At 72.2% G+C, this 55,168-nt stretch carries 51 protein-coding genes, 6 tRNA genes and 3 pseudogenes (2 of these 60 only partly in view); 19 read left to right on the top strand and 41 right to left on the bottom strand.

The window, feature by feature from the left end; all coding sequences use genetic code 11:
- The 7 genes from RI578_RS31875 to RI578_RS31845 form a co-directional block, all read right to left on the bottom strand.
- Window positions 1-428, bottom strand: partial view of a Tat pathway signal sequence domain protein gene (locus RI578_RS31875; protein WP_310874280.1) — the start only. The gene continues 2,308 nt to the left of window position 1, outside the view; 428 of the gene's 2,736 nt are visible here — the first part of the coding sequence; the start codon lies at window positions 426-428; the stop codon falls past the left edge of the window.
- A 155-nt stretch (window positions 429-583) separates the two neighbouring features.
- A complete protein-coding gene (locus RI578_RS31870; protein ID WP_310874279.1) occupies window positions 584-1,183 on the bottom strand; it encodes a hypothetical protein in 600 nt (199 codons plus the stop codon).
- Window positions 1,184-1,195: 12 nt separating this feature from the next.
- Window positions 1,196-2,086 carry a carbohydrate ABC transporter permease gene (locus RI578_RS31865; protein ID WP_310874278.1) on the bottom strand — a complete coding sequence of 297 codons (891 nt, stop codon included), beginning with the start codon at window positions 2,084-2,086 and terminating at the stop codon, window positions 1,196-1,198.
- On the bottom strand, window positions 2,083-3,084 hold the full coding sequence (locus tag RI578_RS31860; RefSeq protein WP_310874277.1) for a sugar ABC transporter permease: 1,002 nt from the start codon (window positions 3,082-3,084) through the stop codon (window positions 2,083-2,085). Before RI578_RS31860 ends, RI578_RS31865 begins: the two co-directional genes overlap by 4 nt.
- Window positions 3,084-4,385: an extracellular solute-binding protein gene (locus tag RI578_RS31855; RefSeq protein ID WP_310874276.1), complete on the bottom strand. Its 1,302-nt coding sequence runs from the start codon at window positions 4,383-4,385 to the stop codon at window positions 3,084-3,086. The genes RI578_RS31860 and RI578_RS31855 overlap by 1 nt, the downstream gene beginning before the upstream one ends.
- A 402-nt stretch (window positions 4,386-4,787) precedes the next feature.
- Window positions 4,788-4,859: transfer RNA gene (locus tag RI578_RS31850), tRNA-Val, on the bottom strand.
- A gap of 79 nt (window positions 4,860-4,938) precedes the next feature.
- Window positions 4,939-5,391 (bottom strand): TIGR02611 family protein, encoded by a 453-nt coding sequence (locus tag RI578_RS31845; protein ID WP_310874275.1) that lies wholly within the window; start codon window positions 5,389-5,391, stop codon window positions 4,939-4,941.
- Between the two features lie 191 nt (window positions 5,392-5,582).
- On the opposite strand from RI578_RS31845, the gene RI578_RS31840 reads away from it, so the two are divergent.
- Both RI578_RS31840 and RI578_RS31835 read left to right on the top strand, forming a co-directional pair.
- Complete coding sequence (locus tag RI578_RS31840) at window positions 5,583-5,996, top strand: SsgA family sporulation/cell division regulator (RefSeq protein ID WP_004002642.1); 414 nt, start codon at window positions 5,583-5,585, stop codon at window positions 5,994-5,996.
- A gap of 354 nt (window positions 5,997-6,350) precedes the next feature.
- Window positions 6,351-6,911, top strand: coding sequence for a CGNR zinc finger domain-containing protein (locus RI578_RS31835; protein WP_210961498.1), 561 nt, complete (start codon window positions 6,351-6,353; stop codon window positions 6,909-6,911).
- An 87-nt stretch (window positions 6,912-6,998) separates the two neighbouring features.
- Here RI578_RS31835 and RI578_RS31830 read toward each other — a convergent pair whose 3' ends face one another.
- Together RI578_RS31830 and RI578_RS31825 are read right to left on the bottom strand one after the other, a co-directional pair.
- Window positions 6,999-7,178, bottom strand: coding sequence for a hypothetical protein (locus tag RI578_RS31830; protein ID WP_121745947.1), 180 nt, complete (start codon window positions 7,176-7,178; stop codon window positions 6,999-7,001).
- Between the two features lie 174 nt (window positions 7,179-7,352).
- Window positions 7,353-7,802 carry a hypothetical protein gene (locus RI578_RS31825; protein ID WP_310875911.1) on the bottom strand — a complete coding sequence of 150 codons (450 nt, stop codon included), beginning with the start codon at window positions 7,800-7,802 and terminating at the stop codon, window positions 7,353-7,355.
- A gap of 375 nt (window positions 7,803-8,177) precedes the next feature.
- Between RI578_RS31825 and RI578_RS31820 the strand changes: the two genes are divergently transcribed.
- A complete protein-coding gene (locus RI578_RS31820) occupies window positions 8,178-8,699 on the top strand; it encodes a DsbA family protein (RefSeq protein WP_310874274.1) in 522 nt (173 codons plus the stop codon).
- Between the two features lie 35 nt (window positions 8,700-8,734).
- Here RI578_RS31820 and RI578_RS31815 read toward each other — a convergent pair whose 3' ends face one another.
- Genes RI578_RS31815 through RI578_RS31805 form a run of 3 tightly spaced genes read right to left on the bottom strand, consistent with a single transcriptional unit; the run spans window position 8,735 to window position 11,480 of the window.
- A complete protein-coding gene (locus RI578_RS31815; RefSeq protein ID WP_310874273.1) occupies window positions 8,735-9,559 on the bottom strand; it encodes a GNAT family N-acetyltransferase in 825 nt (274 codons plus the stop codon).
- Between the two features lie 50 nt (window positions 9,560-9,609).
- Complete coding sequence (locus RI578_RS31810) at window positions 9,610-10,431, bottom strand: aminodeoxychorismate lyase (protein ID WP_310874272.1); 822 nt, start codon at window positions 10,429-10,431, stop codon at window positions 9,610-9,612.
- Entirely contained in the window at window positions 10,428-11,480 is a 1,053-nt protein-coding gene (locus RI578_RS31805) for a chorismate-binding protein (protein WP_310874271.1), read from the bottom strand. Before RI578_RS31805 ends, RI578_RS31810 begins: the two co-directional genes overlap by 4 nt.
- Before the next feature lie 177 nt (window positions 11,481-11,657).
- Here RI578_RS31805 and RI578_RS31800 point away from each other — a divergent pair.
- The 5 genes from RI578_RS31800 to RI578_RS31780 all read left to right on the top strand — a co-directional run bounded on the left by RI578_RS31800 (window position 11,658) and on the right by RI578_RS31780 (window position 12,133).
- A tRNA-Gly gene (locus RI578_RS31800) sits at window positions 11,658-11,730 on the top strand.
- A 39-nt stretch (window positions 11,731-11,769) separates the two neighbouring features.
- Window positions 11,770-11,843: transfer RNA gene (locus tag RI578_RS31795), tRNA-Cys, on the top strand.
- 1 nt (window position 11,844) lies between these two features.
- A tRNA-Val gene (locus RI578_RS31790) sits at window positions 11,845-11,916 on the top strand.
- 51 nt (window positions 11,917-11,967) lie between these two features.
- Window positions 11,968-12,039 (top strand) — tRNA-Val (locus RI578_RS31785).
- Between the two features lie 22 nt (window positions 12,040-12,061).
- A tRNA-Val gene (locus RI578_RS31780) sits at window positions 12,062-12,133 on the top strand.
- Window positions 12,134-12,189: 56 nt separating this feature from the next.
- Here RI578_RS31780 and RI578_RS31775 read toward each other — a convergent pair.
- The 3 genes from RI578_RS31775 to RI578_RS31765 form a co-directional block, all read right to left on the bottom strand.
- Window positions 12,190-12,507: a zf-TFIIB domain-containing protein gene (locus RI578_RS31775; RefSeq protein WP_310874270.1), complete on the bottom strand. Its 318-nt coding sequence runs from the start codon at window positions 12,505-12,507 to the stop codon at window positions 12,190-12,192.
- 101 nt (window positions 12,508-12,608) lie between these two features.
- Window positions 12,609-13,562, bottom strand: a complete 954-nt coding sequence (locus tag RI578_RS31770; protein ID WP_310874269.1) for a phosphotransferase — start codon at window positions 13,560-13,562, stop codon at window positions 12,609-12,611.
- 185 nt (window positions 13,563-13,747) lie between these two features.
- Complete coding sequence (locus RI578_RS31765) at window positions 13,748-13,930, bottom strand: hypothetical protein (protein WP_310874268.1); 183 nt, start codon at window positions 13,928-13,930, stop codon at window positions 13,748-13,750.
- 589 nt (window positions 13,931-14,519) lie between these two features.
- Between RI578_RS31765 and RI578_RS31760 the strand changes: the two genes are divergently transcribed.
- A complete protein-coding gene (locus tag RI578_RS31760; RefSeq protein WP_310875910.1) occupies window positions 14,520-15,992 on the top strand; it encodes a protein kinase domain-containing protein in 1,473 nt (490 codons plus the stop codon).
- 124 nt (window positions 15,993-16,116) lie between these two features.
- On the opposite strand, the gene RI578_RS31755 is transcribed toward RI578_RS31760, so the two are convergent.
- The 9 genes and pseudogenes from RI578_RS31755 to RI578_RS31715 form a co-directional block, all read right to left on the bottom strand.
- The gene (locus tag RI578_RS31755; protein WP_310874267.1) at window positions 16,117-16,935 is read right to left on the bottom strand and encodes an RNA methyltransferase; all 819 of its coding nucleotides are present in this window, start codon (window positions 16,933-16,935) and stop codon (window positions 16,117-16,119) included.
- Between the two features lies 1 nt (window position 16,936).
- Window positions 16,937-18,169 (bottom strand): uroporphyrinogen-III C-methyltransferase, encoded by a 1,233-nt coding sequence (gene cobA / locus RI578_RS31750; protein WP_310874266.1) that lies wholly within the window; start codon window positions 18,167-18,169, stop codon window positions 16,937-16,939.
- Between the two features lie 192 nt (window positions 18,170-18,361).
- A complete protein-coding gene (cobT, locus tag RI578_RS31745) occupies window positions 18,362-22,168 on the bottom strand; it encodes a nicotinate-nucleotide--dimethylbenzimidazole phosphoribosyltransferase (RefSeq protein WP_310874265.1) in 3,807 nt (1,268 codons plus the stop codon).
- Window positions 22,169-22,516: 348 nt separating this feature from the next.
- Complete coding sequence (gene cbiE / locus RI578_RS31740) at window positions 22,517-23,737, bottom strand: precorrin-6y C5,15-methyltransferase (decarboxylating) subunit CbiE (RefSeq protein ID WP_310874264.1); 1,221 nt, start codon at window positions 23,735-23,737, stop codon at window positions 22,517-22,519.
- A 119-nt stretch (window positions 23,738-23,856) separates the two neighbouring features.
- Complete coding sequence (locus RI578_RS31735) at window positions 23,857-24,495, bottom strand: GNAT family N-acetyltransferase (RefSeq protein ID WP_310874263.1); 639 nt, start codon at window positions 24,493-24,495, stop codon at window positions 23,857-23,859.
- A gap of 146 nt (window positions 24,496-24,641) precedes the next feature.
- The gene (locus RI578_RS31730) at window positions 24,642-25,469 is read right to left on the bottom strand and encodes a MetQ/NlpA family ABC transporter substrate-binding protein (RefSeq protein WP_310874262.1); all 828 of its coding nucleotides are present in this window, start codon (window positions 25,467-25,469) and stop codon (window positions 24,642-24,644) included.
- Between the two features lie 78 nt (window positions 25,470-25,547).
- Entirely contained in the window at window positions 25,548-26,285 is a 738-nt protein-coding gene (locus tag RI578_RS31725; protein ID WP_310874261.1) for a methionine ABC transporter permease, read from the bottom strand.
- Window positions 26,282-27,328, bottom strand: coding sequence for an ATP-binding cassette domain-containing protein (locus RI578_RS31720; protein ID WP_310874260.1), 1,047 nt, complete (start codon window positions 27,326-27,328; stop codon window positions 26,282-26,284). Before RI578_RS31720 ends, RI578_RS31725 begins: the two co-directional genes overlap by 4 nt.
- Before the next feature lie 424 nt (window positions 27,329-27,752).
- Window positions 27,753-28,398 (bottom strand): annotated as a pseudogene (locus RI578_RS31715) (HAD family hydrolase).
- Window positions 28,399-28,410: 12 nt separating this feature from the next.
- Between RI578_RS31715 and RI578_RS31710 the strand changes: the two are divergent.
- Complete coding sequence (locus RI578_RS31710; protein ID WP_210961514.1) at window positions 28,411-28,770, top strand: hypothetical protein; 360 nt, start codon at window positions 28,411-28,413, stop codon at window positions 28,768-28,770.
- Window positions 28,751-29,188: a hypothetical protein gene (locus RI578_RS31705; RefSeq protein ID WP_310874259.1), complete on the top strand. Its 438-nt coding sequence runs from the start codon at window positions 28,751-28,753 to the stop codon at window positions 29,186-29,188. The genes RI578_RS31710 and RI578_RS31705 overlap by 20 nt, the downstream gene beginning before the upstream one ends.
- 31 nt (window positions 29,189-29,219) lie before the next feature.
- Here RI578_RS31705 and RI578_RS31700 read toward each other — a convergent pair whose 3' ends face one another.
- The 4 genes from RI578_RS31700 to RI578_RS31685 form a co-directional block, all read right to left on the bottom strand.
- Window positions 29,220-29,717 (bottom strand): GNAT family N-acetyltransferase, encoded by a 498-nt coding sequence (locus RI578_RS31700; protein WP_310874258.1) that lies wholly within the window; start codon window positions 29,715-29,717, stop codon window positions 29,220-29,222.
- A 57-nt stretch (window positions 29,718-29,774) separates the two neighbouring features.
- Entirely contained in the window at window positions 29,775-30,269 is a 495-nt protein-coding gene (locus RI578_RS31695; protein WP_310874257.1) for a sigma-70 family RNA polymerase sigma factor, read from the bottom strand.
- Between the two features lie 74 nt (window positions 30,270-30,343).
- On the bottom strand, window positions 30,344-31,525 hold the full coding sequence (locus tag RI578_RS31690) for a glycerophosphodiester phosphodiesterase (protein WP_310874256.1): 1,182 nt from the start codon (window positions 31,523-31,525) through the stop codon (window positions 30,344-30,346).
- A gap of 179 nt (window positions 31,526-31,704) precedes the next feature.
- A complete protein-coding gene (locus RI578_RS31685) occupies window positions 31,705-31,932 on the bottom strand; it encodes a hypothetical protein (RefSeq protein ID WP_310874255.1) in 228 nt (75 codons plus the stop codon).
- Between the two features lie 125 nt (window positions 31,933-32,057).
- Between RI578_RS31685 and RI578_RS31680 the strand changes: the two are divergent.
- Window positions 32,058-32,802, top strand: a pseudogene (locus RI578_RS31680) (lysophospholipid acyltransferase family protein).
- 829 nt (window positions 32,803-33,631) lie between these two features.
- Here the strand turns inward: RI578_RS31680 and RI578_RS31675 are convergent.
- From RI578_RS31675 to argH, 4 genes and pseudogenes are all read right to left on the bottom strand, one after another.
- The gene (locus RI578_RS31675) at window positions 33,632-35,164 is read right to left on the bottom strand and encodes an MFS transporter (RefSeq protein ID WP_310874254.1); all 1,533 of its coding nucleotides are present in this window, start codon (window positions 35,162-35,164) and stop codon (window positions 33,632-33,634) included.
- 3 nt (window positions 35,165-35,167) lie between these two features.
- Window positions 35,168-35,713: a helix-turn-helix domain-containing protein gene (locus RI578_RS31670; protein WP_310874253.1), complete on the bottom strand. Its 546-nt coding sequence runs from the start codon at window positions 35,711-35,713 to the stop codon at window positions 35,168-35,170.
- Window positions 35,714-35,801: 88 nt separating this feature from the next.
- A pseudogene (locus RI578_RS31665) lies at window positions 35,802-36,776 on the bottom strand (aldo/keto reductase).
- A 112-nt stretch (window positions 36,777-36,888) separates the two neighbouring features.
- Complete coding sequence (gene argH / locus RI578_RS31660; protein WP_310874252.1) at window positions 36,889-38,316, bottom strand: argininosuccinate lyase; 1,428 nt, start codon at window positions 38,314-38,316, stop codon at window positions 36,889-36,891.
- Window positions 38,317-38,607: 291 nt separating this feature from the next.
- On the opposite strand from argH, the gene RI578_RS31655 reads away from it, so the two are divergent.
- From RI578_RS31655 to RI578_RS31635, 5 genes are all read left to right on the top strand, one after another.
- Window positions 38,608-39,195: a pyridoxamine 5'-phosphate oxidase family protein gene (locus tag RI578_RS31655; RefSeq protein WP_310874251.1), complete on the top strand. Its 588-nt coding sequence runs from the start codon at window positions 38,608-38,610 to the stop codon at window positions 39,193-39,195.
- 3 nt (window positions 39,196-39,198) lie between these two features.
- A complete protein-coding gene (locus RI578_RS31650; RefSeq protein WP_310874250.1) occupies window positions 39,199-39,909 on the top strand; it encodes a L,D-transpeptidase family protein in 711 nt (236 codons plus the stop codon).
- 88 nt (window positions 39,910-39,997) lie between these two features.
- On the top strand, window positions 39,998-41,380 hold the full coding sequence (locus tag RI578_RS31645; protein ID WP_310874249.1) for a ferredoxin reductase family protein: 1,383 nt from the start codon (window positions 39,998-40,000) through the stop codon (window positions 41,378-41,380).
- A 27-nt stretch (window positions 41,381-41,407) separates the two neighbouring features.
- Window positions 41,408-42,226 (top strand): FMN-binding protein, encoded by an 819-nt coding sequence (locus RI578_RS31640; protein WP_310874248.1) that lies wholly within the window; start codon window positions 41,408-41,410, stop codon window positions 42,224-42,226.
- Window positions 42,227-42,281: 55 nt separating this feature from the next.
- Window positions 42,282-43,019 (top strand): FAD:protein FMN transferase, encoded by a 738-nt coding sequence (locus RI578_RS31635; RefSeq protein WP_310875909.1) that lies wholly within the window; start codon window positions 42,282-42,284, stop codon window positions 43,017-43,019.
- Between the two features lie 195 nt (window positions 43,020-43,214).
- Here the strand turns inward: RI578_RS31635 and RI578_RS31630 are convergent, their stop codons facing one another.
- The 6 genes from RI578_RS31630 to RI578_RS31605 all read right to left on the bottom strand — a co-directional run bounded on the left by RI578_RS31630 (window position 43,215) and on the right by RI578_RS31605 (window position 49,315).
- Window positions 43,215-43,754 (bottom strand): arginine repressor, encoded by a 540-nt coding sequence (locus tag RI578_RS31630; RefSeq protein ID WP_210961528.1) that lies wholly within the window; start codon window positions 43,752-43,754, stop codon window positions 43,215-43,217.
- 7 nt (window positions 43,755-43,761) lie between these two features.
- Entirely contained in the window at window positions 43,762-44,970 is a 1,209-nt protein-coding gene (locus RI578_RS31625; RefSeq protein ID WP_310874247.1) for an acetylornithine transaminase, read from the bottom strand.
- Window positions 44,967-45,875 carry an acetylglutamate kinase gene (gene argB, locus RI578_RS31620; protein ID WP_310874246.1) on the bottom strand — a complete coding sequence of 303 codons (909 nt, stop codon included), beginning with the start codon at window positions 45,873-45,875 and terminating at the stop codon, window positions 44,967-44,969. Before argB ends, RI578_RS31625 begins: the two co-directional genes overlap by 4 nt.
- A complete protein-coding gene (gene argJ, locus RI578_RS31615) occupies window positions 45,872-47,023 on the bottom strand; it encodes a bifunctional glutamate N-acetyltransferase/amino-acid acetyltransferase ArgJ (RefSeq protein WP_310874245.1) in 1,152 nt (383 codons plus the stop codon). Before argJ ends, argB begins: the two co-directional genes overlap by 4 nt.
- Window positions 47,020-48,048 carry an N-acetyl-gamma-glutamyl-phosphate reductase gene (gene argC, locus RI578_RS31610; RefSeq protein ID WP_310874244.1) on the bottom strand — a complete coding sequence of 343 codons (1,029 nt, stop codon included), beginning with the start codon at window positions 48,046-48,048 and terminating at the stop codon, window positions 47,020-47,022. Before argC ends, argJ begins: the two co-directional genes overlap by 4 nt.
- A gap of 94 nt (window positions 48,049-48,142) precedes the next feature.
- The gene (locus RI578_RS31605; RefSeq protein ID WP_310874243.1) at window positions 48,143-49,315 is read right to left on the bottom strand and encodes an epoxide hydrolase; all 1,173 of its coding nucleotides are present in this window, start codon (window positions 49,313-49,315) and stop codon (window positions 48,143-48,145) included.
- 81 nt (window positions 49,316-49,396) lie between these two features.
- On the opposite strand from RI578_RS31605, the gene RI578_RS31600 reads away from it, so the two are divergent.
- The gene (locus tag RI578_RS31600; RefSeq protein ID WP_310874242.1) at window positions 49,397-49,963 is read left to right on the top strand and encodes a CGNR zinc finger domain-containing protein; all 567 of its coding nucleotides are present in this window, start codon (window positions 49,397-49,399) and stop codon (window positions 49,961-49,963) included.
- A gap of 106 nt (window positions 49,964-50,069) precedes the next feature.
- On the opposite strand, the gene RI578_RS31595 is transcribed toward RI578_RS31600, so the two are convergent.
- Window positions 50,070-52,544, bottom strand: a complete 2,475-nt coding sequence (locus RI578_RS31595) for an alpha-L-arabinofuranosidase C-terminal domain-containing protein (RefSeq protein ID WP_310874241.1) — start codon at window positions 52,542-52,544, stop codon at window positions 50,070-50,072.
- Window positions 52,545-52,683: 139 nt separating this feature from the next.
- On the opposite strand from RI578_RS31595, the gene RI578_RS31590 reads away from it, so the two are divergent.
- Window positions 52,684-53,145 carry a DUF6314 family protein gene (locus RI578_RS31590; RefSeq protein WP_310874240.1) on the top strand — a complete coding sequence of 154 codons (462 nt, stop codon included), beginning with the start codon at window positions 52,684-52,686 and terminating at the stop codon, window positions 53,143-53,145.
- Here the strand turns inward: RI578_RS31590 and RI578_RS31585 are convergent.
- Complete coding sequence (locus RI578_RS31585; RefSeq protein ID WP_121745980.1) at window positions 53,142-53,720, bottom strand: histidine phosphatase family protein; 579 nt, start codon at window positions 53,718-53,720, stop codon at window positions 53,142-53,144. The genes RI578_RS31590 and RI578_RS31585 overlap by 4 nt on opposite strands.
- Before the next feature lie 260 nt (window positions 53,721-53,980).
- A protein-coding gene (locus tag RI578_RS31575) for a PLP-dependent aminotransferase family protein (protein ID WP_310874239.1) crosses the window boundary here: on the bottom strand, window positions 53,981-55,168 show its 3' portion. It continues 264 nt past the right edge of the window; only the last 1,188 of its 1,452 coding nucleotides appear in the window; its start codon lies off the right edge, out of view; the stop codon is at window positions 53,981-53,983.

Genomic DNA, 55,168 nt, shown 5'->3' with positions numbered 1-55,168 from the left:
GATATGTCGATGGTGCCGCCGCGCCGGTCGACGGTGACCTTCTTCGCGGGCGCGGCGGGGGTGCCGGCGGTCAGGGTGAGTTCGCCGTTGCCGGAGCCCACGGCGTGCGCGGTCCACTTGAGGGAGCCGTCCGGCCAGTAGGCGAGGGGCCAGGACTGGGCGGGTACGGCCTTGCCGTCCGCGTCCGTGACGGCGAAGGACTGGTCCTGCTGGTAGGTGCCCTTGGGCCACGGGACGCCGACGGTGGAGCCGGGGGCGGCGCCGAGGCCGCCGTCCTCCAGCCAGGTCAGGGTGACGGGGTCGGCGTCGGCGTCCTTGGCGGCGGGCGCGGCCTGGGCGTTCTTCGCGCCCAGCGCCCAGCTGAACTGGGCGGCGGCGCCGGCGACGGCGGCCGCCTTGAGGAGGGACCTGCGGGGGATGGGGGACATGGCCTTTCCTTTCCGTTCCGTGCGGGGCGAGGTGGGGCGGGGCGGGTGCAGGAGGTGTCGAGGGCATGGCTCCACGTGCGAGCGATGCCTGTCACGGGCATGACAGAGAGAGGTGTGGCGCCGGGGCGCCGGCCCCGGGGGCGGAGGCGCCGTCGTCAGCGGCGCCGGTAGCGCTCCTCCACGGCGACGGCCGCCGCGGCCACGGCGCCGAGGACGGCGACCGCGAGCGGCGCGCTGAACCAGGCCGAGCAGACCACGACGGCCAGCCCGCCCACGATCAGGAAGGAACCCGCGGGGTCGAGCACGGTGCGGCGCCCGGCCTGCGCGAGCAGCGACCGCCAGGAGGCGCCGGGCCGCCAGGCCGCCGCCGCGCGCAGCCCGGCCACGGCCGCGCCGATCAGGGCGAGGACCCCTACGGCGCCCACGAAGGGCCCGCCCGGCAGACCGCTGCGTACGGCCTGCACGTCCACCCAGACCGCGGCCAGGGCGGCCCACCCGGCGAGCCCGACGAGCCAGCCGCGGCGCACCGCCGCCCGGAAGTCGGCCGTGAACTCCCGCCAGCCGCCGCGCTCGTGGGCCAGTCGGCGCCCGAGATGCCGCGCGCCGGCCGCGAACGCGGCGGGGTAGGTGACCAGCGGCAGCGAGGCCACCGCGATCCACACCCCGGTGAGCAGGCACTCGGCGAACAGGGCGAACCCCTCGGCGAACCGTGACTCCCCCCGCTCGGTGCGGGCCTTGGCGCGTGCGTCGGTCACGATCGGTTCACCTCAGCCCTTCAGACCGGAGGTCGCCATGCCGTCGATCAGATAGCGCTGGAAGGCCAGGAAGAAGGCGAGGACGGGCAGCAGGGCGACGAGCGACATGGCGATCATGCCGCCGTAGTTCGCCAGCCCTTCCTGGTCCACGAACATCTTCAGGCCGAGGGAGACGGTGTACTTGCCGGGCTCGTTGAGGTAGATCAGCGGGCCCATGAAGTCGTTCCACGAGTTGATGAAGGTGAAGATCGCGCTCGTGATCAGGGCCGGCCGGCACAGCGGGAGCACGATCGACCAGTAGATGCGGAAGTGCCCGCAGCCGTCGAGGCGGGCCGCCTCGTCCAGTTCCCTGGGCAGGTTCCGCATGAACTGCACCATCAGGAAGACGAAGAACGCCTCCGTGGCCAGGTACTTCCCCAGCAGCAGCGGGGTGTACGTGTTGATCATGTCCATGTTGCGGAACAGCACGTACTGCGGGATCAGCAGCACGTGGTACGGCAGCAGCAGAGTGCCGATCATCAGCGTGAACAGCAGGTTGCGGCCCGCGAACCGGATCTTCGCGAAGGCGTAGGCGGTCAGTGAGCAGGACACCACGATCCCGATCACCGAACCGACCGCGAGGAAGAGCGAGTTGAAGAAGAACGTGGAGATCGAGATGTCCGCGATGCCGTCGGTGAGGCTCGTGTAGTTGGAGAGGATCGGGTCGCCCGGGAAGAGGTCCAGGCTGCCGACGATGTCCCCGCTCTCCTTGAAGGAGCCGCCGATCACCCAGAGCACCGGGTAGAGGATCACCGCGAGGATCGCCAGCGACCCGAGATGCCAGGCGAGCGAACCCGGCAGCCTGCGCCGCAGGGCACCCTTCGCGGGCGGGGCGGGCGTGACGTCGGTGGCCTGCGCGCTCATCGGCCGCCCTCCTCGTAGTGCACCCAGCGCTTCTGGGACCAGAACAGCACCGCGGTGACCAGGGCGACCGCGACCAGCAGCATCCAGGCCATGGCGGAGGCCAGACCCATGCGGCTGTTCTCGAAGCCCTGGACGTACAGGTAACAGGTGTAGACCATCGTGCCGTCCGCGGGACCGCAGGCGTTGCCTCCGGCGCCGCCGCCGACGATGTAGGCCGAGCTGAAGATCTGGAACGAGTGGATGGTCTCCAGCAGGACGTTGAAGAAGAGGACCGGGGAGATCATCGGCAGCGTGATGTTCCAGAACTGCCGCAGCTTGCCCGCCCCGTCGACGTCGGCCGCCTCGTACAACTCGCGCGGCACCTGCTTGAGGCCGGCCAGGAAGATGACCATGGGGGCGCCGAACTGCCAGACGGTCAGGGCCACCAGGCTGTAGATGATCAGATCCGGGTCGCCGGTCCAGCCGCCGGCGTCGATCCCGAAGAGCCGCTGCGTACGGTCGACGACCGCGTCGTCCGAGAAGATCGCCTTCCACACGATGGCGACGGACACGCTCGCGCCGATCAGCGACGGAGCGTAGAAGGCGGCCCGGTAGAAGGCCTGCCCGCGCCGCTTCTGCGCCAGCAGCAGGGCCACGCCGAGCGCGGCGATCAGTTTGATCGGGGTGCCGACGACGACGTACCAGAGGGTGACCTGGACCGAGTGGCGCCAGCGCGGGTCGCCGAACATCTCGGAGAAGTTGTCCAGGCCGATCCACTGGGGAGCGTCGAACAGGTTGTAGTCGGTGAACGCGAAGTAGAGCGAGGCGACCATCGGTCCCGCCGTCAGCAGCAGGAAACCGGCGATCCAGGGGGACATGAAGAGGTAGCCGGCCAGGTTCTCCCGGCGGCCCCGCCGCTTCAGCTCGGCGGGGCGCGGGGACTTCACCGGACCGTGCCGCGGCTCGGAGTCCTCGGCCAGGCCCTCCATCGCAGGGGCGTGTGTCACTGCGTTCCCCATCAGCCGACGAGAGCCGTCTTCGACTCGGAGAAGAACTGCTTCACGGCGTCCTCGACGGACCGCTCGCCGAGCGCCATCTCCTCGGCGATCCGCAGGAAGGCGGCCTCGCAGATGTCGGCACCGTTCGGGTGCGGGGTGATCTCCTCCAGGACGCCAGCCTCGACGAGGGACTCCTCGTAGGCGGCGATCGCCTTGTTGACCGGGTCGGTCGGCTGGTACGCGTCGTACTGGACCTGCGTCGTCGGCACGCCCCGGTCGTAGCCCATGATCTTGGCGACCTCGGGGTCGTGGACCATGAAGTCGATGAACTGGGCGACTTCCTTGGGGTGCTCGGTGCGCTTGTAGGCACTGAGCATCAGCGAGCCGAGGTACTGGCCGGTGCGCTTGCCGTCCGTGGTGGGGATCGGCGCGAGACCGTACTCGCTCTTGCCCTCGGAGGTGTAGCGGACGGTGAAGTTGTCCCAGGTGAACTCGCTGCCGGCGAGCTCCGCGGAGAGCGCCGACTTGGGCTTGATCTGGGCGACCTTCTTGGGGTCGGCGAACAGGCCGGACTTCACGCCCTTCTCCGCCTTCGTCCACCAGGCGGTCAGGTCGGCCTCGGAGAAGCCGAGCCCGTCCTCGGTGAAGAAGGCCTTGCCGTTCTGCCGCAGGTACAGGTCGTAGAGGTACATGACGCCGTACATGCCGCTGTCCCCGGCGCGGCCGGTCCTGTCCCGGATCCTCGTCATCGCCTCGTCGAAGTCGTCCCAGGTCCAGCCCTGTTCGGGCTTGCTGCCGGCCCTGGTGTAGACGGGCTTGTCGATGACGAGGGCCATCGAATTCGAACCGACCGGCACGCCGAGGAGTTTCCCGTCGATCTCACCGAACTTCTCCAGGCCCGCCCGGAAGCCGTCCATGGAGAGGTTTCCCGCCTTGGCCTGCTCGCTCAGGTCGAGCAGGACATTCTTCGCGTCGTATTTGCGGAGAAAGCCGATGGCATTCTGGAAGACGTCCGGCGGATTCCCGCCGGAGGCCTGGGTGTTGAACTTCTTCCAGAAGTCGGTGTACGGCTGGAAGTCGGTCTTGACCTTGATCTTCGGGTACTTCTTCTCGAAGAGCGCAATGGTCTTGTTGATGCGTTCGGCCCGGTCCTCGGCGCCCCACCACGAGTAACGGATCGTCACCGTTCCGTCCCCCGAGCCGCTGCCGCCGCCGCACGCGGTGGCCGTCGCACCCAGCCCCGCGACGGCCAGCGAGGCCCCCGCCGCTTTGAGGATCGTGCGCCTCCCGGTCCGCCTCTCCGCATTCCCGTCCTGCTGCATACGAGCCTCCCCGCGACGTCGCTTCCGCCTCATGAATCGTTTCAAGTAAGCGCTTGCTGGCACAAGTTACGGAGGGCCCGGGGGCGCGTCAATGATTCGGACAGGAATTCATGGGCGCGGGGCGCGGACCGAGCGGACGACCACCCCGGCCGCACGGCCGGCGGCACCGGAAAAGGCCGAGGTCGGCGCGGTGTGGCCGAGGGACCGAACACCGATGGGCCCACGGGGGCGGGCGGCGCGGAAGGTCACGGTTGGGTGAAGACGCCCGGAAGCGGAACGGCCGCACAGCCGGCCCGGGACGCGCCGCACGTGACGCTCGGGCACGCCTCGGGACCACCAGGGCGCGCGCACGACAGAACGGCCCGGCTCACGATGGTGAGCCGGGCCGTTCTGGTGATCCGGTGGGCGATACTGGGTTCGAACCAGTGACCTCTTCGGTGTGAACGAAGCGCTCTCCCACTGAGCTAATCGCCCGGACGCAGGGAGAACATTACCCCATGTCAGGGGGTGCCTGTGACCAGCGGGGGCCGGGTCGCCGCGCCCCCGCCGCGGATCACTGGTCCTTGATCTTCCAGGGCATCTCGAGCCCGAACTTGTAGAGGTAGATCCCGGCCAGCACGGCCACGATCACCACGCCGATCGAGGTCAGGATGATGTTCCGGCGCCGCACCTTGGGATCGAGGGCGCGCTGCGCCGCCTCGGTGACCTTGCGCTTGGTCCAGCGCAGGACCAGCTGGGCCCAGACGAACTCGGTCGCCCAGATCGCCATGCCACCGAAGATCACGACCCAGCCCGGTCCGGGCAGCACCAGCATGGCGACGCCGGCCACCACGACCGCGAGGCCGACGACGAAGACGCCGACCTGCCAGCTCAGGTGAAGGGCGCGGCGCGCCCTGATGAATTCCGGTGCCCGTGAGCCCAGCGCGCGGTCGGCCGCGGCCTCGTCCGTCCCCGTACGGTCTTCCGCCACGACTGCCTCGCCGGGCGTGTTACTCCCCGTGTTCATACAGCCAAACACTACCGGAGCGAAACCTGTCACCGGAATGGGTGCACGACCCGAACGATCACTCGGCCGGAAGAGTTACGTAAACGCACGCAAAACACTCAGAGGGGTTTACAACGGCACCGTAGGTGGCATGTCGATTTCGCCGACGTGCGAATCCCCGAGCGCACACTGAGCGAAAGGCCCTGGCGCTTATGAACACCACGGTCAGCTGCGAGCTGCACCTGCGCCTCGTTGTGTCGAGCGAGTCCTCCCTGCCTGTCCCCGCAGGCCTGCGGTACGACACGGCCGACCCCTACGCCGTGCACGCCACCTTCCACACCGGAGCCGAGGAAACCGTCGAGTGGGTGTTCGCCCGCGACCTCCTCGCCGAAGGTCTCCACCGCCCCACCGGCACCGGCGACGTCCGTGTCTGGCCGTCCCGCAGTCATGGCCAGGGCGTCGTGTGCATCGCCCTGAGCTCCCCGGAGGGCGAGGCACTGCTCGAGGCCCCGGCACGGGCCCTGGAGTCCTTCCTGAAGCGCACAGACGCCGCCGTGCCGCCCGGCACGGAACACCGGCACTTCGATCTCGATCAGGAGCTCTCGCACATCCTGGCGGAAAGCTAGGGCGAGGCACCGTGAAGCCGCCCGTCGCCGTCGACTCGGGGTGACGGCACGGGCCCGGACAACCGCATACGGCACACACCGGCGTCGTCGCCGCGGACCTCCGCGGGGGCGACGCCGGTGCGCGTGCGGCGACGGGGCCCCGCGCGGCCGGACGCCGCGCGCTGCCTCCTGCCACCTCATGCCGCCTGCTGCCGCCTCCTGCCGCCCTCTCCGGGAACGAAGGCAGTTCCGTCGCCGTTGTACCGGCAACCGACGGCCGGGACCGCGATCGGAGCCGGTTGGCCCGCCGCGGAAGCCACTACCATCGGCCAGCATCGGCGGGCGCCCGCCCGACCCCAGGCCAGGGAGCGAAATGTGCTGATCACCCACGACACCCGGTGCGCCCTCGACACCGTGGTGGATCTGGTGAACACCGTGCCGGAGGACGAATCGGCGCCGGACGGACTGCCGGATGTGGCGGCCCTCCAGGAATTTGTGGGAACGCACGAAATCAGCGACGTCGGTGTGCTCTCGGAGCTCGACCTCTCGGCGGTGCGCAAGATCCGCGGCCGGTTCGCGGCGGTCTTCGCGGCCCCCGAGGCCCGGGCCGCGGCGGGACTGATCAACGACCTGGTCGCCGCCGCCGGAACCACGCCCCGGCTCACCGACCACGACGGCTACGACTGGCACATCCACTACTTCGCGCCCGGCGCCTCCGTCGCGGACCACCTGGCCGCCGACTGCGGAATGGCGCTGGCGTTCTTCGTCGTCGCGGGGGAGCAGGAGCGGCTGCGGCGGTGTGAGGCGCCCGACTGCCGGCGCGCCTTCGTCGACCTGTCCCGGAACCGCTCGCGACGGTACTGCGACAGCCGCACGTGCGGAAACCGCTTGCACGTGGCCGCGTACCGGGCGCGGCGCAAAGAGGCGGCGGGCTGACACCGCCGTTCCCGACCGGCGCGGTCCCCGATGCCCTTGGTGTCGACGCGATCCCCGGCGGGTGGCGCCGGGGAACGCGGGTACGGCTCACAGCAACAGCAGATCGTGCAACGAAGCCATGAGCAGCAGACACCCGATCACCGCAAGGAAGATCATGAGCGGTGGCTGGGAAAGGGCGAAGAGGCAGCCGCGCGGTTCGCTGTGCGCCCGCGCGGTTTCGCTCTGTCTCGGGTCCAGCTGGGGATCCAGCTGAGTGGTGTCCGGCATCTCGCCGCGATGATGACGCAGCACGCAGGGCCTACGCGATCAACACGCCCGTTAAGACCGGGAGTTCGTTGAATGTCGCAATGTCCGGTCGGATCTTGATCATTCCGGAGCGCGCTCTGACGGCCTCGGACCGCTGTGTCGTTTCAGTCCGGAACGCCGAGAGCCGGTCGGCGGTCAGATCCCGTGCTTCTTCAGGATCGCCTCGATGTCGCTGAAGTCGTCCTCGCCGCGAGACGTCGTCGCAGGTCGGGACGCGGGCCGGGCGGCCGGGCGGGAGCCGGCACCCAGGGAGGGCTCCGAGGCCGCCGGGGCGACCGCGTCGCGCTGTGCGGCGGCGCGGGCCTCCTTGCGTTCCTTGCGGGTGCCGCCGCGGCGGCGCTCCACCGTGCGCGTGGTCATGAACAGCACCCAGGACACACCCAGCACCGCGAAGCCGGCCCAGGCCACCGGGCTGAAGGCCGTGTCGGCCAGCCACTCGACGACCCCGGTCATCACCAGGCCGATCGGGACGAGGGAGTAGGCGGCGATGCGGGTCGCGGTGAGGAAACGCCTGCGGTACGCGGTGATCGCCGCGATGCCCAGGCCTGCCGCGGACACCGCGGAGCAGACGGTCTCGGCAATCATCCGGTCCTCCAGGCTGGCTCGGTCGGGCATGCGCACTTCTGTCCCTTCCATCCTGCACCGTCCGGGCGCCGTGGGGCCATGGTCCGGCCCGAGATCAGGGAGATCTGGGGGGTGTCGTTTGGATCAGGCCGGCTCCGGGCAACGGTGCCTCGCAACCGGCCCGAGCGGGGTCTGGTGCGTGCAGCTGCAAGGCGGAGGAGGGCGACAGGGCGGAGCCCTGGCAACCGACGACAACGCCGCAGATGTGCGTGCCAGACCCCGCGCACCCGGCAGGATCCAAACGACACCCCCTAGGGGTCGGCTCCTCCCCAGGTGCCGGTGGCCGTCGTACGACGGTGGTCGGAGTGCCGTCCCGCCGGCTGGAAGAATGGCAGCATGAGCGACTCCTCACCCGCCCGTCCCGCGCCCGTCCTCGACGTCTGGTGCGAGCTCCAGTGCCCGGACTGCCGCACCGCCCTGGACGACCTCCGTGCCCTGCGCGCCCGCTACGGCGACCGTCTGGAGCTGCGGCTGCGGCACTTCCCCCTGGAGAAGCACAAGCACTCCTTCGCCGCCGCCCAGGCCGCCGAGGAGGCCGTCGCCCAGGGCCAGGGGTGGCCGTACGCCGAGGCCGTGCTGGGCCGGGTGGCGGAGCTGGACCGCAAGGGAGAAACCCTCCTGGTGGAGGTCGCCCGGGAACTGGGACTGGACGCGGAGGAGTTCGACACCGCGCTGATCGACGGCCGGCACATCCTGATCGTCGACGCCGACCAGGCCGAGGGCAAGGCGATCGGCGTGACCGGCACCCCCACGTACGTGATCGGCGGCGAGCGCCTCGACGGCGGCAAGAGCCAGGAGGGGCTGCGCGAGCGCGTCGAGGAGATCGCGGACCGGCTGCTGGCCGCACAGCGGGACTGATCCGGGACCCGGGCCCGCCCCGTCCCCGCCCGCTGTCAGAGCAGCGATTTGTAGAAGCTGTACCGCGTCGTCCCGTAGCCGAGCGACTCGTAGAGGCGCTCGGCCGCGGTGTTCCCCGCGAAGACGTTGAGCCCGATCAGTGGCCGGCCCGCGGCGATCGCCTGCGCCTCGGCCAGCAGCATCAGCGTGCGGCCGTGTCCCCGGCCCCGGTGGGCCGCGTCGGCCTCGACGTCGAAGACGAAGGCCCGGCCCTCGTACAGCGCCAGCCACAGGACGCCGACCCGCGTTCCCTCGTGCTCCAGGACGCTGAACAGCATGTTCTCCGTGTCCAGCCCCTGCGGCAGCAACATCTCGTGATCGCTGCGCGCCTTCTCGCGCGCCTCCGCCTCGGGCATTCCCCGCTCGATCCAGGTCCGGGCGTACTGCTCCGACTCGTAGGCCTGCCAGACGTCGAACTCGTCCCGTGTCATGGGCCGCGCTCGGCTGTCCGCGGGCAGGGCGGGCGGGGTGTCGCCGAGTTGCTTGGTCATGCCGCGGGTGCGCAGGACGTACCCGAGCGCGGCGGTGAGCCGCAGACCCGCCACGGCGTCGGGGCCGACGGTCGCCTCGATCTGCCCGCAGCCCCAGCCCCGCGCGATCTCCTCCGCCGCGAGGGCGGCCACCGTGCCCCGGCCGCGCCGGCGGTCCGGCTCGTCGATGCGCAGCTTGTGGATCACGGCCACCGAGTCGCCGAAGGCCTTCGACGTGCCGAGGTGTATCGCGCCGACGGGACGACTGTTCACGCACACCTGGTAGTGGCGTGAACGCGTTCCGTCGGCGGCGCGCTGAAGCGGCTCGGTCGGCCGCAGGGTGGTGGTCATCACGGGTGTTCTACCCGCCGGGGGTGCGAAGTGCAGCCGAATATCCGCGCTTACGGGTCCAGGTCGTCCCCGGACCGCTCCTCGAAGATCCGCATGGCCTTCGCGGTCACCGGCCCCGGGGCGCCCGGCAGTTCGCGGTCGTCGACGCGGTGCACGGCCTGCACGTCCCGCAGCGTGGAGGTCAGGAAGACCTCGTCGGCGCGGTCCAGGACGTCCAGCGGCAGATCGGTCTCGCGGGCGCCGGTCCACTCGACGGCCAGGGCGCGGGTGATTCCGGCGAGGCAGCCGGAGGCGACCGGCGGGGTATGGATCTCGCCGTCGAGGACGACGAAGACGTTCGACCCCGTGCCCTCGCAGAGCTGCCCCACCGTGTTGCCGAACAGCGCCTCCGAGGCGCCCCGTTCACGGGCGCGGGCGAGGGCGACGACGTTCTCGGCGTAGGAGGTGGTCTTCAGGCCGGTGAGCGCGCCGCGCTCGTTGCGGGTCCAGGGGACCGTGATGACGGCCGTGGAGTCGGGGCGGCGGCCGGTCTCGCCGAGGGCGACGACGAGGGTCGGGCCGTGCTCGCCGCGGTCGGAGCCGAGCGGGCCGTGGCCGCCGGTGTAGGTGACGCGCAGCCGGCCCAGCGGCATGGGGTTGGCCTCGATGACGGCGGCGCAGGCACGGCGCACCTCGTCGAGGTCGGGGTCGGGCAGCCCCAGGCCGCGCGCCGAACGGGTCAGCCGGTCGAGGTGCCGGGTCAGCGCGAACGGCCTGCCGGCCACCGCCTTCACCGTCTCGAAGATGCCGTCGCCCACGGTCAGTCCGTGGTCGAGGACGGAGACGCGGGCGGACTCGATGTCCTGCAGCCCGCCGTCGAGCCAGATCTTCACGTCAGTAGCGCCTCTCCGCTTCCGTTCACCTCGTACGCACCCGACGCTACCGCGAGCAGCCGGGACGCCTTGAGTTCGGTCTCCCGCCACTCCCCCTCGGGATCGGAGCCCCAGGTGATGCCGGCGCCGGTGCCGAAGCGCAGCAGTCCCGCGGCTCGGTCGATCCAGAAGGTGCGGATGCCGACGGCCAGCTCGCCGGTCCCCCGGTCGGCGTCGACCCAGCCGATGCCCCCGCAGTACGGGCCCCGGGGCGCGGTCTCCAGCGCGTCGATGATCCGCAGGGCGCTGGACTTGGGCGCGCCGGTGACGGACCCGGGCGGGAAGGCCGCGTCGAGCAGCTCCGGCCAGCCGGCGCCCGCGCGCAGCTCACCGCGTACCGACGAGACCAGGTGCACGAGCCCCGGGTGCTTCTCGACCGCGCACAGGTCGGGCACCGTCACGGTGCCCGTGGCGCAGACCCGCCCGATGTCGTTGCGGACCAGGTCCACGATCATCACGTTCTCGGCGTAGTCCTTCTCCAGCAGGTCGGCCTCGGTCCGCCCGGTGCCCTTGATCGGCCCGGACTCGACGACCCGGCCGTCCCGGCGCAGGAACAGCTCGGGCGACGCGGTGGCGATCTCGACGCCGTGCCCGGGCAGCCGGATCGTTCCGGCGTACGGCGCCGGGTTGCCGCGGGCCAGCAGGGCGGTGAGGGCGTCCACGTCGGCGCCGGGGGCGACGGGCGCCGAGAGCACCCGGCAGAGGTTGGCCTGGTAGACCTCGCCGGCGGCTATGTGCTCGCGGATGCGTCGTACGGCCGCCGTGTACGCGGTGCGGTCGAGGGAGGACGTCCAGTCACCGACGGCCGGCCCCCGCCACTCTCCCGGTACCGGCGCGGGTACCGGGGCTGTCCGTACCTCGGCGAAGCGTGCGCAGGTCAGACGGCCTTCGAAGTCCGCGCAGACGGCCCAGAAGCCCCTGGAGTCGAGGGCGGCGGGGTCGCTCGTGACGTCGAGGAGACCGGTGGCGAGGCGGTCGCCGAAGCGGGCGAGGGGAGGGAGGTCGGGCACGCTGTCGAGTCTAGGCCGGTGTCCCGGAGGTGACCCGAACCTGTCCTTCCGGGTGCCCTGACCAGGTCCGTGACCGGACGCACCGCAGCACGCTGCACAAACGCGTTTTTGTACTGGCCCCGGAATCCGCTAGAGTTCATGACGTCGCCGGGACGCGCAAGCGGACCGCACCGACAGGCGGACGTAGCTCAGTTGGTAGAGCGCAACCTTGCCAAGGTTGAGGTCGCGAGTTCGAACCTCGTCGTCCGCTCGCAGGAAACAGGGGGCCTCCCGGGTCCCCTACACTCCTGGTGGAGTGGCCGAGAGGCGAGGCAACGGCCTGCAAAGCCGTCTACACGGGTTCAAATCCCGTCTCCACCTCCAAGGACGATTAGCTCAGCGGGAGAGCGCTTCCCTGACACGGAAGAGGTCACTGGTTCAATCCCAGTATCGTCCACTGATCCGCAAGGATCACCGACCCGTACGGATCATCTCCGTATGGATCCCCGCGCGATTAGCTCAGCGGGAGAGCGCTTCCCTGACACGGAAGAGGTCACTGGTTCAATCCCAGTATCGCGCACGCAGTACTCGCACCACTCCCGGGACGATTAGCTCAGCGGGAGAGCGCTTCCCTGACACGGAAGAGGTCACTGGTTCAATCCCAGTATCGTCCACACACCGAAGCCCCGGCCGTTCCGTACGGCCGGGGCTTCGTCGTGCGTCCGCTCGCTCAGCTGGAGAAGAGCATGCGGCCGAAGCCCTTCTGACGGTGGTGACCGTGGTGGCCGTGGTGGCCGCCGTGCGGGGCGCCCCAGGCGGGGGCCGGAGGAGTCGGGTAGGCCTGCGGAGCGCCGGCCGGGTAGGCCTGCGGGGCGGCGGGCGGGGCCGCCGGCGGCGGAGCGGACTGGGACCACTGGGCCTCCAGGCGGGTCAGCGACTCCAGCTCGCCGTAGTCGAGGAAGATTCCGCGGCAGCCACTGCACTGCTCGATCTGAACGCCGTTGCGGTTGTAGGTGTGCATCGGTGCGTGACACTTGGGGCACTGCATGCTCGGCTCAACTCCTCGCCGGTCGGTCCTGCTTCGCGTTTCGCCAGGACAGACTCTGTCCGGCCGCGGGTCGGTTGCACCCTACTTCGCGAAACTTCGGCTCAACCGCGTGGGGAGCGGGGGCCGATCGAGGCCATCCGGGCGCAGGCGTCGACCAGTGACCGTTCCACCTCGTCCAGGGGCCGGTCCGCCGCGGCCGCCTTGGCGACGGCCCGGGCGGCGGTCTGCGCGGTGAGGGCGCGGGCCGGGACGTCCAGGGCGGGCCAGGGGTCGCCGTGCGGCGGGACGGCCGGGCCGCCGGCCGCGCGATAGGCGGTCAGGAAGCGGTGCCAGTCGTCGGGCGACAGCAGCCCGCAGGCGTACCAGGCCGCCGGGCGGGCCAGGTCCCAGGCCGGGACGCCGGTGCCGAGGTCGTCGACGTCTATCAGCAGCCAGGGGCCCTCGGGTGCGGGGTGGCGTATGAACTGGCCGAGGTGGAGGTCGCCGTGGCAGAGGGTGTCCGTGTCCGGCATGGCGGCCTCCCCGCGGGCCCAGGCGGGGAGGGTGGCCCAGGCGTGCAGCACGGGGGCGGTGGCGGGGTGGTGCGGGGCGGCGGTCCGGAGGCGGGCGACGGCTTGCGCGGCCTTCGCGGGGCCGCGCATGGGGGGTACGGCGATGGGGGCCGGAGTCCGGTGGAGGCGGGCGAGGAGGGTGGCCGCGGCCGCCCAGGGCGCCGCGTCCGGGTCCTCCGGGTCCACGGGGGTGCCGTACGGCCAGGACGTGACGAGCCGACCGTGCAGCGCGACGGGCGTCGGGTCGAGCGGGGGCAGGAGGATGCCGGGGAGGCGGGCGGCGACGGTGACACGGAGGGCCAGCTCGGCGGGGTCGGCGTCCGCCGCGTGAGCCTTGGCGACGATGCCGGCGTGCCGGACGACGGTGGCGTCGGGGCGGTCGGCCAGGGTGGTGCCGGCGGTGCCGGCGAAGGGGGCGCCGCCGCAGGGGCAGTCCGGGGCTCCGGCGTGGGCCCTCTCCCTGACGCGGGCCGTGAGGGCGGGCAGGAGGTGGTCCGTTGTCACGGGCTGAGAGTACGCAGGCGTGCGCCTGCCACCGCCTCTCGCCCCTCGCCCCTGGAGGCAAAAGCAATGCCGGCGCAGCTCCCCAGCTGCGCCGGCATTTTGCCGTCCGCCGCACCCCCGTCCCCACGGGGTTTCATGGATGGATGTCCCCGCCCGGACCGCTCTTCCGGGCCTGGGGTCGCCGCTCAGCGCCCCAGCATCACACCCACGGACGACGCTTGTGTGGCCACTGTCTCCCACCCGTCGAAGACGAGGAGGAGCAGGACCGCCAGGGGCAGGGCCATGAGCGTCGCCACCGCGGGGTGGCGTCGTCCCTGACGGCGGCTTCGCCGTGTGCGGACCAGCGTCCGCGGTACCGTCTGGGCCATGGTCCCTCTCCTGACCGATTCCGTTGTCTTTGGCAGCGGCGGGCGTCTGACCTCGGGGGACGAGTGCTGCACCCGCCGCTTGACCTCAAATCTAGGCGTCCGGAGCTCCCCGGACGTCATGCCCTCGTACCGATTGCCGGGCCTCCCGGAGGATGAGCCATCACCAGCGGTGTACTCCCCTGGGTGGAGACCGGGTCCCGGCTCTCGGGGTCTTCCCGGAGGGGGAGCCCGCCGTGCCCCGGTATCTCCGCGCCGCCCGGTGACTTCGCTCACTTCCGCCGGGTCTGCGCGCACCCCTGTCTCCGCCCCGCGCACGGCCTCGTCCGCCGCCACGCCGCGGGCGGGGGGCGCCTTCCCGGTGTCCTCCACCGCCTCGACCCGCTCCACCTCCCCCGGACCAATGCCCGCCCTGTGGCGGGCGGTTGGGATCACCGGCGGATCGGTGCCGAGCCGCTCCCACGTTCCCTGACCGCTCCTCAACTCTCGCACCCGGCACTGACAATCCGTCGTTCCGAGAGGGCGCGGCCTCTGCGCGCGGGCGGCCGTGGAAACGTAAGCTGTGGCTCGTCACAGGGACCGGGCAGCGGGGATGAACATGGCGATGATGCGCCTGAGGCGCGAGGACCCGCGCGTCGTCGGCTCGTTCAGGCTTCACAGGCGGCTCGGCGCGGGTGGAATGGGCGTGGTCTACCTGGGCTCCGACAAGAAGGGGCAGCGGGTCGCGCTCAAGGTCATCCGGCCCGACCTGGCCGAGGACCAGGAGTTCCGCTCACGGTTCGCACGTGAGGTCTCGGCGGCCCGGCGCATCCGCGGCGGCTGCACCGCCCGGCTGGTCGCCGCGGACCTGGAGGCGGACCGGCCGTGGTTCGCCACGCAGTACGTGCCCGGCCCCTCCCTGCACGACAAGGTCGCCGACGGAGGCCCGCTCGGCGCGGCGGACGTCGCCGCCGTGGGCGCCGCCCTGTCCGAGGGACTGGTCGCCGTGCACGAGGCCGGGGTGGTGCACCGGGACCTGAAGCCGTCCAACATCCTGCTGTCCCCGAAGGGGCCGCGGATCATCGACTTCGGCATCGCCTGGGCGACGGGTGCCTCCACGCTCACGCACGTCGGCACCGCGGTCGGCTCCCCCGGGTTCCTCGCACCGGAGCAGGTGCGCGGGGCGGCGGTCACACCGGCCACGGACGTGTTCTCGCTCGGCGCCACACTGGCGTACGCCTCGATGGGCGACTCGCCCTTCGGGCACGGCAGTTCCGAGGTGATGCTGTACCGCGTGGTGCATGAGGAGGCCCAGCTGCACGGCGTCCCCGACGCCGTCGCCCCGCTGGTACGGGCGTGCCTGGCCAAGGACCCCGAGGAGCGCCCCAGCACGCTGCAACTGTCCCTGCGACTCAAGGAGATCGCCGCCCGGGAGGCCCAGGGCCTGGCCGACGTACGGCCGCCCGCGCCGCGCAGCGGGGAGGCGGACCTGCCCACGGGACGGCTCGCCGACACCTACCCGGAGCGCGCTCAGCGGCGGCCGCAGGGCCGGCCGGGCGCACAGGGCACGCCCGCGCCGCGGAGCACGCCGGGGGCCCGGGGGCCGGCCGCGGCACGCGGTGGCGATCCGTCGCGCGGTGCCGACCCGTCACACGGCGGCTCACCCTCCCGCGGCGGCACGCCGTCCCGCAACGGATCCGCCGTCCGGGGCGGCAGCGCCTCGCGCGGCGGCGGAGCGGGGGCGCGGTCCGGGTCGCGGCCCACTCCCGCCTCCCGCAACACCACCGGCCGGAACTCCTCCCGCAACGACAGCGGCGGACGGCCCTCGCCACGCAGCGGAGCCGGCCGTACGGCATCGAGGACCACGGGAACCCGCTGGCGACGGCCCGCGAACCCGCGGCTGCTGCGGCAGCGGCTGTTCGTGTTCGTGGTCGTGACGCTGCTGGTCGCGCTGGGCATCGCCGCCGCGCAGGGCTGCCAGGGGCCGGCGCGGGGTCTCGGCGACGACCGGGACGGCGTACGGGCGCAGCAGGAGCGGGTGGACGTGCGGGGCCACTCTTCCGGACATCGGGCGCCCGGGCTGTAGACGGGCGGGGGCAGACCGTCGGCGTGGACGGGCGGGGGGCGGACGGTCGACGACCGTTTGCGGTCCCCGGCCGGGTGGCCGGGTAGTCGGCGCGCAGGCCGGGTGGCCGGTGGGTCTGCCGGTTCTACGCCGAGGGCCGGCCCGTCGCCACCGCGTAGAAGGCGACCGCTGCCGCCGCGCCCACGTTGAGGGAGTCGACGCCGTGGGACATCGGGATGCGGACCCACTCGTCGGAGGCCGCCAGGGCGCGCCGGGAGAGGCCGTCGCCCTCGGCGCCCAGCATGAGGGCCACCCGGTCCATCCGGTGCGGGGCGACCTCGTCGAGGGCCTTGGCGCGGTCGTCGGGGGTGAGGGCGAGGAGCGTGAAGCCCGCCTCGCGGACCGTCTCCAGGCCGGTCGGCCAAATGTCGAGGCGCGCGTACGGCACGGAGAAGACCGCGCCCATCGAGACCTTGACGCTGCGCCGGTACAGGGGGTCCGCGCAGTCCGGCGAGAGCAGGACCGCGTCCATGCCGAGGGCGGCCGCGGAGCGGAAGATCGCGCCGATGTTGGTGTGGTCGTTGACCGACTCCATCACGACGACCCGGCGGGCGATGGTCAGGAGGTCGGCCGCCGTCGGCAGCGGCTTGCGCTGCATCGAGGCGAGGGCGCCGCGGTGGACGTGGTAGCCGGTGACCTGTTCGGCGAGCGCCGGGTCGACGACGTACACCGGGGCGGGGGCCTCGTCGATGATGTCGCGCATGGTGTCGACCCACTTGGCCGAGAGCAGCATCGAGCGCATCGCGTAGCCCGCTTCGCCGGCCCGCCGGATGACCTTCTCGCCCTCGGCGATGAACAGGCCCTCGGCGGGTTCGCGCCTGCGGCGCAGTTCGACGTCGGTCAGGCCGGTGTAGTCGTGCAGGCGCGGGTCGTCGGGGTCGTGGATCGTGATGAGGTCGGCCATGTCACGCCGCCCCGTGCGGGCCGACGCCGACGACCTCGCCGACGACGATGACGGCGGGCGGCCTGACCTCCTGCGCGACGACCGTCTCGGCGACCGTGGCGAGGGTGGCGTCCACCCGGCGCTGGGCCGCTGTCGTGCCCTCCTGGACGAGGGCGACCGGGGTCTGCGGGGACTTGCCGTGCGCGACGAGGGTCTCGGCGATCCGGCCGATCTTGTCGACGCCCATGAGGATCACGAGCGTGCCGGTGAGTCTGGCGAGGGACGGCCAGTCGACCAGGGAGCGCTCGTCGTCGGGGGCGACGTGCCCGCTGACCACGGTGAACTCGTGGGCGACGCCCCGGTGGGTGACCGGGATGCCGGCCGCGCCGGGGACCGAGATGGAGCTGGAGATGCCGGGGACGACGGTGCACGGGATGCCCGCCTCGGCCAGCGCCTGCGCCTCCTCCATGCCCCGGCCGAAGACGAACGGGTCGCCGCCCTTGAGTCGTACGACCGCCTTCCCCTGCTTGGCATGCTCGATGAGCGCGTTGTTGATGGCCTCCTGGGCCATGAAACGGCCGTACGGGATCTTGGCCGCGTCGATGACCTCGACGTGCGGCGGCAGCTCGGCGAGCAGGTCGCGCGGGCCGAGCCGGTCGGCGATGACGACGTCGGCCTCGGCGAGCAGGCGGCGGCCGCGGACGGTGATCAGGTCGGGGTCGCCGGGGCCGCCGCCGACCAGGGCGACCCCGGCGGTGCGGGTGCGCTGGTGCGGGGCGACGAGGGTGCCGTCGCGCAGGCCCTCCACGACCGCGTCGCGGATGGCGGCGGTGTGGCGGGGGTCGCGGTCGCGCGCGCTCGTGGTGAGTACGGCGACGGTGACGCCCTCGCTGTGCCCGGTCGCGGGGGTCCAGGCCGTGGCCTGGTCGGCGTCGTCGGACCGGACGCACCAGACGCGGTGGCGCTCGGCCTCGGCGGAGGCGGCGGCGTTGGCGTCGGTGTCGCTGGTGGCGATCAGGGCGTACCAGGCGTCCGCGAGGTCGCCGTCCGCGTACGGGCGCTGCTCCCAGGCGATCTCACCCGCGTCCGCCATGGCCTCGACAGAGGGGGTCGCCTCGGGAGAGACGAGGCGGATGTCCGCGCCCGCCGCGATGAGGGCGGGCAGGCGGCGCTGGGCGACCTGCCCGCCGCCGAGGACGACCACGCGACGGCCGGTGAGGCGGAGGCCTACGGGGTAGGCGGGGTGTTCGGCCATGAGGGAGGGCTCCTCGTCCTGGCGGTGCGGTGGGCGCTGCGGCGATGGAGCGGCCCTGACGTGGGGATACGTGCGGATTCTAGGAGACGTGCGGAGGTGGCACGAGGTCGGTCCAGCGTACGGCGGGGGCAGGGGCGGGGCGGCGGTGACGGATCACCGGCCGCGCCGCCCCTCTCCCGCTCGGCCGCGGGGCTACTTCTCGGTGACGCCCGCCGAGTCGAACGTCGCGACCTCGTGCATCGCCCGCGCGGTGCTCTGCACCATCGGCAGGGCGAGCAACGCGCCCGTGCCCTCGCCGAGGCGGAGGTCCAGGTCGACCAGCGGGCGCAGGCCCAGCTTGTTGAGCGCGGCGACGTGGCCGGGCTCGGCGCTGCGGTGGCCTGCGATGCAGGCCGCGAGGACCTCGGGGGCGATGGCCCGTGCCACCAGGGCGGCGGCGCCGGCGCTGACGCCGTCCAGGATCACCGGGGTGCGCAGGGAGGCGCCGCCGAGCAGCAGGCCGACCATGGCCGCGTGCTCGAAGCCGCCGACCGCCGCGAGGACGCCGATGGGGTCGGCCGGGTCGGGCTGGTGGACGTCCAGCGCGCGGCGCACGACCTCGGTCTTGCGGGCGAGCGTCTCGTCGTTGATGCCGGTGCCCCGGCCGGTGACGTCGGCCGGGTCCGCGCCGGTGAAGACGGAGATGAGCGCGGCGGACGCGGTGGTGTTCGCGATGCCCATCTCGCCGGTGAGCAGCGCCTTGTTGCCGGCCGCCACCAGGTCGCGGGCGGTCTCGATGCCGACCTCGATGGCCTGCTTGGCCTCCTCGCGGCTCATCGCGGGGCCGGTGGTCATGTCGGACGTGCCCGCGCGGACCTTGCGGGGCAGCAGGCCGGGCGTGGCGGGCAGGTCGGTGGCGACACCGACGTCCACGACGCACACCTCGGCGCCGACCTGGGTGGCGAAGGCGTTGCAGACCGCTCCCCCGCCCAGGAAGTTGGCCACCATCTGTGCGGTGACCTCCTGCGGCCAGGGGGTGACGCCCTGGGCGTGCACCCCGTGGTCGCCGGCGAAGACCGCGACGGCCGCGGGCTCCGGGATGGGCGGCGGGCACTGCCGGGACAGGCCGGAGAGCTGGGCGGAGATGATCTCCAGCATGCCGAGCGCGCCGGCCGGCTTGGTCATGCGCTTCTGCCGCTCCCATGCCTCGCCGAGCGCCTTGGCGTCGAGCGGGCGGATCTGTGCGACGGTCTCGGCAAGCAGGTCGTGGGGGTCCTCTCCGGGCAGGGCGCGTCGGCCGTACGTCTCCTCGTGCACGACCCAGGACAGCGGGCGGCGCTTGGACCAGCCGGCCTGCATCAGCTCGGGCTCGTCCGGGAACTCGTCGACGTACCCGACGCACAGGTAGGCGACGACGTCCAGGTGTTCGGGCAGGCCGAGGGCGCGGACCATCTCGCGCTCGTCGAAGAAGCTGACCCAGCCGACGCCGAGGCCCTCGGCGCGGGCGGCGAGCCAGAGGTTCTCGACCGCGAGCGCGGAGGAGTACGGCGCCATCTGCGGCTGGGTGTGCCGGCCCAGGGTGTGCCGGCCGCCGCGCGTCCCGTCGGCGGTGACGACGATGTTGACCGGGGTGTCGAGGATGGCCTCGATCTTCAGTTCCTTGAACTGCTTGGCCCGGCCCTTGGGAAGGGACTTCGCGTACGCCTCGCGCTGACGCATCGCCAGTTCGTGCATGGCGCGGCGGGTGTCGGCGGAGCGGATGACGACGAAGTCCCAGGGCTGCGAGTGGCCGACGGAGGGCGCGGTGTGGGCGGCCTCCAGGACGCGGAGCAGCACCTCGTGCGGGATGGGGTCGCTGCGGAAGCCGTTGCGGATGTCACGGCGTTCGCGCATGACCTTCAGGACGGCCTCGCGTTCGACGTCGTCGTAGGCGGGTGCCGCCGGGCCGGCGGACTGCCGTACTTCCGCCACGGCGGCCGGGTACGCGTCGTGCGGTTCTTCCTGGTCGGCGGCGCGCGTGTCCAGGTCGTCGGCGCTTTGGGCGACCTCGGGGTCGGCCTCGCGCGGGGCGGGGACCGGGGCGACGGGGTCCGGCGCCTGGGCGTCCGCGTGGGCCTCCGGGGGGAGGAGGACGGACTCGGGCGGCGTCGGGGCGAGGTGCGGGGTGGTGGGCACCTGGCCGCCGTCGACCGGCACGAACTGGCCGACGGGCTGGGCGTCGGTCTCGGGCTGAGCCTCGGGCTCGGGCTCGGCCTGAGCCTCGGGCTCGGGCTCGGCCTGAGCCTCGGGCTCGGGGGCGGGCTCTGCCTCGACGGTGCCCGTCGGTGTCGCGTCGGACTCCACGGGTTCGGGCACGCTGTGCGGCACGTCCGCGGCCTGCGGTACGGCGACGTTCACGAGGGACTGGGGGCCCTGGGCGGGCTGCGGCTCGTCCGGGACGGGCTGGACTTCGGCGGCGGGCTGGACGTCCGGCTGTGGTCCGGTGTCCTGGGGTGCGGGCTGCGCGTCGGGCTCGGGCTGCGCGTCCGGCTGCGGGTGTGCCGGCGCCTGTGCCTGTTGTTCCTGTGCCTGTTCCTGTTCCTGCATCGGCTGTACGGCCGTTGCCGGTACCGGTGCCTCCGGGGACGGCTCAGCTTCGGCGTGGTCGGACGGCGTGATCGCGTCGGGTGCCTGGATCTCGGGGGCCTCGGTGAGCGACGGCTCCTGCGGCTCGGGAGCCTCGGCCGGTTCGGCCGGCTGGATTCGCTCGGGCGCGGGTGCTTCGGTGGCCTCGGCAGACTGCGGGTCCTCCGACACCGGCTGCTCGAAGACCTCTTGAGCGGGCTGAACGGGCTCGACGGCCTGGACAGGCTCGGGCGCGGGCTCCGGAGTGACCGCCTCGGGAGCCGGTACGGCTTCCTCCACGGGGCCGGGGCCGGGGCCGGGTCCCGGGTCGGGCTCGGCGGCCTGCTCCACCTCGGCCTGCGGGGCGGACGCCTCCTCCGCTGCGGCCTCGGGCACTACTGCGGCCGCCGCCAGGCTCTCACCGGCGGCGTTCGGCGTCTCGGGATCGGAGGTGGCCTCGTCACCCGGCACCGCGTCGGCACCCACGGGACCGACGGAACCGTCGGCGCCCTCCGCGCCGTCGGCCACGGTCTCGGTCCGGGCCTCTGCGGCGGCGTCGACGTCAGCGGCGGCAGCGACAGCCGGAATCTCGGCCTCGCCGACTGCGCCGGACATGCCGACCTCACCGGGCTCGCCGACTTCACCGGTCTCGTCGGACCCACCGGCCCCACCGACCTCGCCGGTCTCATCAGATCCACCGGCCCCACCAACCTCGCCGGTCCCACCGACCTCGCCGACCTCGGCCTCGCCGACCTCAGCCTCTCCGGTCGCTCCGCCGGTCGCCGCCACAGCCTCCGTAGCCACGCGAGTCACGAGTGCCTGGGCCGCGCCCACCGGCTCGGGCGCCTGTTCCGGGACCGGAACAACCGTTTCCGCATGCGCCGCCCCGTCGCTCACCGGGGACTGCGCTCCCCAGGGCGCCGCCCCCTGCGGTGGCATCGCGGCCGCCTGCTGGACGTCGAGGTACTCGGGACCGGCGGTCGGCGGGCCCGCGTGCCGTACCGGCGCGTCGGCCGGGCCGCGGTCGGCGAGGGAACGGACCGGACTCGCGGAGGTGTCGGGGATCGGCGGGCCGAGGTGCAGCGGCCTGCGCGGTGGCACCGGCGCGGACGCGGGCTCGGGTGCCGCCTCCGGCTCCGGCAGGCGGACGCCGCCGAGGTCGACCGAGCCGCTGTCGCGGCCGGACATCTCGTGCGGGCCCGGCTGGTGCACGGTCTCGACGACCGGCTCCGGCGCGGGCGGCGCGACCTCGTTGCCCCAGGCGCTCTGGGCTCCCGGCAGCAACAACAGGTCCTCGTCCTCGGCGGTGGTCTCGGAGAGGTAGGTGTACGCGCCGGGTGCGGGGACGCCGGGCTGCTCCACCATGCCTGCGTTCTCCGGCAGCCCCTCGCCCGGGATCTGGCCGGTGTCGGTCATGCGTAACCCCTCGCCCATCGGTTAGTGCTTCTACGACCAGCTACACCCGGGACGGCGCACCGACCGCCCCGTAGTGAAGAACGAGCGTGCGTGCCCAGCGGCACGAACGACCCGCCGGAAAAGACGACAAAGCCATTGAGTGGCATTGTCGCGGTCGTTCCCCCGCCACGACAGCTTGATCCGCGACGGCCCGCTGTGGACTGCGCCACGTTGCGCGTCCTCCGGTTCTGCCGTACCACACCCAGCCCGGATCGGGCGGGTTTTTACGGACATTGACCGACGAAGCGCCGGGTGCCCGAGTGCGGTACAACAATCCGCCAGCCTACCCCGCGCGGTATGACAAGCCGATCACGGGGCGCGGTCCGGGAGGACCCCGCTGAGCAGGAACACGACGCTCCGCTCGGTCTCTGTCCAGGCCCGGGTGTCGAGTCCGACGGACTGCAGCAGGGCGCACTCGACCCGGTAGCCGTGCTCCGTCAGGTCCCTGCCGACGAGTTCGGCCGCGTCGCGGGTCGCGGCGTGCGCGACGATGCGCTGCGGCCGCCGGTCGGCGACCGCGGAGACCACGGCCGCTCCGCCGCCGCCGACCCGGACCACGTCGGGCTCGGGGAGGTTCTCCAGGACGTGCGGAGCGGTGCCGTGCACGATCTGGAGCTGGGCACCGAAGTGCCGGGCGCCGGCCTCGGTGCGGGCGCAGGCGTCCGGGTCGCGGTCGACCGCGATGACCGCGGCGCCCGCGCGGGCGGCCTCGGTGGCGAAGGCGCCGCTGCCGCAGCCGATGTCCCACACCAGGTCGCCGAGGCGCGGGCCGAGCCGGGCGAGTTGGGACACGCGAAGCAGGTCGGTCTCGCCCTCGCCGAGTTCGCCGGCGTACGCCTCGGCGGGCAGGGCCCAGCCGCGCGGGCCGGCGGCGGGGTCGCGGCCGGCGACCCAGCCCGTGCCGTCGGTCGCGGTGCCGGGGCCGACGCTTCCGCCGGCGACGATGACGACGTTCGGGTCGCGCCAGGTGTGGTCGGCGGCCTTGTCGGAGGTGACGACGGTGACCCGTTCGCGCGCGGTGCCGAGTTCCTCGCAGATGACGAAGGTGCGGTGGATGCCCTCCATCAGCAGGCCGAGTTCGGCGGGGCCGGCGCCCGGGGAGGTGAGGACCGCGACCTTGGTGTGGGCCCGGCATACGTTCACCGCGCGCCGCAGGGTGCGGGGGTGGGCGACGACCACATGGGCGTCGTCCCAGGGCATACCGGCGCGCGCGAAGGCGGCGGCCACGGAGGAGACGGCCGGGACGACTTCGACCTCCAGGCCGAACTCGGGTGCGCGCAGAGTGCGTACGACGCCGAAGAAGCCGGGGTCGCCGTCGGCGAGTACGACCGCCGTTCCGCGGTGGGCGGCGATGCGGCGGGCGGCGAGGGCGACGCTGCCGAGGCGGATGCGTTCGGCGGCGGGCGGTACCTCGGGAAGTGCCAGGTGGTGGGCGGCACCGGCCACCAGCGTGGCGGCGCCCAGTGCGGAACGTGCCGCGGCGGTCAGCGGCGAACCGTCCCATCCGATCACCGTGACCCGGTCGGCCATCGTCGTCAGTCTCCAGGGTTTCGCAGGTCGTGGTCGCGGAACCGTTGGCCGGCGCGCCCCGTGAGGGTACCTGGTGCGGCCTGGGGGCGGGGCGGTGGCGCTCTCGGAGCCCCCGTGGATCAGTTCCAGTCGGTGAAGGTGGTGAAACCGTCGTTGTCGGTCAGTGGCCCGGCCGCGCCTTCAAGGTCCTCCGGCAGCAGGCTCCACACGATGAAGTCGGTGCGGACCTCCGTCCAGACACCGTCGTCGGTGCGGACGCGGGCTATGCAGGCGTTGCGCAGGACGCCCTCGCTGATGCAGCCGATCTTCTGGGCGACCTGCTGGGAGGCGGTGTTGTCGGCGGCGGTGCGCAGCTCGATGCGTTCGAACTTCTGGTCGCCGAAGAGCCATTGGGCGGTGGCGAGGGCCGCCTCGGAGGCGTAGCCCTCGCCCCGGGCCCAGGGGGCGACGATGTACGACAGCTCGGTGGACCGTACGTGCCAGTTGGTCCTGGCCAGCTGGATGACGCCGACCAGGCGCTGGGTGAGGAACTCGGTGACCGCGAGGTCGAGTCCCCGGCCGGATGTGCGCTCGGCGGGGGCGTGGTCGCCGATCCAGGTGCCCGCGGCCTGCTCGGTGAAGGGCTGGGGGACGTGGGTCCAGGCGGCGACCTGCTCGTCGTTCATCATGGCCGCGAGGGCCGGGACGTCGTCCTCGTCGAGGGGGCGCAGCACCAACCGCTCCGTGCTGATGGAGATGTTGGGGAAGGTGCTCGTCATGCGCCGCTCCGTAACCTGTGTGACCGTCAGGGCCTACTCGAACTGCCCAGCATGCAGCATGAAAGCACTCAACCACACCACGGGGTCCGCCCCGGTGCGGAGCGGACCCCGTGCGCGGCGGACCCCGTGCGGGACCGGCGGTGCGATCAGAAGGAGGGCAGGACGGCGCCGGCGTACTTGTCCTCGATGAACTTCTTCACCTCGGGCGAGTTGAGGAGCTTCGCGAGCTTCTTCACGCGCGGGTCGTCCTCCTGGCCCTCCTTGACGGCGAGGAGGTTGCTGTTCGGGTTGCCCTTGGCGCTCTCCAGCAGGAGGGAGTCCTTGGCCGGCTTCAGGTCGGCCTCGATGGCGTAGTTCCCGTTGACGACGGCCGCGTCCACGTCGTCCAGGGAGCGGGGGGTCTGGGCCGCCTCCAGCTCCTTGAACTTGAGGTTCTTCGGGTTCTCGGTGATGTCCGAGGGGGTCGCCGAGGTGCCGACGCCGTCCTTGAGCGTGATGAGCCCGTTGGCCGCGAGCAGCTGCAGGGCGCGGCCCTCGTTGACGGTGTCGTTCGGGACGGCGACGGTCGCGCCGCTCTTCAGGCCGTCCGCCTTGTCGACCTTGTGGGAGTAGAGGCCGAGGGGCTCCAGGTGCACGTCGACGACGGACACGATGTGAGTGCCGTTCTTCTTGTTGAAGTCGTCGAGGTACGGCTGGGTCTGGAAGTAGTTGGCCCCCACCGAGCCGTCCTCCGTCGCCGTGTTCGGCGTGACGTAGTCGGTGAACTCCTTGACCTCGAGGTCGAGGCCCGCGTCCTTCGCCAAGTTGTCCTTGACGTAGTTCAGGATCTCGGCGTGCGGGGTGGGGCTCGCGGCGACGATCAGCGGGCCGGAGGTGTCGGAGGCGGAGTCCTTGTCCGAGCCGCAGGCGGAGAGTCCGAGGGTGAGCGCCCCGGTGGCGAGGACAGCGGTGGTGATCTTGGCGGTGTTACGCACGAAAAGTGCCTTTCCTGATGAGGTGGTGCGACCCCGTCACGGGTGACGGGGAGTCCGGTGAAGAAGTGGAGCGGCCGGTTACGCGACCTTGCTCACGTCGGCTGCCGCGGGCTCCTCGGCCCTGAGCAGCCGCAGCCTGGGCCCGGCGCCCCCGCGTCCGCCGCGGCGGTGCAGGGTGCGGGCGGCGTAGTCGCCGGCGAACTGGATGAGCGAGATGACGACGGCGAGGATCGCGACGGTGATCCACATCAGCCCGGTCTCGAAGCGCTGGTAGCCGTAGCGGACGGCGAGGTCACCGAGACCTCCGCCGCCGACGGTGCCGGCCATGGCCGAGTAGCCGATGAGGGCGATGATCGTGGTGGTGGTGCTGGCGATCAGCGACGGAAGCGCTTCGGGGACCAGGACCTTGCGGACGATGGTCCAGCTGTTGCCGCCCATCGACTGGACGGCCTCGACGAGCCCTCCGTCGACTTCGCGCACGGCCGTCTCGACGAGCCGCGCGAAAAAGGGGATGCCGCCGATGGCGAGCGGCACGATCGCGGCCTCGCTGCCGATGGTCGTGCCGGTGACCCAGCGGGTGAAGCTCATCAGCGCGACCATGAGGATGATGAACGGCATCGAGCGGCCGATGTTCACGATCTGGCCGATGACCTTGTTGACCAGGACGTTCTGCAGCAGGCCGCCCTTGTCGGTGAGGACGAGGAGCACGCCGAGCGGGAGTCCGGCCACCACGGCGATCAGGGTGGACCAGCCGACCATGATCAGGGTCTCCCAGGACGCCTGCTCCAGCAGTGGCTGCATCTCGGACCAGGTCACTTGGCACCTTCCTTCACCAGCAGGGACGGCTCCTGGTCCGTCTCGCTCACCACGTCGATCTGCAGGCCCTGTTCGCGCAGGAAGCCGACGGGCACCACGTTGTCCTCGTAGCGGCCGGGCAGTTCGATCCGCATCCGGCCGACCTGGAGGCCGCCGATGGTGTCGATGGCGGCACCGAGGATCGATATGTCGATGTTGTAGGTGCGGGACAGCTGGGAGATGACGGGCTGCGTGGCGGCCTCGCCGTGGAAGGTGACGTCGAGGACGGTGCGGTCGGCGCCGGACGCGTCGCCGCCGACCGGGAAGAGGGCGGCGGCCAGCTCGGAGCCGGGGGTGGCGAGCAGCTCGCCGACCGTGCCGGACTCGACGACGCGGCCCCTGTCCATGAGGGCTGCCGAGTCGCAGACGCTCTTGACGACGTCCATCTCGTGGGTGATGAGCAGGACCGTCAGGCCGAGCTGCCGGTTCAGGTCGCGCAGCAGCTGGAGGATGGAGCGGGTGGTCTCCGGGTCGAGGGCGCTGGTGGCCTCGTCGGAGAGCAGGACCTTGGGGTCGCCGGCCAGGGCGCGGGCGATGCCGACGCGCTGCTTCTGGCCGCCGGAGAGCTGGGCCGGGTAGGCGCCCGCCTTGTCGGCGAGACCGACGAGGTCGAGCAGCTCCAGCGCCTTGCGGGAACGTTCCTTCCCGGACTTGCCGAGGATCTCCAGCGGCAGTTCGACGTTGTCCTGCACGGTCCGGGAGGAGAGCAGGTTGAAGTGCTGGAAGACCATGCCGATACGGCTGCGCGCCTGCCGCAGTTCCTTGCCGGCGCGGGGGCCGCGGCCGGCGAGCGCGGTGAGGTCCTGGCCGGCGACGGTGACCGTGCCGGCGGTGGGGCGCTCCAGGAGGTTGACGCAGCGGATGAGCGAGGACTTGCCGGCACCGGACTGGCCGATGACGCCGTACACCTCGCCCTCGCGGACGTGCAGGTCGACGCCGTCCAGGGCGGTGACCTCGCGGCCGCGTGAGCGATAGACCTTCGTGAGGCCCGATGTGGTGATCACGTGGGTTTCCGTCACTGTCGAGTGCGCGGCGCGGTGGTGTGCGCCGGGCACGGGGCGTTGTTCTTCGGGGGCTTGGGGGGTCCTTCGGAACGCGGCACGGTTCTCGCGGTGGCGATGCGCGGTGGCGTGGGAAACCGGGGAGAAACGTGTGCGCGGGGCGTGGCTCGGCCGCGTGCGCGGGGCGCGGTGGCGGGTACGAGCCGGCGCTCGCTTCGGGGCGCGAGGCTCAGGTGGTGCGGGGGCCCTCTAGAAGGCGCACATTCGACACATACAACGAGCACCGGGCGTCATCGTCGCCTCGGTCGCAGGGGTGCGGTCGCTCGTCGTGCTCATGCGATCAGTAAAGCAGACCCATGGTCCTGACCGGACACCGCTGTCCGGATGTTGGACAGCGGTGGACGGTGGCCGGTCGCGGGGGCGCCGATCAGCCCCGGACGGAGATCTCGACTCCCGCCTCGGTGACCAGTGCCGACAAGGCCGACAGGTCGGTGACCACCAGGACGGCGTCGAGTTCGTCGGCGCGGTGGGTTGTGGCCAACGCCACGGTGGTCATGCCGGTGGCACGGCCGGCCTGGAGTCCGACGGGTACGTCCTCGAAGACCACGCGGGCGGCCGGGTCGACGCCGAGGGCGCGGGCGCATGGGCCTGTCCGGCGGATCAGGTCGCGGGAAAGCGACGGCGCCTCATCAGCGCAGGTGAGCGGGGGCTGGTGCGTCGAGCTGCAAGCGGAGGAGGGCGTCGAGGAACTCCCGGGTGCCGGGCAGCAGGTGCACGCCCCCGCCCGGTACGTCCTCGACCTCGAGCTGCCCGATCCGCGCGACGGCCTCCGGCACCCGGCCCGCGGGCAGCAGGTCGGCGGCTGTCTCCGCGGTCGGCCGCCCGTGCAGCTCGACCCGCGCGAACTCCTGCGCCGTGATCCCGTACTCACCGGCCCACCGCGTCCAGCGGCGGCGCACGGACTCGAGGGAGGAGACGAGGGTTCCGTCGTTGTCGAACAGGAGGGCTTGGGCGACGGCTCGACCGGTCCCCGCCGGACGGGGCCGGGGGCGGCGGGCCTTTTGGGCCGTAATAGGGTCGCTGCCATGCTTGACGTCCTGACGCTGGTGACCGGCGTCGCCGCGCTGCTGCTCGCCGCCTGGTGCGGCTGGGCGGCCTACCGTGACCAGCCGACGAAGGACTGGCACTTCATCGGCATGGCCGTGGTCTCGGTGCTGGCGCTGGTCCAGCTCGTGGTCGGGATCGTGCAGCTGGCGCGCGGCGAGGAGCCCGGCCAGGGCACGACGATCTTCGTGGCGTATCTGCTGGGCGCCTTCGCGTGTGTCCCGGCGGCGGGGTTCATGTCGCTGGCCGAGCGCACCCGCTGGGGTTCGGTGACGGTCGCCGCCGGCGGTGTCGTCCTCGCCGTCCTCGAGGTGCGGCTGTATGACATCTGGGGAGGCTGAGATGGTGGCCGCGCAGGCGAAGGCGGACCGGAAGCGGTTGATCAGCGGTCCCGGGATCCTGCTGGTGTGGCTGTACGGGGTGATGGTAGTCGGCGCCGTGTCCCGGTCCGCGTACCAGATCGCGACCGAGTTCGACCGGGCGCCGCTGCCCTACACGCTGTCGGCCGTCGCGGGCGTCGTCTACGGCTTCATCACGTACACCCTGGTGCGCGGCGGCGAGACGGCCCGCAAGGCGGCGCTGGTGTGCTGCGCCGCCGAGCTCGTGGGCGTCCTGACCGTCGGCACCTGGACGCTGGTGGAGCCGTCCGCCTTCGCCGACGCGACCGTGTGGTCGGACTACGGGATGGGGTACCTCTTCATCCCCGTCCTGCTGCCGCTTTCGGCCGTGTACTGGCTGCGCCGGGCCCGCACCGCGTAGCGGCGACCGGACCCGGACGGCTTCGGCGCCTTCAGGCCGTGGTCACGTACGCCTCGGCCGGCTTCTCCAGGACGATCATGGGCACGCCGTCCGCGCCCTGCGCGGTCCCCACCGTCTCGTAGCCGACCCGCCGGTACAGCCGCAGGTTGTTCTCGCTGCGGTGACCGGTGTGCAGGCGGAAGCGCTTGGCGCCGCGCTCCTCGGCGAGGGCGGACTCGGCGGCGCGCAGCAGGCGGGCGCCGATGCCGTGGCCCTGGAGCCGGGGATGGACGCACAGCTTGCCGATGGACGCCGCCCCGTCGTCGGTGACCCGGCCGTGCACCGAGCCGACGACCTCGTCGCCGAGCCGCGCCACGAAGACGCAGTCGTCGGCGACCTCCTGGCGCACGGAGTCGAGGGTCTGGACGAGCGGGTCGATGCGGTAGTTGCCGTACAGCGCCGCCTCGCTCTGGAAGCAGAGGTACTGCAGCCGGAAGATCTGCTCGGCATCCTGCTCGGTCGCCGCCGAGATGGTCACACTCATGCCCATGTGTGCATGCCTCCCGCTCACCTGATCACCTGTGGTCCCCCACTCCTATCCCCGTCCTCAGCGGGCCGCAACCTCCGGCGCTAGCAATCGGCGCAGACATCCCAGACATCGGGAACGTTCCGGGCCAAGACTGCCTTGTGAGATACCCAACTCCCCCGCGATCTCCCGGTATGTGAGGTCCTTCGGCGACAGCAGGGCCTCCATCAGCCGGGGGCAGCGGCCGGGCAGCCGGCGCACGGCGTCGCGCAGGGCGCGGTGCCTGGCCGCGGTGAGCGCGAGCTGCTCGGGCTCGTGCTCGGCCGCGCCGGCGGGTTCGGTCTCGTAGGGCCGCTCGTCGCGGGTCGTACGGCGGGTGCGGCGGGCCTCGATGCGGACGGCGCTGCGCAGCCAGCGATGCGGGTCGCGGGGCGGGCCGTCGACCTCCAGGCGTTCCAGAAGGCGCAGCCAGACGGCCTGTTCGAGGTCGCCGGGCTCGGCCCCCGACGCATATGCCTCGGCCGATGCCTCGGCGGTGAGCAGGGGGCGCAGGGCGGTCACCAGGTCGTGCGTCATATGCGGGGCGACGCGGCCGCCCGGGCGGCAGGTTGCCCGGACGGCCGAAGGTCACCCCAACCGGGGGCGGTCGCTCAGTTGTTGACGAAGTCCTCGCGGGCCAGCAGGCCCGTGTCCGGGTGGTCGGTGAAGACGCCGTCGATGCCGGTGGCGAAGTAGGTCCGGAACGCGCCGAAGACGTCGCCGTAGGCGTCCGGGTCGCTGCCCTTGCGGAAGTCCGCGGGGAGGAAGGGGTTCTCGTTGCGCATCGTGTACGGGTGCAGGATCAGGCCCGCGCGGTGCGCGTCGCGCACCAGCGTGGTCGGTTCGGTGAGTCGGCCGGCGGAGTCCTTCGGGATGATCAGGTCCAGGGTGGGGCCGATGCCCTGCGCGTAGGAGGCGATCTCCTTCAGGCCCTTCGGCGTGATGAGGTCGGCCGTGGTGCGCGGGTCGCCGGTCTCGACGAAGTCCCAGGGGCGGCTGTTCGCGCCGGACAGGAGCACGGCGAGGGGGTTGCCGACGAGCTTGTTCATCCGCTGGATGCTGGTGGGCTCGAAGGACTGGATGATGACGGGCGAGTTCTTCCGGTCCTTGCCGTACTTGCGCAGCAGCCGCGCGAGGCGCTCCTCGGTACCGAGGCCCAGCTTGCGGAAGTAGGTGGGGTGCTTGAGCTCGGGGTAGATCCAGACCTGCTTGCCGCGCTTGCGGGTCTGCTCGTTCTGCCAGCGCAGCACCTCTTCGAAGGTGGGGATCTCCCAGCGGCCGTCGTAGAGGGTGTTGTGCGGGCGGTTGGCCGGGATGCGCTCGGTGGCGCGGAGCGTCTTGAGCTCGGCGAGCGTGAAGTCCTCGGTGAACCAGCCGGTGACCTGGACTCCGTCGAGCGACTTGGTGCGCTTGCGGTCGGCGAACTCGGGGTGGTCGGCGACGTCCGTGGTGCCGCCGATCTCCGGCTCGTGCCGGCAGACGAGGTGACCGTCCCTGGTGGGGACCAGGTCACCGGCCTCGACGATGTCGGCGCCCATGTCGAGGGCCAGTTCGTAGGCGCCGAAGGTGTGTTCGGGCCGGTAGCCGCTGGCGCCGCGGTGTCCGATGACCGTCGGGACGGGCAGGCTCTTCACCCCGCCGCCGCGACCGCCGTGTCCGCCGCCGTGCCGGGCGTCGGCGGCTCTCGCCGTGCCGGACAGGCCGAGTACGGCTCCGCCCCCGAGCACCGCCGCTCCGAGGAGCGCCCGCCGTCCGGTGCCGCCCGCCTGCTCGTCCGACTCCTGCGTTCCCATCAGGGCCCTCCTGCCGTTGACCGTCAGTGCGGGCCGATCGTAGGGGCGCGTACATGACGAGCGGGAGACCGTGGCCGGAACACGCGGGTGCGTGGGGATGTCGTATGGGCGCGGAGAGGCCGGTGGGGCGGGATGTCTGACGTGCCGTCGGCTTCGGGGCGGCGGGGCGGGGTACGCGGTCAGTGGCCGCGTTCGTCGTGGCGGTGCCGGACGAGCCCCGTGGCCACGGAGAAAGGGTCGGCGGCACGGCTCCAGCGGCGCGCCTCGCGCAGTCCATTCGTCGCCCGTGCTTCGATCCGGGCGGTGTCCGAACCCCCGGACCAACGACGCCGGTCCCGGCGGACCAGGACGGTGACGGCAGCGGCCATGACGACACAGAGCACGGCGAGTGCGGCGAGGATCGGCACGCGGTTCCCTCCCCTGTGGGCGCGACCTGCCTCACATCCTCGCGTGGGCGTTACGGCCGCGCAACACCCTGCACCGCAGGTGAACGCACGTCAACACTGGGTAACGCCCGGATGACCCGACGTGCGTGACACCCTCGGCCGCGAGTAATGTCCTCACCTGCACAGACTCATACCGCATCCCCGACACCGGAGGACCCGTTGTCCCGCTTCGCGCTCATCAAGGCAGTGCTCGGCCCGATCATGCGCCTGATGTTCCGCCCACAGGTGGAGGGCGTGGAGAACATCCCGGGCGACGGTCCGGTGATCCTGGCCGGCAACCATCTCACCTTCATCGACTCGGTGATCATGCCCCTGAAGTGCGACCGGCAGGTCTTCTTCATCGGCAAGGACGAGTACGTCACCGGCAAGGGCCTCAAGGGACGGCTGATGGCCTGGTTCTTCACCGGCGTCGGCATGATCCCGGTCGACCGGGACGGCGGCCGGGGCGGGGTCGCGGCACTGATGACCGGCCGCCGCGTGCTGGACGAGGGCAAGGTCTTCGCCATCTACCCGGAGGGCACCCGCTCCCCCGACGGCCGCCTCTACCGCGGCCGCACCGGCATCGCCCGGCTCACCCTGATGACCGGCGCCCCCGTCGTCCCGTTCGCCGTGATCGGCACCGACAAGCTCCAGCCGGGGGGCGCGGGCCTGCCCCGGCCGGGCAAGGTCACGGTGCGCTTCGGCGAGGCGATGGAGTTCTCCCGCTACGAGGGCATGGACCGCGACCGCTACGTCCTGCGGGCCGTGACCGACTCCGTGATGACCGAGGTCATGCGGCTGTCCGGCCAGGAGTACGTGGACATGTACGCGAGCAAGGCGAAGGCGGCGTAGGGCCGCGAAGCGTACGGAAACGGACGGCGGACCGCTCGATGAGCGGCCCGCCGTCCGTGCGTTGTGATTGCCTGGCGGCGTCCCGGCGACGGAGGGGCCGCCGTCGGGAGGGCCGGCGACGGAGGGGCTGCCGTCGAGGTGCCGGGGCGCGTGGACCGGTGCTCCGCGTAGCCCGGCTGGGCGCCGTGTTCGCCTGCGCGGGCACCGTGGCGCCTGCCTGGGCGACGTGTCGCGGGCGCGGGCGACGTGTCGCGTGGACCGGGCGCCGCGTCGCCTGCGGGGGCGCCGTGTTCGGCCGGTCCGCGGGTTCCGGCCCGCCCAGTCCATGGCCGTCGGCACCGGCGCAACGGCGTCGTGCTGCGGGGACGGCGCCCGACAGCCGAGGTGCGGGCCACCTTCCGGGGCCTGTCCCGGCGGGTGCCGACGGCTGCTGGAGACCGGCCGGGTGGCGGGGGCGGCGGGTAGCCGACTTTCCCGGCGGGGGTTTCCCGCGCACCCGGCCCGGCCGACCGGAGGCCCGCCCCGGCCTCCTCGGCCGACTCGGGCGGCTCATCCGCGTCGGGGGATCGGGGGGCTGATCCGGCTCGGGCGGATCGGGCGGCACATCCGGGTCGGGCGGCTCGGGCGGCACATCCGGCTCGGGTGGATCGGGTGGATCGGTCGGCACATCCGGCTCGGGCGGATCGGGTGGATCGGCGGCTCATCCGGCTCGGGCGGGTCGGGCAGCTCATCCGGGTCGGTCCGCTCGGCCCGCTCGGCCGGCACGGTCCGCTCGGCCGGCACGGCCCACTCGGCTGAGTCAGCCGGCACGGCTGAGTCGGCCCGCTCCCTACGGGTGTTCCGCCCCGTCCTCAAGGCGCTGACCACGCAGCAGGAACCAGGACGCCACGGCGGCGGCCAGGAGGACTGCCGCGCCTACGCCCGCCGCGAGGGTCAGGCCGTCGACGAAGGCCTGGCGGGCGGCGTTCAGCAGGGCCTCGGCCGTGTGCGCGGGGAGGTCCGAGGCGGCCTCCACCGCGCCGCCCAGCGACTCGTGTGCCGCGGTCGGCGTACCCTCCGGGCCGGTGAAGTCGCGGTAGACGCCGGTCACGATGGAGCCGAGCACGGCGATGCCGAGGGCGGCGCCTAGTTCGTACGCCGTCTCGGAGACCGCGGAGGCGGCTCCCGCCTGTTCGCCCGGCACGCTGGACAGGATCACGTCGGCGGTGACGGTGAACGAGAAGCCCGCGCCTACGCCCACGACAAGCAGGATCGCGCCGAGCAGCGGGTAGCCGGTGTTCTGGCCGACGACGGTCAGCGCGGCCAGCGCGAGACCCACGGCGGCGAGACCACCGGAGACCACGGCACGGACCGAGAAGCGCCGGGCCGCACGGCCGGCGATCAGGCCGGCCACCACCGCGCCGATGGCGGCGGGCAGTTCGGCCAGGCCCGCCTCGAACGGCCGCCTGCCCTGCACGAGTTGCAGGTACTGGGAGAGGAAGAACACCAGCCCCGACAGGCCCAGGATGGTCAGCAGGTCGGCCAGGACCGCACCGCTGAAGCCGCGGTTGCGGAACAGCCGCATGTCGAGCAGCGGGACCGGCATGGTCAGCTGGCGGCGGACGAAGCCGTAGAGCGCGGCGGCGCCGAGCAGCCCCGCGGCGAGCGTGGCCCACGCGAACCCGTGCGCGGCGGCCTCCTTGACGGCGTACACGACGCCGACCATGCCGACCAGCGAGAGGGCGACGCTGAGCAGGTCCCAGGGGCCCGGGTTCGGGTTGCGGGACTCGGGCAGCAGCTTGATGCCGACGACGACCAGGACGGCCATCACGGGCAGGTTGATGAGGAAGACCGAGCCCCACCAGAAGTGCTCCAGCAGGAAACCGCCGACGACCGGGCCGACCGCCGCACCGGCCGAGGCCGCGGCGCCCCATATGCCCACGGCGAGGCTGCGTTCGCGCGGGTCGTGGAAGAGGTTGCGGATCAGGGCGAGGGTGGCGGGCATCAGGGTGGCGCCCGCGACGCCGAGCAGGGCCCGGGCGACGATCATCAGCTCGGGCGTGGACGCGTAGGCGTTGAGGACCGAGATCGCGCCGAACGCCGTGGCGCCGATGAGCAGGATGCGCTTGCGGCCGATGCGGTCGCCGAGGCTGCCCATGGAGACCAGCAGGCCGGCGATGACGAAGGAGTAGACGTCGCCGATCCAGAGCAGCTGGGTGCCGGAGGGCGCGAGATCCTCACTGATGTAGGGGGTGGCGAGACCGAGAACGGTCGCGTCGACGGCCACCAGCAGCACGGCCAGCACGAGGACGGACAGCGCGAGCCAGCGGCCGGGGCGCTTCACCGCCTCGTTCGACTGCGCCGACTGCAGGGTGCGGGTCATGGTTCACTCTCTCCGAAGTGCGCCGCCGAGCAGCAGCTCGACGATCATGTGGGTGAAGTCGTTGCGGGCCACACGGCCCTCGGTCACGGCCCAGGCGCAGGCGCCCAGCAGCCCGTAGAGGGCCTCGGTGAGCCAGGCGGGGGTGAGGTCGATGCGGAACTCGCCGTTCTCCTGACCGCGGCGGAACACCGCGGCCATCCGGGCGTCGATGCGGGCCCAGCCCTCGTTCTGCTCCTCGCCCTCGAACAGCTGGTTCTCGGTGTAGAGGAAGGCGAGCAGGCCGGCGGCGGGCTCGATCTCGCGCACGAGCCGGCGCACCGCGTCGGCCGCAAGCCCGTCGTCGAGGCGGGCCGCGTCCAGGGCGGCCTCGCACTCGGCGATGCCGAGGGACTCCAGCGCCCGGACCAGGGCGTCGCGCCCGGCGAAGTGCCGGTGCAGCGTGGCCCGGCTCAGCCCGGCCGCCCTGGCGACCTCGTCCATGGTCGCGGTGGCTCTGCGGGTCAGCAGGGCGGCGGCACTGCGCAGTACCTGGTCACGGTCAACAGCCATGAGACAACGATAACCCACGTGAGACAACTTTGTCTCACACGGGGCATGCGTGACTCACCTCACGACCGAGACGGCCCTGCGGGGACGGTCAGTGCCAGGGCAGCTGGCCGCGCCGCTCCCAGTAGGCGTACGGGTCCTCGACGAGCGCGCCGAGGCGCGCCACCTGGTCGTCGTCGAGGTCGACGGCGGCGGCGTGCAGGTTGGAGCCGAGCTGGTTCACGGTCGCGGCGCCGGAGAGGACGACGCCGGCCCAGGGCTGCCGCAGGATCAGCGCGAGGGCGACCGCGTCGCAGCCCAGGGCGGGGTCTCCTCCGCCACGGCCTTCAGGGCCCCCGGCGCCTGCGGCTCCGCGAGGCGGCCGTTGGCCATGCCCTCCTTGACGATCACGGTGAGCCCGGCCTCGTGCGCCTCGGCCAGCGCGGGCCCGGCGGAGGTGTCCAGCACGTTGTACGTCGACTGGACGGTACGGAAGAGGGGTGCGCCGTCGACGGTCACGGCGAGCGCGGCACGGATCGCGTCGGCCTGGGCGGGACCGCTGGTGGAGAAGCCGATGGTGACTCCCCCGCGCGGCGGCCTCGGCCAGCTTCGCGTGCAGTTCCTTGTCGGTGAGGGCCGGACTGTCGGGGGTCAGCGAATGGATCTGGTAGAGGTCGAGCCGGTCGCCGAGCAGGGCGTCGGTCTCGGCGCGCTGGCGCTCGTACGTCGCCACGCCGTGGTCCTTGACCTCGTGCCGCTCGGCCTCGGCCGACCAGTCGGCCGTGTAGGTGTAACCCCACTTGCTGCCGACGACCACGTCGTCCACGTCGGGACGCTCCCGGAGCCAGTCGGCGAGGAACTCCTCCGAGCGCCCGTAGGAGCGGGCCGCGTCGAAGTACCGGACCCCCTGCGCGTAGGCGGCGTCGAGGACGTCGTGGGTGCGCTCGCGCATCGCCTCGACGCTGCGGTCGGCCGGCAGGTCCCGGTCGCGGCCGAGGTTGATGTAGCCGGGGCGGCCGACGGCGGCGAGACCCAGGCCGATGTGGCAGGTGGGGGTCGTGGCCGCGGCCAGGCGGGCGAAGGGCATCGCGGGCTCCGTTCGGTCGGCTGCTGAAGCTGTGGAAGCTGCTGAGCTGCTGAGCTGCTGCTGCTGAGCTGTTGACCAACGTAACCGCGATGCCCCTCGGGCACACCGGCTGCTACTTCTTGGCGTTCGCCCACGCGTGCTGGCCGGCCACGTCCGCCTTGACCTCGGCGAGCTGGACGGCGACCGCGCTGGGTGCCGTACCGCCGCGGCCGCTGCGGGAGGCGAGCGCGCCGGGGACGTTGAGGACGGTGCGCACCTCGGGGGTCAGGTGGGCGGAGATCTTCGCGAACTGCTCGTCGGTCAGCTCGTCCAGCTCCTTGCCCTCGGCCTCGGCAACCTTCACGCACTCCCCGGCCACCTCGTGCGCGACGCGGAACGGCACGCCCTGCTTGACCAGCCACTCGGCGATGTCGGTGGCGAGCGAGAACCCGGCCGGGGCCAGCTCCTCCATGCGCTCGCGGTGCACGGTGAGGGTGGCCATCATGCCGGTGAAGGCGGGGAGCAGGACCTCCAGCTGGTCGATGGAGTCGAAGACGGGCTCCTTGTCCTCCTGGAGGTCGCGGTTGTACGCGAGCGGGAGGGCCTTGAGGGTGGCCATCAGGCCGGTGAGGTTGCCGATCAGACGGCCGGACTTGCCGCGGGCCAGCTCGGCGATGTCCGGGTTCTTCTTCTGCGGCATGATCGACGAGCCGGTGGAGAAGGCGTCGTGCAGGGTCACGAAGGAGAACTCCTTCGTGTTCCAGATGATGATCTCCTCGGCGATCCGGGAGACGTTCACGCCGATCATCGCGGTGATGAAGGCGAACTCGGCGACGAAGTCGCGGGAGGCCGTCCCGTCGATGGAGTTGCCGGCGCTGCCGTGCTCGAAGCCGAGGTCCTTCGCGACCGCCTCCGGGTCCAGGCCGAGCGAGGAACCGGCCAGGGCGCCCGAGCCGTACGGCGACACCGCAGTGCGCTCGTCCCACTGGCGCAGCCGCTCCGCGTCCCGGGACAGCGCCTGGACGTGGGCGAGGACGTGGTGGGCGAAGAGCACCGGCTGGGCGTGCTGGAGGTGGGTGCGGCCGGGCATCGCCACGTCGGGGTGGGCCTCGGCGAGGCCCACCAGCGCGTCCTGGAGGTCGGCGATCAGACCGCCGACGGTCCGGGCGTGGTCGCGCAGGTACATGCGGAAGAGGGTCGCCACCTGGTCGTTGCGGGACCGGCCGGCGCGCAGCTTGCCGCCGAGGTCGGGGCCGAGCCGCTCCAGCAGGCCGCGCTCCAGGGCGGTGTGCACGTCCTCGTCGGCGATGGTGCCGACGAAGGAGCCGTCGGCGACGTCCGCCTCGAGCCGGTCGAGTCCGGCGGTCATGCGGGTCAGCTCGTCCTCGGTGAGCAGGCCCGCCGCGTGCAGCACGCGCGCGTGGGCGCGCGAACCGGCGATGTCGTAGGGCGCGAGCCGCCAGTCGAAGTGGACGGACGCGGACAGCTTCGCCAGCGCCTCGGCGGGACCGTCGGCGAAACGGCCGCCCCAGAGCCGGACATCACCGTTGTTGCTGCTCACTTGGGTCGCTCCTCTGGGCCGTTGTGGTGCCACCGCCTCCGCACGGTTACCTCCGGTGGCATGCATGATTATGCAGAGGTCCGCATGATTCGTCAATCTGGCGGGGCCCGGCTGAACACGAGGACCAGCTTTCCCGTATCCCCGACCGCGCACAGGCGCAGTGGCCGCCCCGCGAAACGCCGGCCGGGGCGGCCACGGGCGCGCCGGAAGTGTGCGGAGAACGCGTCCGTATGACGGGACCAGGGGAAATTCCTCGGACAGGCGCACGACGGGGACCCATAATCGTTAGTCATGGGAAAGACTTATGAGCGCATAGACGGCAGACTCCGCACCTTCATCGAGGCACAGCCCCTCTTTTTCACCGCCACCGCTCCCCTGGCCGGCGACGGCACGGTCAACCTGTCCCCCAAGGGCCTCACGGGCAGTTTCGCGGTGCTCGACGAACTCACCGTGGCCTACCTCGACTTCGCCGGCTCCAACGCCGAGACCATCGCCCACCTGCGCGAGAACGGGCGGATCACGCTGATGTGGTGCGCCTTCCAGGGGCCGCCGAACATCGTCCGGGTGCACGGCCGCGGCGAGCCGGTCTTCCGCGACGACCCCCGCTTCCCGGAGCTGCTCGCCCACTTCCCGGACATCGACACCACCGAGCACGGACTGCGCGCGATCATCGTCGTGCACGCCGACCTCGTCCGTGACACCTGCGGCTACGCCGTCCCCTTCATGGCGTACGAGGAGGACCGCGATCTGCACGGCAAGCGGTTCGCCCGCGAGGACGACGCGTCGCTCAGCGCGTACTTCACCAAGAAGGAGCACATCGCGACGAGCATGGACGGCCTCCCCGGGCTGCCGCTGCCGCTGCCTCCATCTACCGTCTGACCCATGCGCCCCGGTGTCGTCGCCGTCCTCGTCTCCGCCTCCCTCCTCGTGCTCGGTGCCGCGCCCGCCGGCGGGCCCGCTTCCCGGCCGCTGCCGGCCCGGATGGCGGACACCGGCGGCGGCACCCAGCTGATCACCGCGGTCGCCCCGCGGACCGGCTCCACCGAAGGCCGGGTCACCTGGTGGGACCGCAGGGGCGGCGGCCGGTGGGTGAAGGCCGGTTCCGCGCCGGCCCGCTTCGGGGCCAACGGGCTGGCCGACGGGGCGACGCGCGAACAGGGCACGAACACCACCCCGACCGGGCTGTACGACCTGCCGTACGCCTTCGGCATCCGGGCGGCGCCGCGCGGGACGGCGTACCGGTACCGCCCGGTGCGCCAGGACTCCTGGTGGTGCCAGGACAACGCCTCCCGCGCCTACAACCGCTGGACCGAACCGCGCCCCGCCGACTGCCGCGCCGCCGAGGCCGAGCACCTGATCACCTACACGGCGCAGTACGCGCACGCCCTCGTCGTCGGCTTCAACTACCACCGCCCGGTGCGCGGACGCGGCGCGGGCATCTTCCTGCACGTCAACGGGCGAGGAGCGACGGCCGGTTGCGTGTCGGTGCCGGCGGAGGCGATGCGCCGCATCCTGCGCTGGGCCGACCCGGAGGACCGGCCGCACATCGCGATCGGCACCTCGGACGGGGCGACGGCGATCACGCGCTACTGAACGGAAGCGGCAGTACCGGTACGGGCTGAACGCTCCGGGGGTGCGGCGCGTATCTGTGGGCCAAGGGCCAAGTCCCCACGGAGGAACCGTGACCACCACGCTCGCCGGCGGCCGTGCCGCCCGCCGTCAGACGATGCGGCGCATCCGTCCGCGCCGCTCCCCCGCCGTCCCCCTGCTGCTCGCCGTGTGGGCGGGCGCGGCGGGCGTGTTGTGGCTGTGGTGGCGCAACACGCCCGCCATCTCCGACCAGACCGGCATGATCCTCAACGCGGGCCGGATCACCGGTCTGCTCGCCGGGTACCTGATGGCACTGGTGGTGCTCCAGATGGCGCGCGTGCCGGCGCTGGAGCGGCGGGTGGGCTCCGACCGGGTCGCCCGCTGGCACGCCATGACCGGCCGGTACACGCTCTGTCTGATCCTCGCCCACGTCTTCCTGATCATGTGGGGGTACGCCGCCCAGGCCGGCCAGGGCCTCGGCGACATCGTGCAGCAGACGGTCAGCTCCGTGAACCAGCTGCCGGACATGGGCAAGGCGGCCATCGGCACCGGACTGCTGGTCCTCATCGGACTGCTGTCCGTCGGCCCGGTCCGCCGCCGGATCCCGTACGACGCCTGGTACCACGTGCACCTGCTCACCTACGTGGCGGTGTTCCTGACCTTCTGGCACCAGCTGACCACCGGCAACGACTTCGCCGTCGAGCCGGTCGCGAAGACCGTCTGGTACGCGCTGTACGGGACGGTGACCGCGCTGGTCCTCTGGTACCGCGTCCTGACCCCCCTCCGCCTCAACCTGCGGCACCGCATGCGGGTCGAAGCGGTGATCGAGGAGACGCCCGGGATCGTGTCGGTGCTGATCGGCGGGCGTCGGCTGCACCGGATGGGCGCGGAGGCCGGGCAGTTCTTCCGCTGGCGGTTCCTGGCGCCGGGGATGCGGTTCAGCTCGCACCCGTACTCGCTGTCGGCGGCGCCGCGCCCGGACATGCTGCGGATCACCGTGAAGGCGATCGGCGACCACAGCGCCCGGCTGCGCGAGCTGGAGCCCGGCACCCGGGTGTGGGCGGAGGGCCCGTACGGGGCCCTGACCGCGCAGCGCCGCAGCCGCGGCAAGGTGCTGCTGGTGGCGGGCGGGGTGGGGATCACGCCGATGCGGGCGCTGTTCGAGACGCTGCCCGGCGCGTCCGGCGACATCACCCTGCTCTACCGGGCCAACAGCACCCAGGACCTGGCCCTGTGGGACGAGCTGGCCGGGATCGCCGACGAGCGCGGGGCCCGGCTGATGTACGCGGTGAACAGCCCGGACGGGGAGCGCCCCGACATCTCCGCGGAGACCCTGAGCCGCAAGATCCCGGACGTCGACCGCCACGACGTCTTCCTGTGCGGGCCGCCCGGCTTCGCCCAGTCGGTGTACGAGGCACTGCGCGGCGCGGGAGTCCCCGCCCGCCGTATCCACCACGAGTCGTTCGAGATGTGAGCGACGGACATCAGGAGTCCAGGACAGATGAGGAAAAGCCACCCCGTTCGGCGTGCCGTGCTCGCCGGCGCCGCGACCGTGTCCGGGATCGTGCTGCTGCTGTCGCTGAAACCGGCGTCCGACCCGGGCTCCGCCTCGGCGGCGGGCGGCGCGGCGCCGCCGGTGGCCGCGCAGTCGCCGCAGGGCGGCCGGGGCGCGGGGGCCGGCACGGTCACGGGTGACGCGGCGAGTACGCAGTACGGCCCCGTGCAGGTCCGGCTCACCGTGAACGGCGGGAAGATCACGGGCGCCGAGGCCGTGCAGGCGCCCAAGGGCGGGCAGAGCGACCAGATCACGGCAAACGCCGTCCCCAAACTCAACCAGGCCGCCGTCGCCGCCGGCAGCGCCGACATCGACGCCGTCTCCGGCGCCACCTACACCAGCGCCGGATACAAGCAGTCGCTGCAGTCGGCGCTGGACAAGGTGGCCGCCGCCGGGTCCGCCGGACCGGGCTCGAACGGCGGGGGTTCGGGCGGCGAGGGATCGGACGATGACGGATCGGGCGGTGACGGATCGGGTGGGGGCGCCCAGGGCACTCAGACGCTCACCGGTGCCGTCGCGCAGACCCAGTACGGGCCCGTGCAGGTCCGTGTCACCGTCAGCGGCGGGAAGATCACGGGCGCCGAGACCCTCCAGGCGCCCAAGGGCGGGCAGAGCGACCAGGTCACCGCCAACGCCGTCCCCAAACTCAACCAGGCCGCCGTCACCGCCGGCAGCGCCGACATCGACGCCGTCTCCGGCGCCACCTACACCAGCGCCGGATACAAGCAGTCGCTGCAGTCGGCACTGGACCAGGCCGGTGGTTGACGCCGTGGCCGAACCCGCACAGGCTCCCGCCGCGGTGCGTCGGGTGGAGGAGACGATGGGGACCGTCTTCTCCCTCGACGTCCGCGGCGGGGAACCCACGGCCGTCCACGCGGCGCTGGACGAGGCGGTCGCTGGGCTGCACCGGGTCGACGAGGTGTTCAGCACCTACCGGGAGGGCAGCCAGATCTCGCGGCTGGCGCGCGGTGCACTGACCGTCGACGCGTGCGCGCCCGAGGTCGCCGAGGTGCTGGAACTGGCGGCGGAGGCGGAGCGGGTGAGCGACGGCTGGTTCAGCACGTCGTACCAGGGCCGTCTCGACCCCACCGGGATCGTCAAGGGCTGGGCCGTGGAGCGCGCCGCCCGGCGGGTCGCGGCGGCGGGCGCGAGTGGCGTCAGCGTCAACGGGGGCGGGGACGTGCAGTTGCTCGGGACGCCGGGGGCGGGGCGGCCGTGGCGGGTCGGGGTGTCGGATCCGCTGCGTCCGGGCGGGCTGGCGGCCGTCGTCTCCGCGGCGGGGGCGGCCGAGCTGGCCGTGGCGACGTCCGGAAGCGCGGAGCGGGGCGCGCACATCGTCGATCCGCGCACCCGGCGCTGCGCGGTGACCGACCTGGTGGCGGTGACGGTGGTGGCGCCACGGCTGACGTGGGCGGACTGCTGGGCGACGGCGGCGTTCGCGATGGGGTCGCGGGAGGGGTTGCGGTGGCTGGAGTCGCTGGACGGGGTTGAGGGGCTGTTGGTGACTGCGGGGGATGAGGTGCGGTGCACGGGGGGTCTGGCGCGGTGGCTGGGCTGAGGTACCGGGGTGTCACTCACCCGCGTTGGCGGGGTGCCTCCCCCACTCTCGGCTTCGCTCGAGCGGGGGGACCCCCACCGCCCACCCGTGCCGCCCCAGCGGCACGACTGCCCGCAGCTGGGGGGGAAGGGGCGCGGGGAACTGCGCGACCAGCCACGGACGGCCCGCAGTCGGCCGACCACCGCGCCGCCCCATTCAGTGGCCGTTCTGAGCCAACCGCAGCAAATGGTCCGCCAGCGCCTGCCCACCCGTAGGCTCCCTGCTGATCAGCATCAGCGTGTCGTCTCCCGCGATCGTCCCCAGGATGTCGTGCAGCTCCGCCTGGTCGATCGCCGAGGCGAGGAACTGCGCCGCCCCCGGAGGGGTCCGCAGGACCACGAGGTTCGCGGACGCCTCCGCGGAGATCAGCAGCTCCGCCGAGAGCCGCCGCATCCGCTCCTCCTTCGCCGACTCACCGAGCGGGGCCCGCGGAGTGCGGAAGCCGCCCTCGCTGGGCACCGCGTAGATGAGGTCGCCGTCGGTGTTGCGGATCTTCACCGCGTTCAGCTCGTCCAGATCCCGGGAGAGCGTCGCCTGCGTGACGGTCAGCCCGTCGTCGGCGAGCAGCTTCGCCAGCTGGCTCTGCGAGCGCACCGCCTGCCGGTTGAGGATGTCCACGATCCGGCGGTGGCGTGCGGTGCGGGTCTGCGGAAGGGCGGGCCCGGCCGTCTGCTCGTGCTCCTGCGCATGGCTCATCGTCGTCTCATTCTCCGGATCGTCCGTCCCCGTGGGCCGCGTCGGCGGCCTGGTCAAGGATGCCGGGCAGCGCCCCGAGGAACGCGTCCACCACGTCGTCGCCGAGGTTCAGCGCGGGCATCAGCCGTACGACATCGGGTGCGGGCGCGTTCACCAGGATTCCGGCGTCCTGAGCCGCCTGCTGCACCTGGGCGGCGAGCGGCTCGGTGAGCACGATACCCAGGAGCAGTCCCGCCCCCCGGACGTGGCCGACGAGCGGATGGCCGAGCGCCTCCACCCCGCCCCGCAGCTTCTCGCTCTGCCGCTTGACGTTGTCCAGCAGTCCCTCGTCCGCGATGGTGTCGAGGACGGCGAGTCCGGCGGCGCAGGCGACCGGGTTGCCGCCGAAGGTCGTGCCGTGCTGGCCGGGCCGGAGCAGCTCGGCCGCGCGGCCGAAGGCGACGGTCGCGCCCAGCGGCAGTCCGCCGCCGAGGCCCTTGGCGAGGGTGACGACGTCCGGCAGGACGCCCTCGTGGGCCTGGTACTCGAACCAGTGCCCGGTCCGGCCGACACCGGTCTGCACCTCGTCCAGGACGAGCAGCGCGCCGGTGGCGGCGGTGATGGCGCGGGCGGCCTTCAGGTAGCCGGGGGGCGGGACGACGACGCCGTTCTCGCCCTGGACCGGCTCGATGATCACCAGGGCCGTCTCCTCGGTGACCGCGGCGGCCAGCGCCTGCGGGTCGCCGTACGGCACGTGCGTGACGTCGCCGGGCAGCGGCAGGAACGGTTCCCGCTTGCCGGGCTGGCCGGTCAGGGCCAGCGCGCCCATGGTGCGGCCGTGGAAGCCGCCGTCGGTGGCGACCATGTGCGGCCGCCCGGTCAGCCGGCCGATCTTGAACGCGCCCTCGTTGGCCTCGGCGCCGGAGTTGCAGAAGTAGACCTTGCCGTCGCGGCCGAAGCGCTGGAGCAGCCGTTCGGCGAGGGCGACGGGCGGTTCGGCGACGAAGAGGTTGGAAACGTGGCCGAGGGAGGCGATCTGCCGGCTCACCGCCTCCACCACGGCCGGATGGGCGTGGCCGAGCGCGTTGACCGCGATGCCGCCGACGAAGTCGAGGTACTGCTTGCCGTCGGCGTCCCGGAGCCGGGAGCCCTCGCCGCTCACCAGGGGCAGGCGCGGAGTGCCGTAGTTGTTCATGAGCGCGCCCTGCCAGCGGGCGGTCAGCTCCTGGTTGGTCATGCGGCATCCCCCTCTTGCTCGTCGGGCACGACCATCGTGCCGATGCCCTCGTCGGTGAAGATCTCCAGCAGGATCGAGTGCTGGACCCGGCCGTCGATGACGCGGGCGGTGGTGACGCCGTTGCGTACGGCGTGCAGGCAGCCCTCCATCTTCGGCACCATGCCCGAGGACAGGTCCGGCAGCAGTTTCTCCAGCTGGGACGCGGTGAGGCGGCTGATCACCTCGTCGGAGTTCGGCCAGTCCTCGTAGAGGCCCTCGACGTCGGTGAGGACCATGAGAGTCTCGGCGTCGAGCGCCGCAGCGAGTGCCGCAGCCGCCGTATCAGCATTGACGTTGTAGACATGGTGGTCGTCCTGGGAGCGGGCGATCGAGGAGACGACCGGGATGCGGCCGTCGGCGAGCAGCGCCTCGATGGCGCCGGTGTCGATCTCGGTGATCTCACCGACCCGCCCGATGTCGACGAACTCGCCGTCGATCTCGGGCTGGTGCCGGATGGCGGTGATGGTGTGCGCGTCCTCGCCGGTGAGGCCGACGGCGAACGGCCCGTGCTGGTTGAGCAGTCCGACCAGCTCGCGCTGCACCTGCCCGGCCAGCACCATCCGTACGACGTCCATGGCGTCCTCGGTGGTGACGCGCAGGCCGGCCTTGAACTCGCTGACGATGCCGGCCTTGTCGAGCGCCCGGCTGATCTGCGGGCCGCCGCCGTGCACGACGACGGGCTTGAGGCCGGCGTGGCGCAGGAAGACGACGTCCTGGGCGAAGGCGGCCTTGAGGTCCTCGTCCACCATGGCGTTGCCGCCGAACTTGATGACGACGGTCTTGCCGTGGTGCCGGGTCAGCCAGGGCAGCGCCTCGATGAGGATCTGGGCCTTGGGGAGCGCGGTGTGCTTCCTCGTCGTGCTCATGAGCTGTACGCGCTGTTCTCGTGGACGTAGTCGGCGGTGAGGTCGTTGGTCCAGATGGTGGCGGTGGAGTCGCCGGCGGCGAGGTCGGCCACGATGTGGACTTCCCGGTAGCGCATGTCGACCAGCTCGCGGTCCTCGCCGACGCCGCCGTTCTTGCAGACCCAGACGCCGTTGATGGCGACGTTGAGGCGGTCCGGCTCGAAGGCGGCGGAGGTGGTGCCGATCGCGGAGAGGACGCGGCCCCAGTTGGGGTCCTCGCCGTGGATGGCGCACTTGAGGAGGTTGTTGCGGGCGATGGTGCGGCCCACCTGGACGGCGTCGTCCTCGGTCGCGGCGTTCACGACCTCGACCTTGATGTCCTTGCTGGCGCCCTCGGCGTCCCGGATGAGCTGCTGGCCGAGGTCGTCGCAGACGGTGCGTACGGCTTCGGCGAACGCCTCGTACTCCGGGGTGACGCCCGAGGCGCCCGAGGCGAGCAGCAGCACCGTGTCGTTGGTGGACATGCAGCCGTCGGAGTCGACGCGGTCGAAGGTGACCCGGGTGGCGTCGCGCAGGGCACGGTCGAGCACCTCGGTGTCGAGGTCGGCGTCGGTGGTGAGGACGACGAGCATGGTGGCGAGGCCCGGCGCGAGCATGCCGGCGCCCTTGGCCATGCCGCCGACGGTCCAGCCGTCCTTGGTCACGACGGACGTCTTGTGCACGGTGTCGGTGGTCTTGATGGCGATGGCGGCCTTCTCGCCGCCGTGCTCGGACAGCTGACCGGCGGCGGTCTCGACGCCCGGCAGCAGCTTGTCCATGGGCAGCAGTACGCCGATGAGCCCGGTGGAGCAGACGGCGACCTCTCCGGCGCCCGTCCCGAGCACCTCGGCGGCCTTCTCGGCGGTCGCGTGGGTGTCCTGGAAGCCCTTGGGGCCGGTGCAGGCGTTGGCGCCACCGGAGTTGAGGACGACGGCGGACACCTGCCCGCCCTTCAGGACCTGCTCGGACCAGAGGACCGGCGCGGCCTTGACGCGGTTGGAGGTGAAGACGCCCGCGGCGGCGCGGCGGGGGCCGGTGTTGACCACGAGGGCCAGGTCGGGGCCGCCGCTGTCCTTGATCCCGGCGGCGATACCGGCCGCCGTGAACCCCTTTGCTGCCGTCACACTCACGGCGCGACTCCGATCGTCGTCAGTCCGGTGGTCTCGTCGAGACCCAGGGCGATGTTCATGCTCTGGACGGCACCGCCCGCGGTGCCCTTGGCCAGGTTGTCGATGGCGCTGATGGCGATGATGCGGCCCGCGGCGGCGTCGTACGCGACCTGGATCTGAACGGCGTTGGAACCGTAGACGGACGCGGTCGCCGGCCACTGGCCCTCGGGCAGCAGGTGCACGAAGGGCTCGTCGGTGAAGGCCTTCTCGTAGGCGGCGCGGACGGACTCGGCGGTGACACCGGGCTTCGCCTTGGCGGTGCAGGTGGCGAGGATGCCGCGGGGCATCGGCGCGAGGGTCGGCGTGAACGAGACGGTGACCGGCTCTCCCGCCGCCGCGCCGAGGTTCTGCATCATCTCGGGGGTGTGCCGGTGCAGGCCCCCGACGCCGTACGGCGACATGGAGCCCATGACCTCGCTGCCGAGCAGGTGCGGCTTGGCCGCCTTGCCCGCGCCGGAGGTGCCGGAGGCGGCGACGATCACGGCCTCGGGCTCGGCGAGCGAGGCGGAGTAAGCGGGGAAGAGCGCCAGGGACACGGCGGTCGGGTAGCAACCGGGCACCGCGACGCGCCTGGACCCCTCCAGCGCGGCGCGGGCACCCGGCAGCTCGGGCAGGCCGTAGGGCCAGGTGCCGGCGTGCGGGGAACCGTAGAACTGCTCCCAGTCACCGGCGTCCTTCAGCCGGAAGTCGGCGCCCATGTCCACGACCAGGACGTCCGGGCCGAGCTGCTCGGCGACGGCGGCGGACTGGCCGTGCGGCAGCGCGAGGAAGACGACGTCGTGCCCGGCCAGCACCTCGGGCGTCGTCGCCTCCAGGACCCGGTCGGCCAGCGGCAGCAGATGCGGCTGCAGCGCGCCGAGCCGCTGTCCCGCGTTGGAGTTGCCGGTCAGGGCGCCGATCTCGACCTCGGGGTGCGCGAGGAGCAGACGCAGCAGCTCACCGCCCGCATACCCACTCGCTCCGGCCACCGCCGCACGTACCGCCATGACATCCTCCTCCTCGATGGCATGACTATACGTATCGCTGCACGTTTATGCAATCCGTTCGCGCCGGCCCCGGGCAGCCGGCACTCCGCCGTGTTCACCGATGGGCGGCCAGTACTGCCGCCAGGCCCTCTCGCAGGTCCTCGACGAAGTACTCGGGGACCTCCAGAGACGGGAAATGCCCCCCGGTCTCGGGCGTCCCCCATCGGACGATGTGCCGGAACCGCTCCTGCGCCCAGGGGCGCGGGCACTTCTCGACGTCGCGGGGATACACGCTGATCGCCGACGGGACGGCGACCCGGAGTCCGGGGTCGAGCGAGTCGTGGCTTTCGTAGTAGATGCGGGCTGCCGAGGCGCCGGTCCGCGTGAGCCAGTACAGGGTGACGTCGTCGAGAACGCGGTCCATGGAGATCGTCTCGAACGGGCTGTCCTCGGTGTCCGTCCACTCGTAGAACTTGTCGAGGATCCAGGCGAGCAGCCCGACCGGTGAGTCGACGAGCGCGTAGCCGATGGTCTGCGGCCGGGCCGCCTGCTGCTTCGCGTACGCCGTGCGGTGGTCCCAGAAATCGCGGGTTTCCTCGGTCCATTCCCGCTCGGCCGCCGTCAGTCCGTCCGTCGTCAACCCGGGCGGTGCCTGCGCGGTCACCGTGTGGATGCCGAGAACCTGCTCCGGGAACCTGCCACCGAGGATCGTGGTGATCACACCTCCCCAGTCGCCGCCGTGGGCCACGAACTTGTCGTAGCCGAGCCTTCCCATCAGTTCGACCCATGCGGCCGCGATCTTTTCCGTTCCCCATCCGGTGGTGGCCGGCTTGTCGCTGTATCCGAAGCCCGGCAGCGACGGGACCACGACGTGGAACGCCGGTGACTCCACATCCTTCGGATCCGCCAGCTCGTCCACTACATCGGTGAACTCGGCGATGCTGCCCGGCCAGCCGTGCGTCAGGACCAGAGGAGTGGCGTCCGCGCGCGCGGATCGGCGGTGCAGGAAGTGGATCCCCAGACCGTCGATGGTCGTGCGGAACTGGCCGATCCGGTTGAGGCGCGCTTCGAACGACCGCCAGTCGTACCCGGTGCGCCAGTAGTCCACGACATCGACGAGGTCGGCGAGAGGAACGCCCTGACCCCATCGGCGAGAGCCGGGCCCGGCGCCATGGACCGTCTCGGCCTCCGGCAGCCGCGCCGCGACCAGTCGCGCGCGCAGATCGTCGAGGTCGGCGTCGGTCGCGTGGGCTTCGAATGCTTGCACGTCGCTGCTTGGACGGGGCATGAGACCTCCTGACTTGATGGAACCGGCTATGACGGTTCTAGCAGCCCTCCGAGTCACGTCGCAACCGGCTAAGGTGGTTCCATGCGTGCCGACTTCCCTGACTTCCGCCTCGGTTCGGTGCTGGCGACCAGCTTCACGGGAACCCTGTCGGAGCGTCATGGCGACGCCGTGGAGCGGATTCCCGTGCCGCGCCGACTCGTCGACTGGCTGGCCGTGTACGGCCTCCCCGTGGACTCCTGCACCACTGCCCAGCTCGACCTCGCCCGGGAACTGAGGGAGTCGATCCACGCCGCCGCGACCGCGGCCGCGGTCCAGGACGCCCTCCCCGCGGCCGCGGTCCACGTCATCAATGACCGCAGCACCCAGGGCCGCGCCGCGGCCATCCTGACGCCCGAGGGCGAGCGGCAGTGGCGGCTCCGCTCGGCTTCCCGCGTGGAGGACGCCCTCAGCGTGATCGCCGCCGACGCGATCAGCATCATCTCGGGCGAACGAGACGGAAGACTGGCCTTGTGCGCCTCACCGACCTGCCGAGCCGCCTTCTTCGACACCAGCCGGAGCCGCACCCGCAGATGGTGTGACATGAACACGTGCGGAAATCGCGAGAAGAAGGCGCGCTTCAACGCCAACCAGCGCCGAAGCGGGCGCTGAGCGCGCTGCCGTACTGGGAGGGGTGCGCCCGCTGCCACGGGTGAGGGGCGCGCCGGTTCGGGGCCGGGGCGACCGCGCATGCCGACGCGGCCGCCCCGGGTCAGGATTACCGCTGTCTGATCCGCAGGAACGTCACCGAGTTCGCCGGGAAGGTGTACGTGAACTCGCTCGCCGCTCCCGAGAAGGTCGACCGCACCGGGGTGACCGGTGTGTCCGTCTCGGTGTTGACCGCGTCCGGGTCGGCGGCCAGCGTGGTGACGCGGGCCTTGGAGGCGACCTCGGCGCCGCCGAGGTCGACGGCGGTGCGGGCCGCCGTGTCCTGGGCGTTGACGACCTTGACGATCAGCTCGCCGGTCCGCGCGTCCTCGGTGACGATCTGGCGGAACGGCTCGGCCGGCTTGTCGTCGGTGAAGCTGCCCCACTCCTCGCCGTCGAGGTAGAGGGTCACCTGGCGGCCCCGCACCTTGATGTCGATGTCGTAGGCGCGGCCCGTCTCGATGGAGCCGGCCTTGGAGACGAGCGTCGACTTGCCGCCGTCCGAGGCCTGCTCGACGGCGGACTGGGTGTTGTTCCAGCCGCCCAGGTTCCACCAGTAGTAGTTGCCGGTGTCCTTGACGCCGAAGGCGACGAGGAAGCCCTCCTTGCCGGACTTCTTGGTGGCCTTCACGTGCAGGTCGTAGTTCTGCCAGGTCGGGTCGCCCGCCGTGACCAGGGTGTTCTCGGCGGCGGCGTCCGTCTGGACGTATGCGCCGTCCTGGACGGTCCAGCTGCCGGTGCCCGAGTGGGTCCACTGCGCGGCGTCACCGGAGAAGTCGTCGGCCAGGAGGGTCTTCCCGTCCGCCGACGTCACCTTCACGTCGTCGTACGCCGCACTGGTCGCCCAGGTCGACAGGCCGACGGCGCCGGTGATGGGGCCGCTGACGGTCGGCGTGCCGGTGGCTGCCGAGGGGACGACCCGGTCGCCGGTGTTGTTCATGAAGAGCTTCTGGACCTCGTAGTTGGCCGAGTTCCAGGACGCGTGGTTGTTGAACCAGATCATGTCCGGGCTCCACTGCACGTAGTCCTCGTTGGCGAGCAGCGGGGCGTAGGAGGCGAGCTTGACGATGTCCGCGTTGCGTTCGAGGCCGGTCATGAAGGCGGCCTCGGACAGCGCGTTCTTCCAGGCGTTGCCCTGGGAGGCGTACTCGCCGAGGAAGACCTTGGGGCCGCTGCGGTCGTACGAGTCGTAGCGGTCGTTGTTCTGGAGGAACCACTGCGGGCTGTTGTAGTAGTGCTCGTCGACCATGTCGACGCCCGCCTCGCGGTTCAGCTGCCAGGCGGTGTCGAAGGTGGTGCCGGAGTCGTCCGGGCCGGAGTTGGAGACGACGGTGATGTCCGGGTACTTCGCCTCGATGGCGGTGCGGAACTGCTTGAAGCGGGCCATGAACTCCCGGGGGAGGTTCTCCTCGTTGCCCACGCCGATGTGGGTGAGGTGGAAGGGCTTCGGGTGGCCCATCTCGGCGCGCACACCGCCCCACTCGCTGGTCCGGGGGCCGTTGGCGAACTCGATGAGGTCCAGGGTGTCCTGGATGTGCCGCTTCAGCAGCGCGTCGTCGTCGGTGGCCTTGTTCTGGCCGCAGCCGGTGACGAGGGCGGGGACGACGGGCAGCGGCATGGCGCCGATGTCCTCGGCGAAGCGGAAGTACTCGTAGTAGCCGAGGCCGTAGCTCTGGTTGTAGCCCCAGAAGTTGGCGTTGGTGGCGCGCTCCTCGACCGGGCCGACGGTGTCCTTCCACTGGTAGCTGCGCTCGCGCTGCCAGCCGCTCGCCTCGCTGTAGTCCTCCATGGAGCCGGTGTTGACCAGGCAGCCGCCGGGGAAGCGCAGGAAGCCGGGGTCGAGGGCCTCGATCTTCTCGGCGAGGTCCTTGCGCAGGCCGTTGGACTGATGCTTGAAGGTGTCGCGGGGGAAGAGGGACACCATGTCGAGGGCGGCGGGGGCGGTGGTGGCGACGGCGAGGCGGCCGCGGCTGCTGGTGCGGGTCGCCGTGAACGTGGCGGTGTACTTGCGCCACTCCCCCATGGCGGCGACCTGGCGGACCTTGGCGAGCGTGCCCGCGGCGTCCCGGAGGGTGACGGTGAGGGTGGTGCCGTTCTCGGCGCGGGCCCACACCGAGAAGTCGTACTTCTTGCCCTTCTCCACCCGGATGCCGGTGTTGTAGCCGGCGTTGGCGACGGAGGAACCGGCCCCCAGGGAGAGGTAGTTGCGGTTGCGCTCGTTGAGGCGGCCGTCGTCGTTCACGACCTGCGCCGTGCCCTCGGCCGCCCATGAGGTGAGCGGGGTGTACGAGGCGTTGTCGGCGGTGGAGTACTCGAAGGACCGGTTCTGCACGAGTTCGGCGTACAGGCCGCCGTCGGCGGCACGGTTGATGTCCTCGTAGAAGACTCCGTACATCGTGTCGTCGATCGCGGCGCCCTCGGCGGACGGGTCGACGGTGATCGCGTAGTCGGTGACGGCCTCCGCGTGTGCCGGAAACGGCAGCAGGGCGGAAGCCGTCAGGAGGGCGGTGACGCTGAGACCGAGTCTCCAGCGGGTGCGTGACATGGATACTCCGCGGCTCTCACTAGGTCGTTCGAGATATCGGACATTGGTCAGCACTTCGAACGGCAAGATAGGGAGGGGGCGGAGGCGCGTCAATGGGTCGCGCGGCAACCAGTGGTCCGGCGGCGGAAAGCGGGTGGAAATGGGCGAGTTGTGGCCGGTGCCGGATGCCCTGGCGTATCTCGCGGGCCGGTGGCGCACCCAGCGGACGGTGCGGGATCTGGCGAGCGGCGCGGAGGGTCTCTTCGAGGGGACCACCGCCTTCGACGCGCTCGCCGGCGGCGGGCTGGTGAGCCGGGAGTCCGGGGCCTTCACCTGGCAGGGCGTGACCCGCCCCGCCGAGCGGACGCTGCGCTACGAACCGGGGGCCACGCCGGGCGCCGCCGAGGTGCGTTTCGCGGACGGCAGGCCCTTCCACGGCCTGGACCTGTCCTCGGGGCACCACGTCGCCGACCACCCGTGCGCCGCCGACCTCTACCGCGGCGAGTTCACCGTCCGGGACGGGGACCACTGGCGGACGGTGTGGCGGGTGGGCGGCCCGGCGAAGGACCTGCTGCTCACCACGGACTACACCCGCGAGACGGGCGACATCCGGATGCCCTAGGCCGGCGCCCCTTCGAAGCGGAGGTTCCAGCGGCCCGCGCAGCCCGTGACGGTGGTCGTCGACAGGGGACGGACGTCCAGGTTCCAGTACGTCGCGGGCGGCGCCTTCAGCGCGTAGACCAGCGCGGCCCGGATCACGGACGGCTCGGCCACGGCGACGATACGGTCGCCGTCCCCGCCGGGACGGGTGTCGAGCCAGCCGCCGACCCGGGTGATGAAGGCCAGCAGCGACTCCCCGCCGTGCGGGGCCGTCCGCGGGTCGGCGAGCCAGGCGTCCACCGCCGCCGGCTCCCGGGCCATGGCCTCGCCGAGGGTCAGCCCGCGCCAGCGGCCCATGTCGCACTCCCGCAGGGCGAGTTGCACCAGCGGCGCGAAGCCGATGGCGTCGCCGGTGGCACGGCTGCGGGGCGTGGGCGAGCAGTAGCGCAGCTCGGACGCCGCGAGCGGCAGCAGATCACCCGCGGCGCGCAGCACCTCGTCCCAGCCGGCCTGGTCCAGCGGCCGGTCGTCGTCGAAGCGCTCCGCGAGCAGCGGTGAGCTGCGTGCGGCCGCGACGAACGTGACCCGAAGCGCCATGCGGTGATGGTGCTGTCCGGAGGTGCGCAGGTCAAGAGGTGTTACCTGTGGGTTACCCAGGGTGCGTCACGGCTCACCGGCCGAAGGCGAGCGCCATCCACTGGTCGGGCCGGTCCAGTGCCGTGAAGCCGAGCTTCTCGGCCCACGTCGGACAACCAGGCGCAGGTCGCCCGGTCGGTGACGACTCGGGCGTACGCCACCTGCTCCCCGGACACCGCGTCGCAGCGGGATGTTCGCAGGGGGCAAGCGACGTCGGCCCGTCAGCCCACCGCCCTTTGTCCCCGCACCTCCGCGCAGGCCGTGCGCAGGCGCCGTACCCCTTCCGCGATCTCCCCGACGCCGCCGACCGCCGCGAAGCTGAGCCGGAGATGGGCGGCCGGGGGTTCGGCACTGAAGTACGGGCGGCCCGGGGTGATCGCGACGCCCGCCCGCAGGGCCGCCGAGGTGAGCGCCGACTCGTCGGTACCTTCGGGCAGGCGCAGCCACAGGTGGTAGCCGCCGGAGGGGATGTGAGGCAGCGACACCTCGGACAGGTGCAGGCGCAGGGCGGACGTCATCGCGTCCCGGCGGGCCTTCAACTCCGCCGAGACGGCGCGCAGATGGCGCGGCCAGGCGGGCGAGCCGACGAGTTCCAGCGCCGCCTCCTGGAGGGGCCGGGGCACGAAGAAGGTGTCGACGACCTGGATGGCCCGCAGCCGCTCCAGCACCGGTCCGCGCGCGGCCAGCGCGCTGACCCGGAAGCTGGGCGAGGTCGCCTTGGTCAGTGAGCAGACGTGGACGACGACGCCGTCCGGGTCGTCGGCGGCGAGCGGGGCGGGCAGCGGGCCCGCGTCCTCGTGCACCAGCCGCCGTACGAAGTCGTCCTCGACGACGAAGGCGCCGGCCGCGCGGGCGATGCGCAGCACCTCGCCGCGCCGCTCGGGGGCGAGCACGGCGCCGGTCGGGTTCTGGAACAGGGGCTGGCAGACGAAGACGCGGGCGCCGGTCGCCCGGAAGGCGTCGGCGAGCAGGGCCGGGCGCACGCCGTCCGCGTCCACGGGGACCGGCACCGGGCGCAGGCCGGCCGCCCGCGCGATGGCCAGCATGCCGGGGTACGTCGGGGACTCGACGAGGACGGCGGTGCCGGGCGGGGCGAGGGCGCGCAGGGCGGTGGTCAGCGCGGACTGGCCGCCCGCGGTGATCAGCACCTCCGCCGCCGTGATGGCCCCGCCGATGCTGCGAGCGAACCACTCCCGCAGTTCCGGCAGCCCCTCCATCGGCGGCCTGCCCCACGCACCGGGCCGCCGCCCGGCCCGGGACAGGGCCGCCGCCATCGCCCGCTCCGGCTGCAGCGACGTGTGCAGGTAGCCGCCGTTGAACTCCACGACGCCGGGCGGTGGCGCGGCCAGCGAGACCAGGACTCCGGAGGCGTCCACCGAGCGCGGTACGAGGTCGGCGGCACCGTCGGC

This window comes from Streptomyces sp. BB1-1-1 (assembly GCF_031597775.1).
GTDB classification, from domain to species: domain Bacteria; phylum Actinomycetota; class Actinomycetes; order Streptomycetales; family Streptomycetaceae; genus Streptomyces; species Streptomyces thinghirensis.
Note: the sequence above shows the minus strand (reverse complement) of the source record. Positions and strands in the feature narration are given on the sequence as shown.

What these genes read in the sequence shown, in the direction of transcription:
- RI578_RS31865 (WP_310874278.1), bottom strand. Translation starts at nt 2,086, where the DNA reads ATGAGCGCGCAGGCCACCGACGTCACGCCCGCCCCGCCCGCGAAGGGT.
- RI578_RS31860 (WP_310874277.1), bottom strand. Translation starts at nt 3,084, where the DNA reads ATGGGGAACGCAGTGACACACGCCCCTGCGATGGAGGGCCTGGCCGAG.
- RI578_RS31855 (WP_310874276.1), bottom strand. Translation starts at nt 4,385, where the DNA reads ATGCAGCAGGACGGGAATGCGGAGAGGCGGACCGGGAGGCGCACGATC.
- RI578_RS31845 (WP_310874275.1), bottom strand. Translation starts at nt 5,391, where the DNA reads ATGAACACGGGGAGTAACACGCCCGGCGAGGCAGTCGTGGCGGAAGAC.
- RI578_RS31840 (WP_004002642.1), top strand. Translation starts at nt 5,583, where the DNA reads ATGAACACCACGGTCAGCTGCGAGCTGCACCTGCGCCTCGTTGTGTCG.
- RI578_RS31830 (WP_121745947.1), bottom strand. Translation starts at nt 7,178, where the DNA reads ATGCCGGACACCACTCAGCTGGATCCCCAGCTGGACCCGAGACAGAGC.
- RI578_RS31825 (WP_310875911.1), bottom strand. Translation starts at nt 7,802, where the DNA reads ATGATTGCCGAGACCGTCTGCTCCGCGGTGTCCGCGGCAGGCCTGGGC.
- RI578_RS31820 (WP_310874274.1), top strand. Translation starts at nt 8,178, where the DNA reads ATGAGCGACTCCTCACCCGCCCGTCCCGCGCCCGTCCTCGACGTCTGG.
- RI578_RS31815 (WP_310874273.1), bottom strand. Translation starts at nt 9,559, where the DNA reads ATGACCACCACCCTGCGGCCGACCGAGCCGCTTCAGCGCGCCGCCGAC.
- RI578_RS31775 (WP_310874270.1), bottom strand. Translation starts at nt 12,507, where the DNA reads ATGCAGTGCCCCAAGTGTCACGCACCGATGCACACCTACAACCGCAAC.
- RI578_RS31765 (WP_310874268.1), bottom strand. Translation starts at nt 13,930, where the DNA reads ATGGCCCAGACGGTACCGCGGACGCTGGTCCGCACACGGCGAAGCCGC.
- RI578_RS31760 (WP_310875910.1), top strand. Translation starts at nt 14,520, where the DNA reads ATGAACATGGCGATGATGCGCCTGAGGCGCGAGGACCCGCGCGTCGTC.
- RI578_RS31755 (WP_310874267.1), bottom strand. Translation starts at nt 16,935, where the DNA reads ATGGCCGACCTCATCACGATCCACGACCCCGACGACCCGCGCCTGCAC.
- cobA (WP_310874266.1), bottom strand. Translation starts at nt 18,169, where the DNA reads ATGGCCGAACACCCCGCCTACCCCGTAGGCCTCCGCCTCACCGGCCGT.
- cobT (WP_310874265.1), bottom strand. Translation starts at nt 22,168, where the DNA reads ATGACCGACACCGGCCAGATCCCGGGCGAGGGGCTGCCGGAGAACGCA.
- cbiE (WP_310874264.1), bottom strand. Translation starts at nt 23,737, where the DNA reads ATGGCCGACCGGGTCACGGTGATCGGATGGGACGGTTCGCCGCTGACC.
- RI578_RS31735 (WP_310874263.1), bottom strand. Translation starts at nt 24,495, where the DNA reads ATGACGAGCACCTTCCCCAACATCTCCATCAGCACGGAGCGGTTGGTG.
- RI578_RS31710 (WP_210961514.1), top strand. Translation starts at nt 28,411, where the DNA reads ATGCTTGACGTCCTGACGCTGGTGACCGGCGTCGCCGCGCTGCTGCTC.
- RI578_RS31705 (WP_310874259.1), top strand. Translation starts at nt 28,751, where the DNA reads ATGACATCTGGGGAGGCTGAGATGGTGGCCGCGCAGGCGAAGGCGGAC.
- RI578_RS31700 (WP_310874258.1), bottom strand. Translation starts at nt 29,717, where the DNA reads ATGGGCATGAGTGTGACCATCTCGGCGGCGACCGAGCAGGATGCCGAG.
- RI578_RS31695 (WP_310874257.1), bottom strand. Translation starts at nt 30,269, where the DNA reads ATGACGCACGACCTGGTGACCGCCCTGCGCCCCCTGCTCACCGCCGAG.
- RI578_RS31690 (WP_310874256.1), bottom strand. Translation starts at nt 31,525, where the DNA reads ATGGGAACGCAGGAGTCGGACGAGCAGGCGGGCGGCACCGGACGGCGG.
- RI578_RS31675 (WP_310874254.1), bottom strand. Translation starts at nt 35,164, where the DNA reads ATGACCCGCACCCTGCAGTCGGCGCAGTCGAACGAGGCGGTGAAGCGC.
- RI578_RS31670 (WP_310874253.1), bottom strand. Translation starts at nt 35,713, where the DNA reads ATGGCTGTTGACCGTGACCAGGTACTGCGCAGTGCCGCCGCCCTGCTG.
- RI578_RS31655 (WP_310874251.1), top strand. Translation starts at nt 38,608, where the DNA reads ATGGGAAAGACTTATGAGCGCATAGACGGCAGACTCCGCACCTTCATC.
- RI578_RS31650 (WP_310874250.1), top strand. Translation starts at nt 39,199, where the DNA reads ATGCGCCCCGGTGTCGTCGCCGTCCTCGTCTCCGCCTCCCTCCTCGTG.
- RI578_RS31640 (WP_310874248.1), top strand. Translation starts at nt 41,408, where the DNA reads ATGAGGAAAAGCCACCCCGTTCGGCGTGCCGTGCTCGCCGGCGCCGCG.
- RI578_RS31635 (WP_310875909.1), top strand. Translation starts at nt 42,282, where the DNA reads ATGGGGACCGTCTTCTCCCTCGACGTCCGCGGCGGGGAACCCACGGCC.
- RI578_RS31630 (WP_210961528.1), bottom strand. Translation starts at nt 43,754, where the DNA reads ATGAGCCATGCGCAGGAGCACGAGCAGACGGCCGGGCCCGCCCTTCCG.
- RI578_RS31625 (WP_310874247.1), bottom strand. Translation starts at nt 44,970, where the DNA reads ATGACCAACCAGGAGCTGACCGCCCGCTGGCAGGGCGCGCTCATGAAC.
- argB (WP_310874246.1), bottom strand. Translation starts at nt 45,875, where the DNA reads ATGAGCACGACGAGGAAGCACACCGCGCTCCCCAAGGCCCAGATCCTC.
- argC (WP_310874244.1), bottom strand. Translation starts at nt 48,048, where the DNA reads ATGGCGGTACGTGCGGCGGTGGCCGGAGCGAGTGGGTATGCGGGCGGT.
- RI578_RS31605 (WP_310874243.1), bottom strand. Translation starts at nt 49,315, where the DNA reads ATGCCCCGTCCAAGCAGCGACGTGCAAGCATTCGAAGCCCACGCGACC.
- RI578_RS31600 (WP_310874242.1), top strand. Translation starts at nt 49,397, where the DNA reads ATGCGTGCCGACTTCCCTGACTTCCGCCTCGGTTCGGTGCTGGCGACC.
- RI578_RS31595 (WP_310874241.1), bottom strand. Translation starts at nt 52,544, where the DNA reads ATGTCACGCACCCGCTGGAGACTCGGTCTCAGCGTCACCGCCCTCCTG.
- RI578_RS31590 (WP_310874240.1), top strand. Translation starts at nt 52,684, where the DNA reads ATGGGCGAGTTGTGGCCGGTGCCGGATGCCCTGGCGTATCTCGCGGGC.
- RI578_RS31585 (WP_121745980.1), bottom strand. Translation starts at nt 53,720, where the DNA reads ATGGCGCTTCGGGTCACGTTCGTCGCGGCCGCACGCAGCTCACCGCTG.